Annotated in this window: 46 protein-coding genes (2 of these 46 running past the window's edge); 40 read left to right on the top strand and 6 right to left on the bottom strand. The window is 38.4% G+C overall.

The features are described from left to right. Nucleotides 1-381 carry the 5' end (the start) of an AraC family transcriptional regulator gene (locus FN831_RS07310; protein WP_142527546.1) on the bottom strand. 495 nt of this gene lie to the left of the window's left edge, so 381 of the gene's 876 nt are visible here — the first part of the coding sequence; it begins with the start codon at nucleotides 379-381; its stop codon lies beyond the left edge, outside the window. 145 nt (nucleotides 382-526) lie between these two features. On the opposite strand from FN831_RS07310, the gene FN831_RS07305 reads away from it, so the two are divergent. Continuing rightward, nucleotides 527-775, top strand: a complete 249-nt coding sequence (locus FN831_RS07305; RefSeq protein WP_142527545.1) for a hypothetical protein — start codon at nucleotides 527-529, stop codon at nucleotides 773-775. Between the two features lie 321 nt (nucleotides 776-1,096). Here the strand turns inward: FN831_RS07305 and FN831_RS07295 are convergent, their stop codons facing one another. The 3 genes from FN831_RS07295 to FN831_RS07285 are packed head-to-tail and all read right to left on the bottom strand — an operon-like array spanning nucleotide 1,097 to nucleotide 4,491. After that, nucleotides 1,097-1,324, bottom strand: a complete 228-nt coding sequence (locus tag FN831_RS07295) for a hypothetical protein (protein WP_142527543.1) — start codon at nucleotides 1,322-1,324, stop codon at nucleotides 1,097-1,099. A gap of 50 nt (nucleotides 1,325-1,374) precedes the next feature. Then, nucleotides 1,375-2,787: a sensor histidine kinase gene (locus FN831_RS07290; RefSeq protein WP_142527542.1), complete on the bottom strand. Its 1,413-nt coding sequence runs from the start codon at nucleotides 2,785-2,787 to the stop codon at nucleotides 1,375-1,377. Between the two features lie 30 nt (nucleotides 2,788-2,817). Next, a complete protein-coding gene (locus tag FN831_RS07285; protein ID WP_221931301.1) occupies nucleotides 2,818-4,491 on the bottom strand; it encodes an ATP-binding protein in 1,674 nt (557 codons plus the stop codon). 639 nt (nucleotides 4,492-5,130) lie between these two features. On the opposite strand from FN831_RS07285, the gene FN831_RS07280 reads away from it, so the two are divergent. Then, entirely contained in the window at nucleotides 5,131-6,690 is a 1,560-nt protein-coding gene (locus FN831_RS07280) for a sensor histidine kinase (RefSeq protein WP_142527540.1), read from the top strand. 2 nt (nucleotides 6,691-6,692) lie between these two features. On the opposite strand, the gene FN831_RS07275 is transcribed toward FN831_RS07280, so the two are convergent. Next, on the bottom strand, nucleotides 6,693-7,817 hold the full coding sequence (locus tag FN831_RS07275; protein WP_142527539.1) for an XrtY-associated glycosyltransferase XYAG1: 1,125 nt from the start codon (nucleotides 7,815-7,817) through the stop codon (nucleotides 6,693-6,695). Nucleotides 7,818-8,848: 1,031 nt separating this feature from the next. Between FN831_RS07275 and FN831_RS07270 the strand changes: the two genes are divergently transcribed. The 6 genes from FN831_RS07270 to FN831_RS07245 all read left to right on the top strand — a co-directional run bounded on the left by FN831_RS07270 (nucleotide 8,849) and on the right by FN831_RS07245 (nucleotide 18,319). Beyond that, complete coding sequence (locus tag FN831_RS07270; protein ID WP_142527538.1) at nucleotides 8,849-10,180, top strand: PAS domain-containing protein; 1,332 nt, start codon at nucleotides 8,849-8,851, stop codon at nucleotides 10,178-10,180. 358 nt (nucleotides 10,181-10,538) lie between these two features. Continuing rightward, a complete protein-coding gene (locus tag FN831_RS07265) occupies nucleotides 10,539-11,165 on the top strand; it encodes a DUF4142 domain-containing protein (RefSeq protein ID WP_142527537.1) in 627 nt (208 codons plus the stop codon). Nucleotides 11,166-11,489: 324 nt separating this feature from the next. After that, nucleotides 11,490-11,843: a hypothetical protein gene (locus FN831_RS07260; RefSeq protein WP_221931300.1), complete on the top strand. Its 354-nt coding sequence runs from the start codon at nucleotides 11,490-11,492 to the stop codon at nucleotides 11,841-11,843. Nucleotides 11,844-12,051: 208 nt separating this feature from the next. Next, entirely contained in the window at nucleotides 12,052-15,963 is a 3,912-nt protein-coding gene (locus FN831_RS07255; protein WP_142527535.1) for a PAS domain S-box protein, read from the top strand. Between the two features lie 132 nt (nucleotides 15,964-16,095). Further along, on the top strand, nucleotides 16,096-17,190 hold the full coding sequence (locus FN831_RS07250) for a GAF domain-containing protein (RefSeq protein WP_142527534.1): 1,095 nt from the start codon (nucleotides 16,096-16,098) through the stop codon (nucleotides 17,188-17,190). Between the two features lie 40 nt (nucleotides 17,191-17,230). Further along, nucleotides 17,231-18,319 carry a GAF domain-containing protein gene (locus FN831_RS07245; protein ID WP_142527533.1) on the top strand — a complete coding sequence of 363 codons (1,089 nt, stop codon included), beginning with the start codon at nucleotides 17,231-17,233 and terminating at the stop codon, nucleotides 18,317-18,319. A gap of 35 nt (nucleotides 18,320-18,354) precedes the next feature. On the opposite strand, the gene FN831_RS28550 is transcribed toward FN831_RS07245, so the two are convergent. Next, nucleotides 18,355-19,659, bottom strand: coding sequence for a sensor histidine kinase (locus tag FN831_RS28550; RefSeq protein ID WP_142527532.1), 1,305 nt, complete (start codon nucleotides 19,657-19,659; stop codon nucleotides 18,355-18,357). Between the two features lie 332 nt (nucleotides 19,660-19,991). Here FN831_RS28550 and FN831_RS07235 point away from each other — a divergent pair, with 332 nt between their 5' ends. The 32 genes from FN831_RS07235 to FN831_RS07085 form a co-directional block, all read left to right on the top strand. Beyond that, on the top strand, nucleotides 19,992-20,648 hold the full coding sequence (locus tag FN831_RS07235; protein WP_142527531.1) for a hypothetical protein: 657 nt from the start codon (nucleotides 19,992-19,994) through the stop codon (nucleotides 20,646-20,648). An 83-nt stretch (nucleotides 20,649-20,731) separates the two neighbouring features. Further along, complete coding sequence (rfbD, locus tag FN831_RS07230) at nucleotides 20,732-21,589, top strand: dTDP-4-dehydrorhamnose reductase (RefSeq protein WP_142527530.1); 858 nt, start codon at nucleotides 20,732-20,734, stop codon at nucleotides 21,587-21,589. 6 nt (nucleotides 21,590-21,595) lie between these two features. Next, entirely contained in the window at nucleotides 21,596-22,456 is an 861-nt protein-coding gene (rfbA, locus tag FN831_RS07225; RefSeq protein ID WP_142527529.1) for a glucose-1-phosphate thymidylyltransferase RfbA, read from the top strand. 47 nt (nucleotides 22,457-22,503) lie between these two features. Further along, a complete protein-coding gene (gene gmd / locus FN831_RS07220) occupies nucleotides 22,504-23,640 on the top strand; it encodes a GDP-mannose 4,6-dehydratase (protein WP_142527528.1) in 1,137 nt (378 codons plus the stop codon). A gap of 82 nt (nucleotides 23,641-23,722) precedes the next feature. Continuing rightward, a complete protein-coding gene (locus FN831_RS07215; RefSeq protein ID WP_142527527.1) occupies nucleotides 23,723-26,227 on the top strand; it encodes an SLBB domain-containing protein in 2,505 nt (834 codons plus the stop codon). Nucleotides 26,228-26,230: 3 nt separating this feature from the next. Beyond that, complete coding sequence (locus tag FN831_RS07210) at nucleotides 26,231-27,310, top strand: Wzz/FepE/Etk N-terminal domain-containing protein (RefSeq protein ID WP_142527526.1); 1,080 nt, start codon at nucleotides 26,231-26,233, stop codon at nucleotides 27,308-27,310. Between the two features lies 1 nt (nucleotide 27,311). Next, a complete protein-coding gene (locus FN831_RS07205) occupies nucleotides 27,312-28,772 on the top strand; it encodes a flippase (protein ID WP_142527525.1) in 1,461 nt (486 codons plus the stop codon). Further along, a complete protein-coding gene (locus FN831_RS27645; protein ID WP_185960414.1) occupies nucleotides 28,765-29,586 on the top strand; it encodes a DUF5672 family protein in 822 nt (273 codons plus the stop codon). Before FN831_RS07205 ends, FN831_RS27645 begins: the two co-directional genes overlap by 8 nt. Then, nucleotides 29,576-30,565, top strand: a complete 990-nt coding sequence (locus tag FN831_RS07200) for a glycosyltransferase (RefSeq protein ID WP_185960413.1) — start codon at nucleotides 29,576-29,578, stop codon at nucleotides 30,563-30,565. Before FN831_RS27645 ends, FN831_RS07200 begins: the two co-directional genes overlap by 11 nt. After that, nucleotides 30,562-31,515 carry a glycosyltransferase family 2 protein gene (locus tag FN831_RS07195; RefSeq protein ID WP_142527523.1) on the top strand — a complete coding sequence of 318 codons (954 nt, stop codon included), beginning with the start codon at nucleotides 30,562-30,564 and terminating at the stop codon, nucleotides 31,513-31,515. The genes FN831_RS07200 and FN831_RS07195 overlap by 4 nt, the downstream gene beginning before the upstream one ends. Then, complete coding sequence (locus FN831_RS07190; RefSeq protein ID WP_142527522.1) at nucleotides 31,505-32,806, top strand: O-antigen polymerase; 1,302 nt, start codon at nucleotides 31,505-31,507, stop codon at nucleotides 32,804-32,806. Before FN831_RS07195 ends, FN831_RS07190 begins: the two co-directional genes overlap by 11 nt. Nucleotide 32,807: 1 nt before the next feature. After that, the gene (locus FN831_RS07185; RefSeq protein ID WP_142527521.1) at nucleotides 32,808-33,806 is read left to right on the top strand and encodes a glycosyltransferase; all 999 of its coding nucleotides are present in this window, start codon (nucleotides 32,808-32,810) and stop codon (nucleotides 33,804-33,806) included. Continuing rightward, complete coding sequence (locus FN831_RS07180; protein WP_142527520.1) at nucleotides 33,790-34,851, top strand: glycosyltransferase family 4 protein; 1,062 nt, start codon at nucleotides 33,790-33,792, stop codon at nucleotides 34,849-34,851. The genes FN831_RS07185 and FN831_RS07180 overlap by 17 nt, the downstream gene beginning before the upstream one ends. Further along, complete coding sequence (locus FN831_RS07175) at nucleotides 34,851-35,600, top strand: glycosyltransferase family 2 protein (RefSeq protein ID WP_142527519.1); 750 nt, start codon at nucleotides 34,851-34,853, stop codon at nucleotides 35,598-35,600. The genes FN831_RS07180 and FN831_RS07175 overlap by 1 nt, the downstream gene beginning before the upstream one ends. Continuing rightward, entirely contained in the window at nucleotides 35,597-36,484 is an 888-nt protein-coding gene (locus FN831_RS07170) for an NAD-dependent epimerase/dehydratase family protein (protein ID WP_142527518.1), read from the top strand. The genes FN831_RS07175 and FN831_RS07170 overlap by 4 nt, the downstream gene beginning before the upstream one ends. Nucleotides 36,485-36,493: 9 nt before the next feature. Then, the gene (locus tag FN831_RS07165; RefSeq protein WP_142527517.1) at nucleotides 36,494-37,456 is read left to right on the top strand and encodes an MraY family glycosyltransferase; all 963 of its coding nucleotides are present in this window, start codon (nucleotides 36,494-36,496) and stop codon (nucleotides 37,454-37,456) included. A 30-nt stretch (nucleotides 37,457-37,486) separates the two neighbouring features. After that, nucleotides 37,487-39,430 carry a polysaccharide biosynthesis protein gene (locus FN831_RS07160; protein WP_142527516.1) on the top strand — a complete coding sequence of 648 codons (1,944 nt, stop codon included), beginning with the start codon at nucleotides 37,487-37,489 and terminating at the stop codon, nucleotides 39,428-39,430. A 16-nt stretch (nucleotides 39,431-39,446) separates the two neighbouring features. Further along, entirely contained in the window at nucleotides 39,447-41,063 is a 1,617-nt protein-coding gene (locus FN831_RS07155; RefSeq protein WP_142527515.1) for a capsule assembly Wzi family protein, read from the top strand. 170 nt (nucleotides 41,064-41,233) lie between these two features. Further along, entirely contained in the window at nucleotides 41,234-42,772 is a 1,539-nt protein-coding gene (locus FN831_RS07150) for a capsule assembly Wzi family protein (protein ID WP_185960412.1), read from the top strand. A 15-nt stretch (nucleotides 42,773-42,787) separates the two neighbouring features. After that, complete coding sequence (locus tag FN831_RS07145; RefSeq protein ID WP_142527513.1) at nucleotides 42,788-43,516, top strand: tyrosine-protein phosphatase; 729 nt, start codon at nucleotides 42,788-42,790, stop codon at nucleotides 43,514-43,516. Beyond that, nucleotides 43,509-44,420 carry a polysaccharide biosynthesis/export family protein gene (locus FN831_RS07140; protein WP_246101403.1) on the top strand — a complete coding sequence of 304 codons (912 nt, stop codon included), beginning with the start codon at nucleotides 43,509-43,511 and terminating at the stop codon, nucleotides 44,418-44,420. Before FN831_RS07145 ends, FN831_RS07140 begins: the two co-directional genes overlap by 8 nt. A gap of 11 nt (nucleotides 44,421-44,431) precedes the next feature. Continuing rightward, nucleotides 44,432-46,786, top strand: coding sequence for a GumC family protein (locus FN831_RS07135; RefSeq protein WP_142527512.1), 2,355 nt, complete (start codon nucleotides 44,432-44,434; stop codon nucleotides 46,784-46,786). Between the two features lie 17 nt (nucleotides 46,787-46,803). Beyond that, nucleotides 46,804-47,835 carry a ferredoxin--NADP reductase gene (locus FN831_RS07130; RefSeq protein ID WP_142527511.1) on the top strand — a complete coding sequence of 344 codons (1,032 nt, stop codon included), beginning with the start codon at nucleotides 46,804-46,806 and terminating at the stop codon, nucleotides 47,833-47,835. Nucleotides 47,836-47,845: 10 nt separating this feature from the next. Then, nucleotides 47,846-48,616 (top strand): glucose-1-phosphate cytidylyltransferase, encoded by a 771-nt coding sequence (gene rfbF, locus FN831_RS07125; RefSeq protein WP_142527510.1) that lies wholly within the window; start codon nucleotides 47,846-47,848, stop codon nucleotides 48,614-48,616. Continuing rightward, entirely contained in the window at nucleotides 48,564-49,709 is a 1,146-nt protein-coding gene (gene rfbG, locus FN831_RS07120; protein ID WP_221931299.1) for a CDP-glucose 4,6-dehydratase, read from the top strand. Before rfbF ends, rfbG begins: the two co-directional genes overlap by 53 nt. Further along, nucleotides 49,697-50,587, top strand: a complete 891-nt coding sequence (locus FN831_RS07115) for an NAD-dependent epimerase/dehydratase family protein (protein WP_142527508.1) — start codon at nucleotides 49,697-49,699, stop codon at nucleotides 50,585-50,587. Before rfbG ends, FN831_RS07115 begins: the two co-directional genes overlap by 13 nt. Then, nucleotides 50,559-51,851 (top strand): lipopolysaccharide biosynthesis protein RfbH, encoded by a 1,293-nt coding sequence (gene rfbH / locus FN831_RS07110; protein ID WP_246101401.1) that lies wholly within the window; start codon nucleotides 50,559-50,561, stop codon nucleotides 51,849-51,851. Before FN831_RS07115 ends, rfbH begins: the two co-directional genes overlap by 29 nt. A gap of 2 nt (nucleotides 51,852-51,853) precedes the next feature. Continuing rightward, nucleotides 51,854-53,221 (top strand): protoporphyrinogen/coproporphyrinogen oxidase, encoded by a 1,368-nt coding sequence (locus tag FN831_RS07105; RefSeq protein WP_142527507.1) that lies wholly within the window; start codon nucleotides 51,854-51,856, stop codon nucleotides 53,219-53,221. Next, a complete protein-coding gene (gene wzx, locus FN831_RS07100) occupies nucleotides 53,211-54,572 on the top strand; it encodes an O-unit flippase-like protein (RefSeq protein WP_142527506.1) in 1,362 nt (453 codons plus the stop codon). Before FN831_RS07105 ends, wzx begins: the two co-directional genes overlap by 11 nt. Continuing rightward, nucleotides 54,556-55,491 carry a glycosyltransferase family 2 protein gene (locus FN831_RS07095; protein WP_142527505.1) on the top strand — a complete coding sequence of 312 codons (936 nt, stop codon included), beginning with the start codon at nucleotides 54,556-54,558 and terminating at the stop codon, nucleotides 55,489-55,491. Before wzx ends, FN831_RS07095 begins: the two co-directional genes overlap by 17 nt. Nucleotides 55,492-55,598: 107 nt before the next feature. Next, nucleotides 55,599-56,876 (top strand): O-antigen ligase family protein, encoded by a 1,278-nt coding sequence (locus FN831_RS07090; RefSeq protein WP_142527504.1) that lies wholly within the window; start codon nucleotides 55,599-55,601, stop codon nucleotides 56,874-56,876. 356 nt (nucleotides 56,877-57,232) lie between these two features. Next, nucleotides 57,233-57,671 carry the 5' end (the start) of a glycosyltransferase family 4 protein gene (locus FN831_RS07085; RefSeq protein ID WP_142527503.1) on the top strand. Its footprint extends 653 nt past the window's final position, so only the first 439 of its 1,092 coding nucleotides appear in the window; the start codon lies at nucleotides 57,233-57,235; the stop codon falls past the right edge of the window.

Below are 57,671 nucleotides of genomic sequence, written 5' to 3'. Positions count from 1 at the left end.
AGTATCCTCAGAAAACAGAATGCCCCTTGCTGAGCGTTCCAGCATTTCCCTGAGCAGGATCATCTGGTTTTTTTTGAGAAAGCGGTCTTCAAAAAGGTTTTTATGCCATTGAATAGTGACCTCCGTAACTGAGTCACTTTTACAGTGGTATGTTTGCCAGCCATGCGACAGATTGGGGCCCACTAAAACCAGCTCGATATCTGAGATTTCTTCCTCATGATCACCGACAATTCGCTTTGCGCCAGCCCCGTTGATAATTAAATTCAGCTCAAACTCTTCATGAAAATGGACAGGAAAATCGAAACTTTTCTTTTCCCTGGAGAAGATGCTAAAACAGTCCTTATGGGTCAGTGGGGTGATTTCTTTGATGATATTATTCATACCTGGCTATGGCTCAAATCTGCTTAAAAAGATGCTGCGCTGCAAGTTAAGGAAAAACAGAGATACATTTTTTTAAAACAAAGCTCAATCTTTTTAGCTTTTAAGGATGAATTATTGTTTAAGTATTTACTAAAAACCCACAACAATGACTGTGATGCAGCCGGAAATTGACAAGTTAAAAGAAGAATTTAACAACATAACAAACAGCTCAGCTGAAGAAAAACCACTAGATTTTTATGCCTACCTACATCTGAGGGAAGTCAACAGGATTGAGAAACTGATGTCTTACATGGAACTCAGCAATAACATCTCACACAAGCCAACCTGGGCAGAGATGAAAAATTACCTCGACGATGAAAGCGAGGTTGATGCACATGATAGCCGTTTGGCCTAATTTGTGTACGTACACCAATACATTATTTAAGGAAAAATCATGCGGACCTTTGAAATTACCATTCAGGGCAAAACTTATCATATCACTGAGCTGAATAAAAAATCGGGTCTGTATGAGGTTTGCTGTGATGGTATTTTTCACACCATTGGCAGGAGCTGCAAAACAAATGATTGGTTGTATATCAGGAAATCTGCCTTTTCAACGTTTTTACCTTTAAAGGAGCTTACTCCCTGTCTTGATCTACTGATCAACAATACAGATTTCGAGAAACTTATTGCATAATTAAATGTGTTTAAAACAGGATATCCTGTTTTAAACACATTAATAATTTATAATCGCCTTGCTGATTTTATCAGCAGTGTATGAATTGAGCAGTTTTTCATCGCTGATATCGGTCAGGTACATCCATTTTGAGGTATCATTCACCAGGAGGTGCCCTATGTTCACACTTTCATAGGCAACTTTAAAAATTCCCTCTCCTTTACTTTCAACGTGGAATGGGATCAGCCATCCGTTGAGGTTTACCTGAATATCGAATTTTCCTATCATATACTGTACAGTTCAAAAGTCCGGCCAGTATAGTTCTGATAGTGTATCATTTATGAAGGAATCGTAATATTAAAAGTTGTACCATGGCCCACTGCACTCTGAATCGTGATGTCGCCGCCCATTTCGACTACCTGTTTCTTCACCAGGTAAAGGCCAACGCCATGACTGTCCTCGCTGGTATGGAAGGTTTTAAAAAGCCCGAATATATCTCTACCGTACTTGTCCATGTCGATACCCTGCCCGTTATCCTTAACAATGATCCTGAGCATGCCTTCCTCCCTGTAGGTTTTCAGGGTGATACAGTTTTGTCTGTCATGGTCCCGGTATTTGATCGCATTGCTGATCAGGTTCTGCAGGATGCTCTGCATATATATTTTAACAAACAGTACTTCGTCAGACTGCCCGAAGTCGGCTTCAATCATTGTCCCGGATCTTTCGATCTCCATCTTATAGTTCGCTTTCACTTCGGCAAGGAGCTGAGAAAGGCTAACCTGCTCTTTCAGCAACATGCCCCCCTGATTGTGACGGAGCAGGATAATCAAATCATCCAGCCTGTGGAATAAGCCTGCAGAAGAATTCTTCAGCATCTTAAAAGCTGCATTATTTTCTTTAGAATAATCTTCATCCTCGAGGATGTTTATCAATGAAATGATGTTCGTCAGCGGCCCGCGGAGGTCATGCGAAATGATATGTGTAAAATGTTCCAGTTCGGTATTTCTGGAAGAGAATTGTGTATTCAGATTTTTGAGTTCCTGCTGCTGGCGGATCAGCTTAAGGTTCTGTAATTCCATCTCTTCAAATAAACGTGCATTACGGCGGTCGCGTTTCCGGATTTTAAATCGCATGACCAGTACAGCTGTAATCACCAGTATGCTAAACAGGACAACACTGATTTCTCTTTTTACCAATGTCGCAGAAATATTCTGTTGGTCGGCATCATTGGCTTTTCTAAAACTTTTGAGCAGGCGATCGCATAAAAGCCTGATCTTGTGCATTTCATGTTCGCCGAGATCAGAGTTTACCACGTCCAGCATGCGCTCTTCCCTGTGCTGTTCCCTCAGACGGATAGTGTTTCTGAGCTCCTCGAGTTTGATGGCCAGGGTATGGTTCAGACTGTCCATGACCCGGATATCTTGCTGGCCAAAATGTGTCTTTATCAATGCAGTAAGCGTTTGCTGCAGCTTTGGGAGGGTTTTTACTGATCCGTTGTACGGTGCCAGGTAAACTTTTCTGCCAGTGACCATATAGCCACGCTGGCCCAGTTCGGCATCTTTGATGGTAGACAGAATTGCCCGGGTATATGAAGAGGCTTGCTCTTCCAGTCTGATGCTTTTGATACTTTTATTGTTCTCCTTCATCAGGAGAAAAAAATAAGTGATATTGATAAGGGTAGCGCTAAAGACCAGGAGTATCAGCAACTGGATTTTTCTGTTACTACGGATTCTTTGGAGGGGGCTGAGCATTGATGCTCATTTGGCAACAATGCTGCCAAGTTATTTGCCCGAGCGGTGCAGCACAACTGCTTCCAGCTTTTCCTTCAGCAGTAGGGGAGAGAAAGGTTTTAGCAGGTAGTCGTCCAGGTATGTAAAGTTGAATGATTCCTGTATGTCTACATCGCTGGAAGCCGTCAGCGCAATGATCTTGATCTTAGAAATATTTGGGTCAGGCAATTCCCTGATATGCCTTGATGCCTCAAAACCATCCATTACAGGCATGTGAATATCCATGAGCACAACGTCAAATGCTCCTGTTTTTACCATATCCAGCGCTTCCTGCCCATTTTTGGACAGCGAATAAGTACAGTCCCACTGATCCAGAATCTTCTTCAGCAGCATAATATTGATGATATTATCTTCAGCTATTAATATGTTAAGGTTGCGAATCTCCCGCAAATGTGTAGGAGCAGGTGCTTTTTCTTCGGCTATTTCTGGTTTGGCGATATCATACCTCAGTTCAAAAGAGAATACCGAGCCAATATTTTCCTCACTTACCAGTTTAAGTTCACTTTCGTGTAAATTGATCAGCCTTTTTACAATTGCCAGTCCCAGTCCTGTACCTCCATAGCGTTTCGTAATATTGTTATTGGCCTGCAGAAAAGGTTCAAAAATAATCTCCTGTTTGTTGGCAGGAATTCCGATCCCGGAATCCTTAACCGAAAATAGCAGTGTAATCTGTTTGCCCAGCTGCACAACAGTGTTTACGCTGATTTCTACCCTGCCACCGGTATCGGTAAATTTAACAGCATTGGAGACCAAGTTATTTAAAATCTGTGTGAGCCTTGTCTGATCGCCGTTGATATAAACTTGTCTGCCTCCAAAATCCATTATCAGCCGCAGGTCAAGGCCTTTCTGTTCTGCTTTCGATTTAAATGACGAATGTATATTCTGCAGCAGCGTACTCAGATTAAAGTCGGCCTTATTCAGGACTACTTTATCTTCGTTCATCTTGCTGAAATCGAGGGTATCATTAATTAATGCAAGCAGATTTTCGGCTGAGAAGCGCAGGATCGCCAGGTTTTCTTCCTGGTCTTTGCGTGGATTTTCTATACTGAGCACGTTGATCATTCCTATCACAGCATGTAATGGCGTGCGTAATTCGTGAGACATTGAGGAAAGAAAATCAGATCGCAGCCTTGTTGCCTCCTGTGCTTCTTTAAGTGCCAGCTGTAATTGTGCGTTCAGTTCCCTTTCTTTATGATGGCTTTGGTAAAACGATTTAAAAAATTCATAATGCATCATAATCAATATGCCAAAATTGACAGCGAATGCTAACAGAAAAGACATGTTATGAATTTGCATCGGGGTAATGCTCACCCTTCCGTTTTGCATTCGTGTAATTATCATGTGGAGTACAATTGGTACTACGTTAGAAAGCGAATAGAGTATCCCCCAGTTCTTACCAAGGATATAAAAGCTTGCAGAAATGATAATAAGAGATATCTGAAGCGTAACCAGATTAATTCCCGTAGAATAAAGTATCAGGTTAGACCATATCAGCATACACAGAGACAGCAGGAATATATGGCCAGATAACTGCCACTTTCCCTTTCCAAGTAACAGATGAAATGCAAAGGCCATGGTCAGCGCCAATATTGTCAGCCTGATAATAGTAATGACATTGGGCTTTATTAATGAACTTAACAAAATGACCACCGTCAGCGTAGTCAATAATATTAACCCTAGGGTCAATATTTTGATTCTGGACTGCATTAATGGTATCTCAGTTTCATTTATCAGAGATGCGTATTTAACCTTATACCTATTAATAATATTCATGAGCGTGATGTGTGGCTCAATATTACAAAAATATTCATCGATACTTGACACCTGTTAACTGATTTTATTAAAGTTCATTCTGTCAGGTGATGCATCTGCCTTAGCATTGATTGCAACACACATCGCTTCACCTCTAAATTTAGAATTTCCGATGGTTCAATTGTGATGCAGCGGCTCTGAGTGTCCAGACAGCTTTTTTATAACCCATAAAAAAATTAATAATTAATTTGTTGTATTCTTCTATGCTGAATGTCTCGGATGTTTTACAACGTAGAAATTGATATTATCCGTCGTAACAACAAATAATTATCGGCATAAAAATAACAACTGATGAGAATGTGTTTGTATCATTTTGATATAGAAAAAATGTCATTTTACAAAACTAAAACCATTTATTAGTGTTTAAATCAACTAAATTAGAATTTTTTAAATAATTTCGATTGTTGATAGTCCTGTTTCTTTGCAGTTTACGTATAATCTGACCGATGAAAATCCTATATTTGAACAGCCCAAATACGAATTAAGGTTGTAATGAACAAGAGACCGAAAATACTGTACCTTCAGCACCATGTGCGGGACACAGGACCATTGTTGGAAATATTAGAAGAGTTAGCTCCAACATATCAGTATTTAGCTGTACAGACCCTGGAAGAGTATGTAAGTCTTTTACAAGATTTCAGACCGGATATTATCCTAGCTGATGAAGATTTAGATGTTGTTCCGCCAAGAGAGGCACTAGGTATTTTACAGGCACAGGAAGCAGATGTTCCATTTATTGTCATTTGTTCTGTTGCCAGGGAAGACGAAGCATTGGAGCTCCTGAAGGCGGGAGCTGTGGACTACGTATTAAAAGAAAAACCACAACGTTTATTCTACGTTTTATATAATCAGGCGATCAGGCTGCGTGCTATTTCTAATATGGAACAGGCTGTCAGGGAAAAGGAGCGTCTGTATAAACGCAATCTTGCTGATACGACCGCACTTAAAATCAGCGAAAAACAGATTCTTAAATCAAAAGCTAACCTGCGTGCCCTCTTTGACCATACAGATACAGCATATATTTTAGTAAATGATACTTTAAAAGTGGTGTCCTACAATATTCCTGCACAAAAGCTACGTGATAAGTTTGGTTACAGCGAACTATCTATTGGTGGTGATATACTGGATTATTTTCCTGCGGGCAGGAAGTCTGAGATTACAAATATTATACAGCGCGTGCTGAACGGGGAGAACGTCTCTTACCATACTACTTTTGCTGATGCTGAAGGCGAAGACTTCTGGTATAGTATCAAGTGGATCACCGTTGCAAATGATGAAGATCAGAATTGGGGTCTGATTTTATCGATCAGGGATATTACGACATCCAAGACTACCGCTATGGCGCTTGCCCAGACCAATGCAGAGCTGAGCAAAAGAAATAAAAGCCTGGAACAGTTTACTTATATTGTTTCTCATAACCTGCTTGCCCCGGTAGCCAATATCATGGGCATCACGGAGCTGCTTGCAGATCCGTCCGAGAACCAGCATGACGAACTGGTCAATGGATTACGGACATCGATCAAAACAATGGATACGATTCTGAAAGATCTGAGCCAGACCCTGCAGGTAAAGGACCAGGTGAACAAGAAAAAAGAAGAAGTTTTCTTCCGTCAGCTGGTAGAAGAGATAACATTCAGTATCAACAATCTGATGATCGCCGAAGAAGTAACCATTCATTGTGATTTCGAAGCGCTGCAGTCATTTTATACGGTAAGGGGATACTTGTATAGTGTTTTCTATAATATCACTTTAAATAGCATCAAATACCGCCGTCCGGAAGCTGCTCCGGAAATTATTATCAAAAGTGCAATCGTTAAAGATCAGCTGTTGCTGACCTTTGAAGATAACGGAAAAGGAATTGATATGCAAAAGAACGGCGCACATCTGTTTTCGCTGTACAAGCGCTTTGATACCACCACTGATGGTAAAGGTATGGGGATGTTCATGGTGAAAACCCAGATCGAAGAACTTGGCGGCAATATCTATGTGGAGAGCCAGGTAGGGTCGGGGACTAAGATCATGATCAGTTTGCCGGTAGTAAAAAAGGATTAGGTTTATTTGTTGATATACAATTGCAGATATTCCTTTGCTAGGACGGAATCGTTGTATTCAGCTTTTATTTTAGCAGGAGCCAGTACATTTATTTTTTGCAATTTGCTTTTCTCCGCATAAAGGGTATTCAGTTGTTGCGTGATATTATCCACATTCAGGTCTGTTATCCATCCCATGTCACGATCCAGAACATATTTATACAGACCAACCTTGTCACTTAATAACACTGGAGTGCCTACTGATAATGCTTCAATCACTACAACAGCAAAGTTTTCATTATGAGAAGTTAAAGCGAATAAATCCAGTTGAGATAGGTATTCGAATTTTTCTTCCCCGTTTTTCCAGCCTACCCATTCCAGTTTTTGATCATTCCCGCATTCCACTGCAAGTTGTTTAAGACTGTTCACGTAATTTTCCTCGCCTTCACCAGCGATTTGTAAATGGTATTCAAAATTAACTTTACTTAAAGCTTTGATCAGCAGGTCTAATCCCTTTTTGGGATCGATGCGGGAAATAAAGCCTATGGTGAATATTTTATTGTTGGGCCTCGGATAAGTGTTTTCTGAGAGCATCACCAAATTCGGAATCACATGGCCGCGCCAGTGAGGATTGATCTTGATTGATTCTTCCCATTCAGTTTCTGCTGTTACATGAAGAATTGAATGTTCAAGTAAGCCTTTTCCTATCACGTTATGGAGTAATTTCTTCGGGCCAGCGTTATTGGTTTCCATTATATATGTACTCAACATTCCGTGCGGAGAAAAAACAGGCTTTACGCCCCGTAGTTTACAGATATAGGATGCGCCAATCACCAGCAGATTCCACCAGGAGTGAATATGCACCACGTCAAATTCCTTCACGGTTGAATAAAGATGTTTCCATAGTGCTGTAGAAACATGAGTATGATCATGTGTTATTCTTTTGAAATAAGTAACCTTAACGCCATCAACATCTGTTTCTTTTCCTGGAATTACATCAAGTTCCGTCTTGCCATTGGCGGTAGTAGTGTAAACTGACACGTCATGACCTTCGAGTATTAACTGTTCAGCCAATCTGGTAACAACTACAATGGTACCGCCATAGATGTAGGCCGGCTTGTAGGAGGGCACGATAAAAAGAATTTTCATGAAAGGAGTGTAATTTATATGTTACTAAGATACTTTATAAAAACAGCCTTTTTTATAGCCAAAAGCGCTATTTTACTCGGTTAAGCTATATTAGAAGATTTTTAACAATGTGTAGATTGATAGTTGTATCTGTGTATTTGTTAATGGAAAAATGGGGGTCTAATTTCGATTTTATTCGTTCGATTATAACGCAACTTTCGTTTGATGAATTATTTATATAAACTGAACAAGCTGATGCCGAAAAAAATGCTGATTACTTGGTGATTTACCATTTGTTAGTGGTCAAGAAGGAGTTAGCCGTGGTTAACGTAAATTTTTTTTTAGAACAGCATCTTTTATTTTGAAAGAGATGCAAAAATATATCTGAACCCTATTCATTTATTTGAAGCAAAATATAAAAACAATATGATTATATATTTAAATTAAAGTATTGTTTGTGAGTTTTCTTTGGTTTAATAATTTAACTTGAAGTGGTTTTAGTGCACTGTAAGATCGGCGGTTTTCGATAGGTGAAACAATTTGAATCCCAACCAGCTATATTCCAATTTGCTCATTATTTACAGAAGGTTCGATATTCCTCACATAAAACATAATCCATAAGAAGGAAAAGTAAACGGGAGCTGGTTTAATTATTTCATGCTCAAATCTGATCTGACCTATGCAGACATTTAATCTTCATTCCACAATATGAACTCAGGATCCTTAAACTATCTAATTTGGTTCAGGTATTTTTGAACCCCTAGCTAACCGTTGGTGAATATCACAAGGTCTTCCCCGCACTCATTTGCCCCCCTATTGAGTTAAATTTCACTACGATAACTGCTTGGGGAAATAGTGATTGGGAAGGTTTTGTATTAAGGTCTTATATCTGATGCAGATATATAGCTGAGCTTCCGAAAGAACCGGCATCCAGAGATCCGAAACCAGAAATTGGGATGTTATGAGCTTTCTTTGAAAGTGTTAAACTAATATCTAAAATAAAGATGTATCTTTCTACGAATGAATTGAACGTTACTAGCACGCCACCATAGTTGAATAAATCAATCAAATATATCAACTCAGTTTCTCATGCATTGTGGATGCAGTACCTATCCTATGTGACTCGCCGATTAATACAGAATGAGTCTTCCCGGATTAGAGATTTGTCATACTGGCAAGATGAATTGTTCATTAAAACTACAGCTATTACAATACCAGCCAGTCTGATGGTAATGATCCCAAGCATCATTATCTTTTGGGGGGAAGGATCGCGCTGGATTCCTGGCGTAGATATCTTTGCATTCTCATCTGTTTCGATATTTATACTTTGTACAAAATATCCTATCAAGATAAAGATGAGTTTTGCAGTGTTCGTTTTAACCTTATTAGCAGTTTTCCTTATTGCTTCTTTGGGATCGTTCGGTGTAGGCAGTATCTATCTTTTAGCAATCAGTGTAATAATCTCATTGCTCTTTTCCGATAAGATTGCTTATTGCAGTATTGGTGTAAATGCATTGATTTTCGCAGTTTTCTCTTTACTGATCAACGAAAAAGTTGTGCGATGGACAATTGTAAATAATTATAAGATAGACGTCTGGCTGATCTATTCCCTTAATTTTTTATTTCTTAATTTCATGATCGTTGTAGAGATACGCCATCTGTTGGTTGGGCTTCAATCCACCATGGAGCAGGAGAATAAATTGCTCAAGATCCTGCAGACAGAGGTGGCTGATAAAACTATCAGAAATAAACAATTAGCAGAATCAGAAGGGCATTACAAAAGTTTATTTTTCAATAATCCATCACCCATGTGGATATTTGACCCTGCTACCTTCTATTTTTTACAAGTAAATGAAGCCGCAATGGTAAAATACGGATTTTCTTCAGAAGAATTTCTGGAAATGACCATTCAACAAATCCGGGTAGATCCAGTAGATCTTATAGTTGATCGCTTAAACAATGCGGTAGCCAATGAGTCGATCTTTAGTAATGTAGCTCTTCATCGAAAAAAAAACGGCAAGCAATTTTATGCAAAAATCAGATGTAGTACAATCCCTTTCCATGGGCATCAGGCATTATTGGTGATTGCTCAGGACATTACTACTCAGATATCTCATAATAAAGCTATAGAAGAGCAGAATTTAAAGTTAAAAAAGATCGCGTATTTTCAGTCGCATATGGTTAGGGCCCCTCTGGCCAGGATTAAAGGATTATGGTCGTTATGGGAACTTGAAGAAAGACCAGAATCTGACTCACAATTATTTGAATTCATGAAGATGTCAATTGAAGAGCTAGATACTGTCATTCGAGGCATTATTAAAGATAGTGAAGTGGTTTCATCAGTCAAACCTAGAAATACGAGAGGGAAAGAAGGAAATGATTAACAATGCCTTATCCCCTCCCTGAAACAAATGGAGACTCTATTCGGTTTCCATTTAAGCAATTACTAATTATTGTTTGCTTTTAACAATCTTTACCAGTGGACGCGCAATAACATTTTCAAAAATCTAATCTCCAATTATACTGATTTCGCCTTCATTAGTTGAAGATTCCCTATTAGCGAAAATGAGATGTATTTTTAATTGATTGCGGCCAATCGAATCTATGACACCATAGACGCGTCTATTTGGGTGCAGATATGATGTGTGTAAAGTAAATTAGTAACTTGCCGGATATCTATATGTGATTTATATCATTTTCTAGCTAGTTCGATCGCTTGATATTTAACAAAAAATCACTACCATGAGAAAAAATAACTTACTGTTAAATACCATTGTGATCATTATTGCGACAGTTTCCTGCCAGAATCAAAACAGAAATAACCGGGACCAGGCGGCAACCAGCGTTACCGATACTACCACTGACACTACCAAAAGAGCCCAGATATACACCTCGGACGTAGACCTGCAAGGAAATGAAAAACTATTCATACTTGAGGCCATCAATGGTGCATTGTTTGACATTGAAACAGCTGCAATTGTGGAACGAGAAACTAAGGATCCTCTGGTAAAGTCTTTTGCAAAAAAGATGTTCACAGCCAGCACGAAAGCAAACAATGATCTGGCATCAATTGCAAAAGGAAAAGGCATCAATCCACCAACAGTACAATCTGAAGAAAACCGCACACAACTGCTGGTTTTGAAAACAGTATCCGGGAAACTATTAGACAAAACCTATATCAAACTTGTCAGTACATCACTGGCCCACTACGATATGTTGTTCGGCAAAGCAGTTACCTTCAAGAACAAGGATATCAAAACATTTGCGATCAATGCCCTTTCAGAGATACAGCAACGACACAAAGAGGCAACAGCTATCGCTAAAAAGCTAAATGTTAGCAATCAAAACAATGGCAATGATCTTCTATAGATAAAAAGCGCCAAATTTTCAAAATGTTTTTCTTAACACTATGACTACTATTAGATAAATTTTATCCAGGTAGAGTAGCAGGTGGATCGGTAATTACAAAAGCTATAATTATGGTTTGCCTTCACTATATAATATTAGAAAGAATTTAGTGCGGGGACAAATATGTTCCATGTATTGGCTTTGCTCTATAATCTGTAAATCAGCATTTGTGAAACCAGCAATTGATAATAGTCAAGGTTACTGCATTGCAAATATCATTTGCAAATCCATTTTGCATACCTAACTTTATTCTAGTTATATAATACATAAAAAAATATGAAGTCTATGTCACAACTTTTAGAAGATAGTTTACTACTGATCTGGAACAACCGAAATTCAGTCGAAAGATTGGAACTCATGGAAAAAATTTATTCTGGCGATATCGTTTTTTTTGAGAATGATTATAGTGAGCCGTTTAAAGGCTTCACTGCTATAAATGACTTGATTGATAAACTTCAGCTCAGCTGGCCTGAAAGTTTTAAATTCACTACAACTGATTTTGAAATAAATCATAATATTCAATATGTAAGTTGGGTATTGGGTCCAGATGCTCAACAACCTGTAGCAGCTGGTAAAGATATAGCGATAATTGAAAATGGAAAAATAGTTTCCCTATATCTATTTTTGGATAAGGATTAACTATTTCCTGACGTCATTTTTTTAAGTATGATGCCTAACATTGGACTAAATCCGTGATTAAACGTAAATCAAACAGGAAATGGTTTAATTAATGCACATTTGAGGCCTGGGAAAACCAAAATTAAGATTTGCAATCTTTCCATTTGGTTTCATTTTTTTGTTTTATTACTATATAAAATGGTAAATTAAACTTTTAATGGTTAAACAAATGGAGAACCTACCTCTACCAGAAAACGAGAGTGACCGCCTAAAGGCTTTAAAAAGCTATGAAATATTGAACTCTCTGTCTGAGCAGGATTATGATAGAATAACTGCTCTGGCTGCAATCATTTGCGATATGCCCATCTCATTGATCACATTGGTGGATCAGGAAAGGCAATGGTTTAAATCTAAAGTTGGTCTGAATATTGATCATACGCCAAGGGAAATTGCATTTTGTCAGTACACAATCATGGATGATGGATTGTTTGAAGTCTGTGATGCTGATATTGACGAACGTTTTAAGGAGAATCCTCTGGTAGCAGAAGAACCGCATCTGAAGTTTTATGCGGGATATCCGCTGATTGATCCCGCAGGGTATAAGCTGGGTACATTGTGCGTGATAGACAGGAAGCCTAACCGGCTTAACGACCGGCAAAAACAGGCTTTACATCTTTTAAGTATAGAGGTGATGCAATTGATCACCGATAGGAGGCTTAAAGAAGAGCTGAGAAATTTCGAAAAGTTATTTCTGTTATCCAATGATCTCATATGTATATCAGGTACAGATGGCTTTTTTAGAAAGGTAAACCCTTCTTTTGAAAAGTTGCTTGGCTGGTCTGAAGCAGAGATATTGGGAAAAACGATTTTTGATCTTGTACATCCCATGGACCAGCTGACTACCGCTATGGAGATGGAAAAGTTGAAACAGGGCGAATCCATCATCAATTTTGAACACCGCCTTCAAACTGCATCTGGAACATATAAAATATTTCAGTGGGTCGTTAGCCCCGAGCTCCATACTGATAATTTGTTTGCTGTTGGAAGAGATATCACACTGATCAAAGAAAACGAAGAAAAACTGGCTGAAAAAGAAGCAGATCTCCGCGCTGTCATCGAAAATTCACAGGGCTTTATCGCTACGCACGATCTCGGGGGAAATTTCACTTCCGTCAATGAGGCAGGAGCAGGAATACTGGGTTATCGTGTGGAAGAAATTACAAAAATGAGTCTTTTTGATGTAATACCTGAAGAACGGCACCCTTATCTGACAGCTTATCTAAAAGAAATTCAACAATCCGGCAGAGGGGAAGGGCAAATGCAGGTAATCCATAAGGATGGCTCCTTAAAAACACTGATGTTCAATAATGTCCTGGAATCAAGAAATGGAAAGGCCCCATACGTGATAGGCAATGCCCTGGATATTACAGAAAATAAGAAAATGGAATATCGCGTTTCTCAGTTAAAAGAAATGCTTGAGCAGACTAACAGGGTTGCCCGGGTTGGAGGATGGCAACTTGACCTCTCAAATGAAGAAGTGTACTGGACTACGGTAACCCGGGAAATCCATGAACTCCCCGAAGATATTGAACCTAGCCTGCAAACAGGACTTAGCTTTTATAAAAAGGGTTCGGGGCGCGAGGAGATCCAGGCTGCGGTTGATCTGGCAATTTCTAAGGGGCAGGCTTGGGACATAGAACTACAGATCATTACTTACACCGGTTCGGAGGTATGGGTAAAATCAATCGGAAATCCTGTTTTTGAAAACGGAACTTGTATAAGGATATATGGTTCTCTACAGGATATAGACACGAGAAAGAGAATAGAACTGGAAGCAGAACGATCCAGGACTATCCTGGCCTCCTTTGTAACCTACACTCCTGCAGCAGTTGCCATGCTGGATAAACATATGGATTATATCGCTGTAAGTAACCGATGGCTGGAAGATTATGGCCTCAAAGGCCAAAATATAGTTGGAAGAAGTTATTATGATTTTTTTCCATTTATAACTGAACAGGGAAGGCAGCGCCATCAGCGGATACTTAATGGTGCGGTAGAGCGGAAAGAAGAAGATATTTATGTGGGCAGCGACGGTAAAGATAATCAGTTTATTACTTGGGAAATGCGGCCATGGTCAATAGCGGATGGCACTATAGGTGGTATGATGATCTTTACACAGAACATTACAGCTGCCGTTCAGCAAAGAAATGAGTTAGACCAGGCAAAAGTGGCCGCTGAACAGGCTAGTATTGCTAAGTCGGACTTCTTATCCAATATGAGTCATGAGATCCGTACGCCATTAAATGGAGTAATCGGATTTACTGATCTGGTACTCAAAACAGAGCTCAGTGATACCCAGCTACAATATCTTTCGATTGTGAACCAATCTGCTAACGCTCTGTTAGGGATTATCAACGATATACTGGATTTCTCAAAGATAGAGGCTGGAAAACTGGAGCTGGATATCGAAGAATGCGATATTTATGAGATCAGTGGTCAGGCTACAGATATAATTACCTATCAGGTCCAAAAGAAAGGGCTTGAGATGTTACTGAATCTTTCTGCAGACTTGCCCCGCTTTATCTGGACAGATTCACTACGGCTAAAACAAATCCTGGTAAACTTGCTTGGCAATGCCGCAAAGTTCACCGACCAGGGCGAAATTGAACTTAAGATTCAGGTTGTTCAGCATCATCAGGAGCAATCGCTGTTACGTTTTAGTGTAAGAGACACCGGCATTGGTATCAAAGCCGATAAAATAGATAAGATCTTTGAAGCATTTGCCCAGGAGGATGGCTCTACTACTAAGAAATATGGTGGTACAGGACTAGGGTTAGCCATCACAAATAAGCTGTTAGGCCTCATGAGCAGTAAACTTGAACTTCACACCACCCTGGGTGAAGGAAGCGAATTCTTTTTTGAGGTGTGGCTGCGTTGCGCCCAAGGAGACGCTAAAGAATGGGAAAATATCAGTTGGATCAGTAAGGCACTGATTGTGGACGATAATACCAATAACCGGATCATCCTTGAAGAAATGCTTCTCCTTAAGGGGATCAAAAGCATCCAGGCTAAAAATGGATTTGAGGCCCTTCAAATTTTAGCCGCCGGAGAAAAATTTGACGTTATTTTAATGGATTACCATATGCCATACCTCGATGGTCTGGACACCATCCGGCAGATCAGAGAAAGTTTTAACGATACCGCCATTTTGCAGCCTATAGTCCTGCTGTTCAGTTCGTCAGATGATGAAAAGATAATACGTGCCTGTGATGAACTGCAGGTCAGCTCAAGATTAGTAAAACCTGTGAAAATGACAGAATTATACGGAATGCTGTCTCACCTTTTATTAAAAGACAAATCAGGTTCATCAAATGTGAAGGCTATTTCTGTAGAAATTACAGCTGCACCATTACGGATCTTGGTAGCAGACGACAACCCTGTTAATATGCTTCTGGCTAAAACAATTATCAGCAGGGCGGCCGTTAATGCAGAAGTGATTGAAGCCCGAAATGGTATAGAAGCAGTGGAACATTTTAAAAAGACATCACCTGATCTGATCCTGATGGATGTACAAATGCCGGATATGAACGGGTACGAGGCCACTTTGGCCATCCGGAAACTGGAAGACAATAAACACCGGGTACCTATCATCGCATTAACTGCAGGTAATGTAAAGGATGAGCGCGAAAGATGTGTGAGCGCAGGAATGGATGATTTTGTTGTTAAACCTGTAATTGAGGACACGGTTATCCAAATTCTCAAAAAATGGTTGCACATCCAGGAGCCTGCAGAGATTTATTCCAGTTATGTTGCTACTGAAGATCTGCAGCATTTTGATCCTGCTATTTTGCGGACACATATCGGCGACAATAGTTTAATCCTTGCTGAGATTTTAGCGCTGACAAAAGTTCAGTTAAAACAATCCTTATCGGTACTTCAACTAGCTATCGATCAGGAGAGAAGACAGCAAATTTCGGCAGAAGGCCATAAAATGTATGGCACAGCTGTTTCTGCTGGCCTCCCTAAACTGGCGAAACTTGCCCGTGAAATAGAGCTGATCGGGGATCAGCCTCTTTCTGCTGCGAAAGGTATGTTCAAAGCCGTAAGTGATGAAATAGAGGTTTGTACTGAACTCATGTGATCCTGCTAAACATAAAATAAGCAACAGTACTCATTGGAGTATAAACTTATCAATATTTGTTAAGTGGGGGCAATTGCCCAACTCTTGATATATACTGTCAATGCATTCATCTTTTTCGCTAACATATCAAATATGAAAAGATATAATACAGAACGGCTGGCTGATGTGGACCGCTTTTTAAAATTAGATATCAGTAAAGACAAGGAATTACAGGAGATTGTGGAACTTGCAGCGGAGATTTGCGGATCGCCGATTGCGATGATTACCCTGATGGACGGAGAGACGCAGTTTGTAAAATTTCGAACCGGCGCTGACATTGATCAGGTAGATTATACCAACACATTTTGTCAGTTTACACTAAAAAGCGACGATTTGTTGATCGTACCAGACGCCACAAAAGATAAAAGGTTCGCAGATAATGTTTTTGTACAGGGCAGCCCACATCTCAGATTTTACGCGGGGATGCCATTAACTACTGAAAAGGGAAACGCAGTAGGTACGTTGTGCGTTTTTGATACTCAGATCAGGGACTTACCGGAATTGGAGAAGGAAATGCTGAGAAGCCTTGCCCAGCAGGTGACCCGGCTTCTTGAATTCGATATTACCCATCAGATTCTGAAAGAGCAGTATGAACAGTCGCTTTCATCTTCCAATACTTTGCTCGCTTACTTCCAAAGTTCAAGTTCCTGCCATTTACTGATGGATGAAAACATGCGTGTGGTTGCATTTAATCAAAGTATCTCAGATCTGATTTTTAAAAATCGCCAGGCTTATTTAAAGGTGGGATCAGACGTGAAACCATATGTTCATCCAGAATTTTTGGATGAGTTTGTAGCTTACTTTAACAGGGCGCTCAGTGGCGAAAATATTAGCGTAGAAAGGCATTTGGAATATTTTAAAGGTAAAATATGCTGGTATGTAAATTTTGAATGTGCGTTTGACAGCAGAGGGCAAAGAATTGGTGTTTCCTTAAATGCAACAGACATTACAGCAAGTGTTAACAATCAGGAGCGTTTAAAAGCCCAGCTTCAGGCAATAGAGCGTATCAATGATCTGCAGGTTAATGAATTGATTAGACCTATCGAAAGGATCAATATAAATATTAAAAAACTAAATTTAATACCCGAACTGGCAGCGACGGAAGAATTTTTGGTACTCTATGCCTCATTGCAAGAGCTTTTGGAAAAACAGCAGTTGATTGCATCTGGCGCGGATCAGGTCAAATAAAGGGATACAGATTATTTTGTAAAAAAATTAATAATGATATATGCCTCTCAGTGAATTAGAACGGTTAAAAGCCGTAAATAAATTTCTTAAAATAGACTTTAGCCTGAATAAAGAACTTCAGGAAATTGTCAGTACTGCAGCCAAAATTTGCGGATGCCCAACTGCTTTGATCAGCCTGATTGGTGAGCAGACCCAATACATTAGGGTTAAACAAGCCTTTAATTTTACACAGACCGCCAGAAAGGACGCTTTCTGCAATTACACAATCGAGGAAGATAAATATTTTGTTGTTGAGGATGCCACCAAAGATGAGCGTTTCAGTAACAATCCATTAGTAACCGGTGACACCCGTATCAGGTTTTATGCAGGCATCCCTCTAACTACACATGATGGTTATAAGCTGGGCAGTCTTTGCGTGATTGATGAGTCCCCAAAAACTATCTCAGAGATCAAACTTAAAATGCTAACAATGCTGGCCAGGCATGCTATTGCCCTATTTGAGTTTGAATCAGGATTAGCGATACTCAAATCACAATATCTGGAGGCAAAACTGACTGAAATTAAGCTGCTTTCTTTTTTTGAAAGTTCAACTTCAGAACATATTATGATCGATAAAGATTATAATATCTTAGCATTTAATAGAAGGCTCAGAGATTTTGTACAGCAGGAATATCATATTACTATAGAGAAAGGAATGAAGGTTACTGATTTTGTTAGAGAAAGCTACATGCCCGATTTTATTGAGAACTGCGGCAAGGCATTATCAGGGGAACGGGTAAGGCATGAGCGCCTGATTAAATTTGGAAAAATTTCGCATTGGTGTGATATTACCTACGATCCTACCAGAAATACTAATGGAGATATTATTGGTATATCCTACAATTCGACCAATATAACAGAGCGTATCAATGAACAGCAAAATATGATAGCTCATCAAAATTTGCTTGCAAAAACCGCCTTTTTACAGTCACATGAGCTGAGAAAGCCTGTCGCCAATATTAAAGGCATTTTACTGTTATTGCGTATGGGAAATTATTTTATAACCTATCCTGAATTTCAGGAAATCCAGGATGATGTGGACGAGCTGGATGAAAAAATAAAAACAATTATAGGTTTCACGGGCGTCTGATTAAGAAATCATGATGCAAGTCGTAAATTTTAAATTCAATTCTTTATCACAGGAGTGGGGGGTAAACTGAGGGAAAACTGCGTGTTGCCTTTTGTACTTTGCAGCGAGATATTGCCACCAGATGCAGATACAAAATCTTTGATCATGCGTAGGCCTAAACCAGTACCTTTTTCGCCCGAGGTGCCAAATGTGGTTTCCAGCGTTCCTGATTGGAATTGCGCCTGCCTTTCGGGAGAGATACCAATACCATGGTCGGTAACAGTCAGCAGTATGCTATCTTTTTTGCGCTCCGCAGTCACCTCAATTGCACTTCCTGCATAAGAAAATTTTATAGCATTTGATAATAAATTGCGAATGATAAAATCAAACTGGTCCTTGTCTGCATATATTTCCATATCAATTGGAACGCTGATATTGATTTTCAGTTGCTTTATTGTATACTGGCCTTCCAGCAAGGCCAAATTAAATTTGATGCTTTCCAAAAGAACAAACTTAAGCGGCACTGTACGAATCTCGTCCAGCTGAGACCGCGACCAGATTAGCAGGGAATCCAAAGTTTCATTCAAAGTGTTGCTCTGATTCTTCAACATTTTAAAAAATCCGGGGAATTCTTCATCTGAAATGGCTCCGGTTTCTAGCAGCTCGTAGGCCAGTTTTAAGCTTCCTGCCGGCCCCCTGAGATCATGACTAATGATAGAAAAGAGTTTGTTGCGCACATCTACTGCCAGGGTCAGTTCCCTGTTCAGCTTTTTTGTGCGTCTGAAAAATAATGCCAGAGCAAGTGCAATGCCCAATAGAATTGCAGCAACCAAAATATAAAAGACTCTCTCGCGCAATGCATCTTTTTTCATTGCGAGGTGCTGCAGATTTTTGTTTCTGCGTTCGTCCAGCAAGGAATCCGTCAGCAAGTTATGAGCCTCCAGTGCAAAAAGCGCTGCCGTATAATTATGATGTTGCTTATGGATCTCTGCTATAGAACGGTAAATGTCGGATTGCAATTGGTAGTGATGTATAGTTTTGGCGATACGAAGTGCACTATCCAAATAACTGAGACTGACATCAATATCCTGCCTGGGCAAAATTTTTGCCATTTTAAGCAGCACTTGCGCTTGATGCTGAGGTAGTTTATGATTTTGGGCATGTTGCAATGCGCGTTTATAATATTGGATAGCCAGTTCAGTATGTCCGCGTGTGTAGTGCATCTTTGCCGAATCTGAAAGGTGCTCTACAACCTTCAGCGCAGGATCGGAACTACCGCTTAATGGCACGTGCTTACAGCTAAGAATGCCGCAAGCAATAAATAGTACTATTGGGGACAATTTGATTAATAGAGGATTCATATATAGCCTGTTAGTCTGACGGATACTTGTCAATAATACTAAATAATTATCCCATTTTTTTAGAAAGAGGAGGAAAGTGTAAAATACAAAGTCATCCAGGGAAATTAAAGTCTTGTAGTTTAAAAAATAAGTAAATGAAGTTAGGCATAAATTCAGAATCAGCGTATCATTTTGAAATGGTATATGAAATGAAAAATATTAATGATACCAAGAGATTAAGCATCTTTGAAGATTTATATTTAATCCATACTAGCCGTTGTTTAAGTCATAGTTTTTTGACGATGCGCAGAAGTACGTGATTTATATTTATATTAACAGACAATAAATTTAGCATGATAAAAAAAATACTGATTCTTCCTTTGATACTATTATCTATGACGGTTTTTTCCCAGCAAAATGGTGATGCCAAATATAGTTTTGGCGTCCGGGGATACAATTATCTTGAGCTACCAGAATTGCTTAACCAGACGAAGGACCATCGTTTTATCAGCTCCAATTTTAGTAGTTACATCGTGAAATTTAATGACAATCTCTTCAGTTATCGGTTAAGTGGCAGCTATCTGCACAAATCAGATCAATTTTCCAATAATTGCGAAAATTGTCAATTTGCTGCGGGCAAAGTGAAAGATTATTCGTTTAAGGCTGGTTTTGAAAAGAATTTTACCTACGGACCAGTTCAACCGTACCTGGGTTTTGATCTGGGATACCGTTCAAATGAATTTAATGGCAACCTTACAGATACCAATCCTGTCAATTTTAATATAAGTACAAGAAAAAGAGGCTTTACTATCTCCCCACTAGTGGGGATAAAGCAAAATCCAATCAAAGATATTTCTATATTTGCAGAGAGCAATGTAGAATTCTTTTACGCCTGGGGCAAAACCCAGAGTGATCCGGAGGTATATACGCAAAATAGATTTCAAAAAGGTGAATTACTTCTTAATCCTGTTTCAGTAGGCATACAATTTCATCTGGGTCATAAAAATTAATGAAACCTCCATTAGCTTATAATTCGTGATCAATAACAATTAACTTATTTACTCTTAATTACCGATAAAACAATATTTAACTAATGAAAAACAATGTAATTGTTATAGGTGGTTCAGGACAATTAGGACAATGTCTAAAAGAGGTTGTTTTTCTAGAAGAGCTGACGCTCAACTTTGTCTTTCTTTCCAGAACAGAGCTGGATTGCATAAATGAAGAACAAACGACCTCCATTTTCGAAGAGTATCAGCCCGTATATTGTATCAACTGCGCAGCTTATACAGCAGTTGACCAGGCGGAAGAAGATCAGCATAATGCCTTTCAGGTAAATCACAATGCTGTAAAGCAGCTGGCAATAAACTGCCTGAAATACAATACTACGCTGATACACATCTCAACAGATTTCGTATTTGACGGCAGTTCGAGCACACCTTTAACGGAAGATTTGGATACCAACCCTGTAAATATTTATGGTTTGTCCAAACTCAAAGGTGAACAGGAAATCCAGTCGTTACTAACTCAATACTACATTATTCGTACGAGCTGGCTATATTCAGAAAGGGCTAATAATTTTGTGAAAACGATGTTGAAACTTTCGCAAACCAGATCTGAATTAAATGTGATTTACGATCAGGTGGGTACACCCACCTATGCGATGGATCTTGCAAAGGTTATAATAAATATAACTCAAAATGATCCCGGGGCTTTTGGTCTATACCATTATAGTAATGAAGGGGTCGCTTCCTGGTATGACTTTGCAAAAGCAGTATTTGAATTATCAGGTATTGAGATCAAAGTTTTGCCAGTAGCTTCTGCGGCGTTTGTTACCAAAGCAAAAAGACCTCATTATTCTGTTTTAGATAAGACAAAGATAAAATTAGCCTTAGGTGTCGAAATTCCTTACTGGAGAGAAAGCCTAAATATTTGTATCAAAAATTTATAATATATTATGAAAGGAATAATTCTGGCGGGGGGCAGTGGAACCCGATTGCATCCATTAACCTTGGTGATGAGCAAGCAAATGATGCCGGTATATGATAAGCCGATGATTTACTATCCATTATCAATACTGATGCTTGCAGGAATCAGGGAAATTTTGATTATCTCTACACCACATGATTTGCCTAATTTTGAAAAATTGTTAGGAGATGGCAGTAAGATTGGTTGTAAATTTTCTTATGCCGTTCAGGAGAAACCTAATGGGTTAGCCCAGGCGTTCGTGATTGGTGCAGATTTCATCGGACAAGATAAGGTTGCTCTGGTTTTAGGAGATAATATTTTCTATGGTGATGGAATGTCTAAATTATTACAGGAAAATACGGAAACAACTGGTGGTGTTGTATTTGCTTATCAGGTTTCTGATCCCGAACGTTATGGCGTAGTAGAATTTGATGTGGATAATAATGCTGTCTCTATTGAAGAGAAACCAGAACAACCTAAATCGAATTACGCGGTTCCAGGCCTTTACTTTTATGACAACAGCGTTGTAGAAATCGCTAAAAATATCGAGCCTTCTCCGAGGGGAGAATATGAAATCACAGATGTCAATAAAGTTTACCTCGAACAAGGCAATTTGAAAGTTGCGGTGTTAAACAGGGGAACCGCCTGGCTGGATACCGGCACATTCGTTTCTTTGATGCAGGCCGGACAATTTGTTCAGGTGATTGAAGAACGCCAGGGCCTTAAAATAGGATGTATTGAAGAAGTCGCGTATAGAATGGGATTTATTGATAAAGCACAATTGACTGCGATTGCTACCCCGCTGGTAAAAAGTGGTTATGGTACCTATTTGCTAAAGATTGTTAAATAAAATCTTCAGTTAAATATTCTTATATTAGCCAAAAAAATTACGTAAGAATGAAAGTGGCCTTGATTACAGGTGTTACGGGACAAGATGGGGCATACCTGGCAGAATTTCTTTTAAAAAAAGGGTATTTTGTTCATGGGCTGAAACGGAGATCTTCTCAGTTCAATACTGACCGTATTGACCACCTATATCAGGACCAGCATGAAAACAATCTAAATTTCAAATTACATTTTGGGGATCTCACTGATTCTACCAATTTAATCAGGATCATTCAGGAGACTCAGCCTGATGAGATCTATAACCTGGCAGCCATGAGCCATGTTCATGTTAGTTTTGAGATGCCTGAGTACACAGCTAATGCAGATGGTATTGGTACATTAAGGTTACTAGAGGCTGTCCGCATCCTGGGATTAGAGAAAAAAACGCGCATCTATCAGGCTTCAACTTCAGAACTATACGGACTCGTACAGGCAGTTCCGCAAAGTGAGACCACACCTTTTTATCCCAGATCACCTTATGCTGTAGCAAAAATATATGGTTACTGGATCACGGTCAATTACAGGGAGGCCTATAATATGTTTGCCTGTAACGGAATTCTGTTCAACCATGAGAGTCCGCTCCGGGGAGAAACCTTTGTTACCCGTAAGATCACCAGGGCTGCCTGCAAAATCGCCCTTGGTTTGCAGAAATGTCTTTATCTCGGCAACCTTTCGGCCCAGCGCGACTGGGGGCATGCCAAAGATTACATTGAAGCCATGTGGCTGATCCTGCAACAGGAAAAAGCTGAAGACTTTGTCATCGCCACTGGTATCACCACAACGGTTCGCGATTTTGTAAAGATGAGTTTTGCAGAACTAGGGATTGAGGTGGAATTTAGCGGTAAGGATCAAAATGAAAAAGGCGTGATTATTGATATAGATTACGATCTGGCACATAGCCTTGGTTTAAACACAGATCACTTACATTTTGGTTCCACTGTAGTACGGGTCGATGCCAAATATTTCAGGCCAACGGAAGTTGACCTGCTGCTGGGAGATCCTGCCAAATCAAAAAACCAATTGGGCTGGGAACCTAAATTTGACCTGCCCTTATTGGTGAAAGATATGATCCAGTCAGACCTTATATTGATGAAGAAAGATGAATACCTGAAAGAGAAAGGATTCAAAACATTAAATTATTTTGAATAAGCGCTCCGCCGTTTAATCACATTGTACTATTTGAGATACCATTTTAGGTATCTCTTTTTGCCTTTAAGAACTATTATTAAATATGATATTTAAAAATCTACTCACTGTATTTGCCCTTTTTTCTTTTTTATGCTTCGCCCAGACCAGGGCCATTGCGCAAACTACAGACTATAGTAATGTAAAGGCTGATGACCTTACAGATGCCCAAATCAAAACCTTGATACAGCGTGCAGATGCGTTGGGTTATACGGATGACCAGCTGATACAAATGGCCCAGGCTCAGGGAATGAAGGCCTCTGAGATTGAAAAGCTGCGTACCAGGGTAGAAGCAATCAGAAGTCAAAGTTCTACCTCATCAGGTGTAACCGGGGGCAAGGCCGTAACTACACAGAATGGACGAACTTATTCTGGCGATTCTTTAAAGAACAGCGCTTCCACCAGTAAGGCTGCAGTGGCTTCACCTGTGCAGAATGCGGCTACTACCATCAATTCAAAGATCTTTGGAGCGGAGTTATTTGCAAACGGAGATTTAAAGTTTGAGCCTAACATGCGTATGGCAACTCCGAGGGGATATATTATCGGGCCTGATGATGAGGTGCTGATAGACTTAACTGGAAATAATGAAGCTAATTATCGTCTTAAGGTTAGTCCCGACGGAAATATCAGCGTTCAATATGCAGGATTAATTGCCGTAGGCGGTCTGTCAATTGAGCAGGCAACCTCAAAAATCCGCACTGTCCTTTCCAAAACATATCCTGCGCTCAGAACAGGGGGCAGCCAGGTAGCTGTTAATCTTGGCAATATCCGAAGTATCAAGGTTACCATCGTAGGCAATGTTGTGAAGCCGGGGTCTTACACAATGGCCTCTCTGGCCACAGCCTTTAACGCATTGTATGCCTGCGGTGGGCCGAGTGAAAATGGATCGTTTCGTAACATCCAGATCATCAGAAATAATAAAGTTGTTTCAACTATAGACGTCTACGACTTTCTTTTGAAAGGTGTACAATCCAAAAACATTCGCTTACAGGATCAGGACGTTATTAATGTTCCGGTGTATCAAACAAGGGTAGAAATGACTGGTGAGGTTAAAAGACCCAAGATATTTGAAGTGCTGAATACAGAATCTCTCGAGGACGTGATTTATTTTGCCGGTGGGTTCTCTAACGAGGCCTATACAGCCAGGATCAAAGTACTTCAAAAAACGAATAGAGAACGCAAGATCAGCGATATCAGTGCTGATAATTTTAAAACTTATTCCCCGCTGAACGGAGATACCTACGTCGTGGAGAAAATTCTTGAACGCTTTGCTAACAGGGTTGAGATCTCTGGTGCTGTATTTAGGCCAGGTCAGTATGAATTGGAAAAAGGGCTTACCTTAAAAGGACTGATCAGCAAAGCTGATGGATTAAAAGAGGATGCCTTCCTAAACAGGGGATATATCTCTCGTTTAAATGCAGATAACACACAGTCCCTGCTTTCTTTTGATGTACAGAAAGTCATTTCGGGCACGGAAACGGATATTCCACTATTGCGGGAAGATAAAGTTACCATCTCATCCATATTTGATCTGAGGGATGAATATAAAGTAACTATTCAAGGTGCAGTAAGGGCACCCGGTACCTTTGAATTTGCAGAAAATATGAATCTTGAGTCCTTAATTCAGCAAGCAGGTGGTTTCAAAGAAGGCGCCACGCCGGAGAGGATAGAGATTTCAAGAAGAGTAAAAAATAGCGACGTTATGTCACTTTCTGCAGTAACAGCAGAAGTGTTCACCGTCAATGTAGACCCTAAGCTTCAATTGCTGGGTGAGCCCTTTATCCTGCAGCCTTACGATATTGTGTCTGTAAGAAACTCCGAAGGATTTCAGACACAAAAACAGGTGCGCATTGAAGGAGAGGTTCAGCATCCGGGTATTTATACCTTATCACGCAAAGATGAGCGTATTTCCGATGTCATGAAAAGAGTAGGTGGTTTAACCCCCTCGGCCTATGCTGATGGCGCGTCGCTGAAGCGCCCGGGCCAGAATTACTTATCAGAGGCAGACCGCGAAGACAGAAGCAAGGATGATAAAGTTAATTTAAGAAACCTTAACCGCCTAAAGGAACAGGGCGCAAAAGACACTACAAGTATTGATAAAGAAATTGATGTCCTAAGCAGTGACCTTGTAGGTATCAACCTGAAAAAAGCGCTGGAACAACCCATGAGCAGAAATGACCTGATTCTTGAGGATGGCGATGTCATCCGCGTACCCAGACAACTGCAGACGGTGAAGGTTATTGGTGAAGTACTTAAACCCAACAGTATGATATTTGTTCCCGGTAGAACCCTCAAATATTATATCAGTGGTTCAGGAGGATTTAGCTATAACGCCTACAAAAAAGCAACCTATGTAGTGTATCCTAACGGATCTGTAGCTGCAAACAGGAAATTTTTATTCTTTAACAATTTTCCAAAGGTAACTCCAGGCTCCGAGATATTTGTACCTAAGCGCGCAGAAAGAGAAAAATTGAGCTTAGGTTCATTGGTAGGCTTATCTACAGCACTGGCATCTATAGCAGCTATTATTGTTACTTTACTGAAAAATTAACCTATGAGTACCGAAAACCCTGAAAAGCTAAACGAGGTATCATTTAAAGATCTGATAATCAGTTTAAGGGACCTGATCCGTTACCTCCGTACAAAGTGGGTAGTCATACTGATTTATCTTCTTGCCGGTGGGGTACTTGGACTGATTTATTCCATACGGAGCAAACCCAGTTATCTGGCTAATTGCACCTTTGTGCTGGAAGAAGAATCTGGTGGCGGTGGCGGCGGTTTGGCATCGCTCTCCGGTTTGGCCAGCATTGTGGGGCTGGATATTGGCGGCGGCGGTGGCGGCGTATTTCAGGGAGATAATCTGCTGGAGCTATATAAATCCAGAATGATGATCACCAAAACCCTGTTGAGCAGTTATCTTATTGACGGGAAAAATCAATTGCTTGTAGACCGTTATGTTCGGTATAATCGTTTCCGTGAAAACCAATGGTCAGATGACCCTAAGTTAAAAAACGTCGATTTTATTGCCGGCAAAAATGGTGGCTTCAGCCGTATCCAGGATAGCCTGCTCACTGAATTTACAAAAGACATCAATAAGAGAAACCTTGTAGTCATTAAACCAGATAAGAAGCTGAATATTATTAAAGTACAGCTCACGGCACCTGATGAACAGTTTGCCAAAGGGTTTAATGACAAGATTGTTAAAAATGTAAGTGATTTTTATGTGCAGACAAAAACAAAGAAATCAACTTACAACCTGGGCATTATTCAGCACCAGACAGATTCTGTAAGACGTATGCTTAATGGTGCAATTTCAGGAGTGGCTGCAGCTACTGATGTGAACCCGAATATCAATCCGTCGCGCCTGGTATTGAAAGTCCCGTCCCAGCGCAGACAGGTAGACGTACAGGCGAATACCGCTATACTGACTGAACTGGTCAAAAACCTTGAGTTAAGCAAAGTCTCCCTGCGAAAAGAAACCCCGTTAATACAGATAATAGACGAACCTGTTTACCCATTGCCCGTAAAAAAGAATGGTAAAGTTTTTTCATTTATTCTGGGTGCTATTCTTGCCGGCTTGCTTGGTGTTATTGTCCTTACTACAAAGAGGGCACTAAAATCGGTATTAGCTTAATATGTCACTGCTAAAGAAGAATATCTTTTTTAATACTTTACTGTCATTATCACAGATACTTTTTCCATTGATTACCTTTCCGTATGCTTCAAGGGTATTGGGCCCTCAGGCAATCGGTGCGGTAAGCTTTGCAGATAATTTCACGATTTACTTCCTGATATTTTCTGCACTTGGTATTCCAATGTATGGTATCAGGGAAATTGCCAAAGTTAAAGATGATCCAAAGAGATTGGGTACTGTCTTTTCAGAGTTACTGATCATTCATTTGTGTACGTCGTTAATAGCGGTTTTCATTCTATTTTGTATCAGTTATTTCAATGAACGCCTTCGCTTAAATTTTGGTCTTTACCAGATCGGAATGGCGATTGTACTGGGTTCTGTATTTATGGCCGAATGGTTTTTCCAGGGTATAGAAAAGTTCCAGTTTATTGCTGTCAGAAGTGTCTGCATCAGACTATTTACTATTCTGCTGCTTTTCCTGTTTGTTCATTCTGTTAAGGACCGTGACATCTACTATGGATTAAATCTGGTTAGTGTAGTCATTGGTGCTGCAATAAACATGTATGCGATCTTTAGAATGGTTAAAATATCCTGGAAAGGAACTGTATTTAAAAGGCATTTCAGGCCCCTTCTGATCATTTTCTCCAACAGTATCATCACTAGCGTATACCTCGTTTTTGATACCATCATCCTCGGATTTTTAACCGATGACCTCCATGTTGGCTATTACTCTGCTGCGATGAGGCTCAGCAAAATTTCCATGGCAGTAATTGGCGTGCTGGGCGCGGTGTTATTGCCCAGGCTTACCCTGGCCTTTCAGCAGGAAGACCTTACCAATGCCAGGATGCTCATCAGCAAATCTTTAAGTTTTGTGATTTTCCTAAGTATCCCTATCGCACTGGGAACCCTGTGCCTGTCAAAAGAGATCATATATCTATTTGCCGGTAATAAGTATGCAAATTCGGTATACTCATTAGATATCCTTTGTTTTATTGTTATTGTGATTGGCCTGGCACAGGTCTTCAGTAACCAAATCCTGCTGCCTCTGCACAAAGAGAAAAATATTCTATACGCTTCGCTGTTTGGAATGGTAGTCAGCCTGGGGCTAAACTTTCTTCTTATTCCTGTATTTAAACATGTTGGCGCCGCAATCAGTTCTTTCAGCACAGAATTTGTAGTCACTATTGTATTGTTTATTTATGCACAAAAGGCGATGAAGTTTGATTTTCCTTTTAAGCCGTTTTTTCAAAGTTTATTTACGGCTCTTTTTTTCTTTGTTTTCAGATACGTATGTTATCAGTTTACAGATAATATTTTGATTGTGGTCCTGGGTACAATTATTTCATCGGGGCTTTTTTATGCGCTCATGCAGTTATTTGTTTGGAAAAATAAAAATGTACTTGAAACCCTTGCGGGTATTTCATCACTTCGGTTCTTACATAAATATACGGGAAATGGTTAACACAAAGAAAGCCTGTATTGCTATCCCTGTTTATCAGGAAAAGATTTCTGCCTATGAGCAGATTTCCATGGATCAGTGTTTTCGCATCCTGGGCAACTATGATATTTATTTCGTTATACCCGCAAAGCTTGAAGTTTTCATTCAGTCAAACCCATATTATGTATCCGGACAAGCATCGTATAAAGTCTTTTCCGACAACTTCTTTACAGATGTACCTGCATACAACAGGCTGTTGAAATTTCCTAAGTTTTATAAAGGATTTGATGCCTACGAATTTCTTTTGCTTTATCAGCTGGACGCTTTTGTCTTTAAAGACGAGCTGCTGGCCTGGTGTGAGCGGCATTATGACAATATCGGCGCCCCGCTGTTCCAGGATTATTATGATGCATTGAGTACGAGCCCTATCGTTGGGCAGGGCAACGGAGGTTTCTGTCTGCGGAATATCAAGGCCTGTTATCAGGCTGTAACTACCCTTAGAAAGCTCAAGTTCAAAAAGGAATATACTGACAGTAACAGGTCTTTATTCAGAAACCTGTACCGTTATATTAAGCATCAGATAGTCTTTATTTATTCTTTATATCCTTTTCAACCGCTCATCAATGAGGACAGGTTCTGGGCGGAAGAAATTCCGGCTGTTTTCCCCGGATTTAAAGTTCCTGATCCGAAGATATCTGCAGGCTTTAGCTTTGAAGTTAATCCCGAAATATTGTTTGAGACGAACAATAAAATACTGCCATTTGGCTGCCATGCATGGTGGCGATACAATCTGGAGTTCTGGAAACCATTCATTCAATCCTATGGCTATGAGATCTGAGAACAGTAAACCACGGCTAAAACTTCTAAAGTCGGCAGATCAGGATTTTTTTCTCGACTGTATCGACGAGTTTTATGCTACAATTGCCAAGGACACCCGGTACGAGGTTATACAGGAAGTAAGCTCGTCAGGGAGACTAAAGCCCTGGATCCTGCGAAAGTTGCAGGATTTCAAATTGCTGTACAAGCTAGATATACGTTTGGGTGATCATGGTGCAATAAATTTTGCTTCAATGATCAGCGGCGATTTTAGGATTATTGTTCCGGCAGCTTTTTTCTCGCGCAGGAATTATATTTATATGTATGATGTCTGGCCGCGTTTTCATCGCTGGATCTTTCCCCTGCTGGATGTTTTCAATATTACCTATGTCTTTTTTTCCTCAAAACAGGTTTTCGAAGATTACCAGCGGAAATATCCTCAAAGCAGATGTAAAGCCATGTGGCTTCCGGAGGCGTTAGATAGCAATGAATATACCTTTCTGCCACCAGCAGAGCGCAGTATTGATGTGCTGGAGTTTGGGAGAATTTATGATGATTATCATCACCGCATCGTAAACGAACTGAGCCTGCATAAAAAAAATCACTTATACAGATCGGCAGGAATGCCTGTCTTATTTGAAGGGAAAGCTGCATTTACAGAAGCGCTTTCCAAAAGCAGGGTTGTGATCTGTACACCCTCAAATATTACCCATCCGGAACGCGCTGAATATATTTCTACGATGACTTTGCGATATTTGCAGGCAATGGCTTCAAAATGCTTAATTATAGGAGTGCTGCCTTCTGATATGGAAGAGGCGTTTGGATACAATCCTATTGTAGAAATTGACATGCCGAACGCAGGGGCACAAATCATCCATGTGCTCGATAACTTTGATACTTATCAGTCCCTGATTGAAAAGAATTATGCAGAAGTTAAAGCCAGGCATCAGTGGCAGAACCGATGGGAAATAATAGAAAGTAAAATAGAGGAGAAGATATGAGTAGACCTCTGATATCTGTAATCATCCCTACGTACAATTACGCGCATCTTTTGATCGAGACCTTGCAAAGCGTAGTTCAGCAAACCTACGCAAATTGGGAATGTCTGATCATAGATGATGGATCTGCTGATGAAACACCGGTTGTGGTGCGTGGCTTCATTCAACAATACAGTGATTTTAATTTTCGGTACTTCCGATTGGAAAATGGGGGTACATCCAAAGCAAAAAATGCAGGAATTTCCTATAGCAATGGAGAGTTCATCCAGTTTCTGGATGCTGATGACCTTTTGTCGCCGCATAAGTTAGAAATTCAGGTTAATCTGCTCGAAAACACGAAGTATGCCCTGGTTTTCTCTAAGTCCAGATTTTTTGGCATTTTTGGCGACAAGCGCCTGATCATGGACAAATATCCAAAAGGCTACCTCGCAACCCGTAGTTTACAGGATGATGCTCTTTACGAAAAGCTGACCAGAAATAATATCGTTACCATCAGTGCTCCACTGGTTAGAGCCAGTTTGGTGAGAGCAGCTGGTGGATTTGACGCTACCTTATTGAACAATGAAGACTGGTTATTCTGGTACAGGATCGCAGTGCTGCAACCTCATTTCTGTTTTGATCAGGATTTTCGCTCATATGTTGATATACGCATACATAACAGGAGCGCCATGAACCAGCATATGCATATGTTCCTGGGAGAGGTAAAAGTTAGGGAAGAGATTAACATCTTGATCAGTCAGCAATCTGAGCTGCCAGCAAAGGAACAACTGCTAAAGCTCAATCAAGACCTGCTGGCCCTTCACCGTCTGCGCTCGCTAAAAATAAGTGAAGGGCTCTCTTATATTATCAGTAAATTTATAGCCCATCCCATTGCCAACTTTTCGCTCCTCAGGCAAGCATGCTTCAAACTGATGGCCAGGTTTTATAAAACAATAGTAAAAAATGAGCACTAAAAATATTGTATTAATTAGCCTCGTTAGTTTATTTATTATTGCTGATATCCTTCTATTCAGCCGGTATGCTGCATGGGACAGTACAGTTGCTGAGCTGCTTCCGTTTCTTGGCTTTGCGTTAGCTGCAGAGACTGTTATTGTTTATGCTGTTTATACTTACGGGCAACTGATCAATCCATTTACTATCTATGCAGTATTTATTTATACGGCCGGATTTTCGTTCATACGGCTTTCCAATAAGCAACAGGCATATGACTGGCCGTTTATTCTGATCTTAATACTTAGCGTACTATTTTTTATTGCGGGAGGGCTGGTCGCTTCCAGAACATTCAAATTCAGCTTCCGCAACATATTTCCTCCACTTAATGCCAGGCTTAGTTTTACCTTCCTGCTCCTCGTGCTATTCATCGGGATGGGCGTGTTTGTTATGGAAATCAGCCAGCTGGGCTATTTGCCTGTGCTTAAGCTGGGCAACGCTGCGGTTTATAACGACCTGAATGAAAACGAGGTGACACCGCTACATAATTTTATTGTCCTCAATTCGGTGCTGCCTGCCATGTTTTATATCAATTACAAAAAGGGAAATATCTCCTTTTTGGTATTTCTGATGGTAGCAGCGGTGAGTGGCTTCATTATTCTTAATTTTTTTAGCAGGCAGATCATTATCCTGTTCTTTTTTTCTATGTTGATAGCCGTAAACTATTACCGCAAAATTCCTGTAGGAAAGCTTGTGCTCATCAGTTCAGCTATTGTGGTGATTTTTATTCTGCTGGGCCAATTGCGAAATTCGTCTGATGAGGATGACAAATCCACTTCGATTAACGACTTTCTTCGGGAATACAATGGTATTTCCAGGCCTACAAACATTCTTGAAACCTATTTATCCCTCTATGGTGGCGTAAATTTTAGTACAGGACAGAAAATCACTTCACAAGCTGTAGATGATGGCTATCATGGGTATGGCGCGTATATGATGCGGCCACTGATTACTGTATTACCAGTTAATAAAAATGCAATTTATCCATTAACATACAGCTCTTATACACAATTAGGAACCTATGTCACTGATCCCTTTTTGGATTTCAGATGGGCTGGTGTCATACTGTTAAACTTCCTGTACGGTTATCTGTCCATGAACTCCTTTAAAAACTATCTGGCTAAAAAAAGCGAGTATTATATTGTGGAATGGTCATTATTTATCTTTTGTATCTTTATGTGCTCGTTTACGAGCTTTTTTCATATGTTTTTTATTGTTTTCTTTTTTATTGTCAATAGAATAGCCATCAAATAATATGCAGTTGGAAACGGAAGTGATGATTTTGATGGCTACTTACAACGGCGAAGCTTACCTCGCTTTACAACTGGATAGTATTATTGCCCAGAATTATCAAAACTGGAAACTGGTGATCAGGGATGATGGATCTACAGATGGAACCCCTCACATCATTGATGCATACGCAAAGAATGATGCAAGAATAAGCAGGATCACTTCCGGGAATATCCATGGGTCAGCAATCAGTAACTTTTCCCAACTGGTAAGCTGGGCCTCGGCGCATCCTGCAGATTATTATATGTTTTCTGATCAGGATGATATCTGGAAGGCCGATAAAATTGCAGTTTCTCTCCATGAAATCCAGGCACAGGAAAAGATATATGGAAAATTGATCCCTCAGTTATGTTATTCCAACTTTCAGTTTATCGATTGGCAGGGACATCCCCTTCCTCAAAAACTGTACTTGCCTCCACAGCTACAGCTAGGAGTTTTATTGAATGAGAACCATGCCTGGGGTTGCACCATGATCATTAATGCTGCTGCATTGCAAGTGGTTGATCCCATCCCTTTAAGCGCGGTTAATCACGACTACTGGATTGCTCTGGTTGTTGCAGCACTTGGGAGAACCAAGAAGATCAATCATGATTTAATCTTATACCGCCAACATACTCAAAATGTAAGTGGAAGTGTAAATAACATGACGTTTGCAAGCCGTTTCAAGCGGTATGTAAGCAATCGTTCAGCTATGCTTGGTGCTCTTGTGGCAAATCTAACTACCATCAAATTATTTTATTCCCGTTATCAAAAGCAATTAAATGCCAGGGATAGCACCATGATAGCATCCTTTATCAAGGCCTATGAATCAGGTTATGTGCAACTCGTGCTGACATTGTTTAAATACCGGATTTTTAAACTAGGCATTGGTAAAAACGCAGTGTATCTGTATACTCTTTTTTTGCTGCAAAATAAAGTGATTTCACAAATTAAACAGAACAGCCAACATGAGAGTACACTATGACAATATTGTGTTTAGCCTTCAGAAAGCCGGTGGTATTTCTACGTATTGGTCTGAGCTGATCACAAGGTTGCTGAGAGATGAAATTGATGTATCCTTTGATGAATTCAATCATCAAAATATTGTCCGCAGTAGTTTTACGATTAAAGCTGACGATATTACTTTCAGCAATAACAGGACTCTTCTTTTTGAGCGGTTTAAAGCAATGCCCCTAAAAAACCAGAATGTCCCCTTTGTGTTTCACTCAAGCTATCATCGTATCACAAATAACCCGAATGCATCACAAGTGACTACCGTGCATGATTTTGTACATGAAAAGTTTTACAAAGGAATTCGCAGGGGCCTGCACCTCATGCAGAAAAAAAAAGTACTGAAAGCTGCCGATTATGTGATTACTGTTTCAGAGAATACGAAAAAAGATCTTCTTCAATTTCACCCTTCTATCCCTGAAGATCGGATCAAAGTAATCTATAATGGAGTTTCTACAGATTTTTATCCACTTACGGAGCAGGACAAGCAATATCTTCCCGAAACAGGCAGCAGGCCTTACCTGCTGTATATTGGATCAAGAGAGCATTATAAGAATTTTGAATTCACTATACGGCTGCTGAGGGAATGCCCTGATTTTGATCTTTATATTGTAGGAAGCCCTTTATTAAAAAAGGAAATCAATCAACTCGTTCAAAATATACAAGGTCGCTGGAAACACTTCAACCATATCACTAACTTTCGTTTAAACCAGCTTTATAATATGGCCTTCGCCCTAATATATCCATCCAATTATGAAGGCTTTGGTATTCCCCTGCTCGAGGCCATGAAAGCCGGCACACCATTTCTTGCATTGCGCAATTCATCTATTCCTGAAGTTGCCGGAGACGCTGGAGTGTTGGTTGAGGCTGCAGAAGTTGGCCTTTTTAAAGATGCCTTGAACTATATCAGTGATAACTCTGCAACGTTAAAAGAAAAAGGCTTCGCACAGGCAGATAAATTCTCCTGGGAGAATTGTTATCAGCAAACCTTATCCGTCTATAAAGAGTTGTCATTGTAATGAAATTATCAATTATCACTGTCGTTTTTAATAACGAGCGGACCATCCTGGATGCCATCAACTCTGTTTCCAAACAATCTTATGGAGATATAGAATATATCATCATCGATGGTAAATCTACAGACAGGACAATATCAATTATCAATAGTTGTAGCGATCGGGTGTTTAAAATCGTTTCAGAATTGGATGACGGAATATATGATGCCATGAACAAAGGAATTGCACTCGCGACAGGTGATGTAATAGGGATTCTCAATTCAGATGATGTTTATGCTGATGACCGGATACTGGATAAAGTGATGCAGGTATTTGCACATCATGATGATGCAGATATCGTTTATGGCGATCTGGTTTATGTCCGTGAGGACAATCTTGACGAAGTGGCCAGAACATGGCATTCCCAGCCTTATTATGACCATTATTTTGAAGATGGACATGTCCCCCCTCATCCGTCGCTATTTCTAAGGCGTTCAGTGTATGCAACAGCCGGTATGTTTAACCTTTCCTTTAGGCTGGCTGCAGACTACGAGTTTATGCTCAGGATTTTTAAAAAATTTGATTTTAAAAGTATATATATGCCAGGTGTCTTAGTGAAGATGCGCTTGGGGGGCGCAACTAACAAAAACTGGAAGAATATCATTAAGGGGAACATAGAAATACTGAAAGCATGGAAAGTGAATGAACTGAAAGCTCCTTCATCATTGATGCTTTCCAGGATGATTAAAAAGCTGGCACAATTTAAAAAATGAAGATTATATTAACAGGAGCTTCTGGTTTTCTTGGCTCGCATATCGCCCGTTATTTCAAAGAAGAAGCCGTCGTAAAGCTTGGAAGAACAAAAGGTGATATCCTCGCCTGTTTAGATCAGGATGTTCCTGAGTTACCTGTGGCTGATATTGTGATACATGCTGCGGGAAAAGCACATATGGTTCCCCGTACGATTGATGAAGAACGGGATTTTTATGCTATTAATGTGCAGGGCACACAAAATCTTTTGACCGCACTGTCAAACAATATACAACTACCGTATGCATTTGTTTTTATCAGTACAATTGCTGTTTATGGGCAGGATACAGGAAAACTGATCAGTGAGGAACATCCTCTGGAAGCGACAGACCCTTATGGCAAAAGCAAAATCGCTGCCGAAAAAGTTGTTCAGGAATGGTGCAACACCAATGATGTTCGATGCGTAATTTTGAGACTGCCATTAATAGCCGGATCCAATCCACCCGGAAATCTGAATGCAATGATCAAAGGTATTAAGCGAGGGTACTATCTGAATATGGCAGGAGGAAAGGCCAGGAAAAGTATGGTTTTAGCTTCATCCGTTCCAGAAGCTATTCTGCCGGCAATACAGGCTGGAGGAATATACAATCTGACCGATGGCGATCATCCTTCATTTGAAGAGTTATCAGCGTTGATTGCCCGGCAATTGGGCAAATCTAAACCGATGAGCCTTTCCGGTCCGATTGCTAATTTAATTGCAATATTTGGTGACATGATTGGAAAAAGATCACCTTTTAACAGGAAAAATTATAAAAAGATGATTAATGATCTTACTTTTGACGATTCCAAAGCGAGAGTCAAATTTGGCTGGAATCCAGATAAAGTTACTGAGCATTTTAAAATTTAGCAATCACCGATGACCATTTCACTAATCCTTATTATGATTACTGTTTTCATTGTGATTGAGTTGTTGTATTTTAAATTGGCAACCTACTATAATATTATCGATCAACCCAATATCCGTAGTTCTCATACCGATGTGACCATTAGAGGAGGAGGCATCATCTTTCCTTTAGCTCTCCTGGCATATTTCATATACTTTGGAACCACATCTATTTATTTTCTATGTGGACTTTTCCTAATTAGTATCGTCAGTTTTGCGGATGATATTAAACCAGTCAATAACAAATTGCGCCTGATCATCCATTTGATTTCCGTTGGTCTGCTGTTTTATGAACTCCATCTTTTTAGTCTACCCTGGTATATGATGCTTTTTGCTTTTTTCTTTGCAATCGGCACTATAAATGCGGTTAACTTCATGGATGGAATTAATGGCATCACAGGGGGGTATAGTTTAATAACTTTGATTACCTTGTGGTTTATTAATACTTATATGGTATTATTTACCGATCCAAATCTTATCCTGATCACGCTGCTTTCCGTTGCGGTATTCACTGTGTTCAATTTTAGAAAAAAGGCCCTATGCTTTGCTGGTGATATAGGCAGCGTAAGCATTGGTTTTATACTGGTGTATTTTATTCTTGCCCTGATTTTAAAGACTCAAAATCTTAACTATATCTTACTGTTGCTGGCTTATGGACTAGATGTAGTAACAACAGTTATTTTTAGATTCATCAGAAAAGAGAATGTCCTCGAAGCTCACCGTACTCATTTTTACCAATACCTGTCTAATAACCGTGGTATCACTCAATTAAGGGTTTCTTTGATTTATATATTACTCCAGTTCGTTGTGAATTTGGTGCTGATATTCAGTAGGATAGAATCTGTAGGGCTAATGATAACCATAATGACAGTGTCGGGCATAGTTTTTGTTAAATTACGATTTGAGTTTGAGGGAACTAAAAGGTTATTAGGGTAGTCTTAATATTTATGATTAAATCTTTACATTTTGTTTGCTAAAATAAATATAGTTCCTAGATGGATAATCTTTCTGCTTGATTTGGCTATATGCATAATAGCCTTAAGTGTAGGTTATTTGATAAAATATAACTTCGAACTCGATGCCATCGACAATAATGAGTACCTCACAAATATTGTAATCACTACTGTGATTAACACCATTGTCTTCCTGTATGTAAAATCATTTTCCGGTATTTTACGTTATACCAGTGCGCAGGATATCTTCAGGATATTGTTTGCCATTACGATCAGCAGTGGCAGTACCCTTATCATTAATGCTTTGACTCTGGTGTTTACTGGCCGGTACCTGGTTTCTCCAACTGTGATTATTTTGAGCGGTCTCGTTAGCTTCCTGTTATTAATCACCTATCGTGTTTTAGTTAAATATTTCTTTTTATATATCAAAAATCTGAATCTCGATAAGATGAGGGTGATTATTTATGGTGCAGGAGAAGCAGGCGTTGCAACTAAGCGTACATTTGACCACGATCCAAGGGTTAATAAAAATATAGTCGCCTTTGTTGATGATGACGAACGTAAAGTGGGGAAAACCATTGATGGTGTAAAGATTCTGGATGCAAAAACGTTAGAAGATATCATTGCTTCAAATGGCGTTGACGAAATCATATTTGCTTCATATACTATTCCAATTGAAAGAAAAAATCAAATAGTAGATGCATGCCTTGAACAGGATGTACTTGTGCTGAATATTCCGCCTGTTGACGTGTGGATGGGGGGCAAGTTACAATCCACTCAGATACAAAACATTAATATAGAGGATTTGCTCAATCGTAAATCTATACAGATTGATGTTGAAGGTATTCAGGAACAACTAAATCAACAACGGATCCTGATCACCGGTGCTGCAGGATCTATAGGTAGTGAAATAGTCAGACAGCTTTTAAAGTTTGAAACCAGCCTCATTATTTTGAACGACCAGTCTGAAACAGCTTTACACGACCTGTATCTCGAGCTGGGTGATGATCACCAGGTTAAAAATTTCCATGCTTTTATCGGTGATGTAAGAGATAAACAAAGAATGGAACATCTGTTTGCAACTTACAAACCTCATTATGTTTACCATGCGGCTGCTTACAAACATGTACCTTTGATGGAGGACAATCCCTCTGAAGCTATCAAAGTAAATGTTCTTGGTACCAAGATCATTGCTGATCTTTCTGTCAAATACGGCGTTCGCAAGTTTGTAATGATTTCCACGGACAAGGCAGTGAATCCAACAAATGTAATGGGGGCTTCCAAACGCGTAGCCGAAATTTATGTGCAGTCTCTGAACAAAACCCTTCACTCTGATAACTTTATATTCAGTAATGGATTGAGTTTTATCAATGAACTGAATGTTAAACCTATCACTAAATTTATTACTACGCGCTTTGGCAACGTCCTTGGCTCAAACGGCTCCGTAATACCACGCTTTAAACAGCAGATCGAAAAGGGTGGTCCTATTACTGTTACCCATCCTGAAATCACCCGCTTTTTTATGACCATACCAGAAGCATGCCGACTAGTATTAGAGGCTGGCTGGATGGGCCGAGGAGGCGAGATCTTCATTTTTGATATGGGTAAATCAGTTAAAATCGTAGAACTCGCCAAAAAGATGATCAGGCTGGCAGGGCTTGAGCCTAATCACGATATCAAAATTCAATATACCGGTCTAAGGCCAGGCGAAAAATTGTTTGAGGAACTGCTGAACGATAATGAAAATACCATGCCTACGCATCATGAGAAGATCATGATCGGAAAGGTAAGGGAATACAAATTTAATGAAGTTGTTGACCAGATCTATGATCTGATTGAGTCAGCAAAAGCTAACAATGACAGACAGGTTGTAATTAAAATGAAGGAATTAGTACAAGAATATAAGAGTAAAAACTCTATTTTTGAGGAGCTAGATCGTTTGAATGAATCTGTTTAAATGATATTTCAATTATATGAGAAATTTTTTACTTCCTTTTATCTTTGTGTTATTTTGCTTTTCGGCAACTGCACAGGAGCAAACTCCTAACCAAAATCTTCCTTACTCTTATCAGTTTTATCAAAAATTCAATAAATCAGTCTACGATGTGAATTCAAAATTCCATAGTTCTATAAAAGGATATTATTCAGATGATACCACGCTTGTTGGAAGATATCAGGAGTTAATGAATGAAGGAGTGGATTCCGTGAATCATAGAACATGGTTGAGAAGAAAATTCACACAGGAGCATCTTCTGCAATGGAAAGACGATGATTACAACGTATATGCAGATTTTCTCCCTGATCTTACTATTGGCAAAGATTTTAAGGATAACAGGAATACCTGGTTAAACACCAGAGGATTTCAGTTTGGTGGAAACGTTGGGAAAAAGTTTTCATTCTATACCAGTGCCTATGAAAACCAGGCTCAGTTCTCTAATTATTACACCAATTTCATTGAAAAAAACGAGGTTGTACCTGGACAAGCCGGCGGTGAAAAACTTGACCGTAAAACAAAGGACTATACTTATGCTACGGCCTTAATTTCATATACGGCCAATAAGCATCTAAATCTGGCTTTAGGTTATGACAAGAATTTTATTGGTGATGGTTACAGATCTATTTTATTGAGTGATAATGCAGCCCCATATTCCTTCCTGAGATTGCGTGCCACACTAGGTAGCGTAACCTACCAAACTATCTTTGCCTATATGCTTGATCCTGGAGCAGAACCATTAACTGACGACAGAAGACTGGGTTCAAGAGGTAAGTGGAATGCGATCCATTATGTTGATTGGAACGTAAACAAAAGGTTGTCTATTGGTTTTTTCCAGGCTGTTACCTGGGCTGATTCCGAGCCGGAAGGTAAAAGAGGATTTGATTTTAGCTACGCTCAACCTTTCGCTTTTATTCGTTCTATTGAAGAAAACAATGCCCTTTCGCCTGACAAAATTCGTCTCGGATTCAACTTCAAATACGAGCTTTTTGATAAAACGACTTTGTACAGTCAATTTATGTTTGATGAATTCACCCTTAAGGAGATATTTGCGGGAAATGGTTATTGGGCTAACAAATGGGCTTTACAGTTAGGTGCCAGAGGTTCTGACTTATTTAAAGTAAATAAATTGAATTACCTGGTAGAGTTTAATACTGCGAGGCCATACACCTATTCTCATTTTGAACGTTTATCCAATTATGCTGCGATGAATCAGGCACTTGCTGATCCATTTGGGGCTAATTTCCGGGAATTTATAGGGCAGTTGAACTATAGTTACAAGAGATTTGACTTTAGCGGTGAGCTGCTATACGCACGTTATGGACTAGATCCTGACGGGTTAAATTATGGTGGCGATATCTTTAAAACTTATGATACTAGGGTCTCTGAATATGGAAACTCTATTGGTCAGGGGATAGGGACTAATTTGTATTATGCAGAAGCGAAAGTAGCATACGTATTAAATCCAAAATATAACTTGAGAATAGAACTGGGAGGAATTTACAGGAAAGAACATAATGCAGTTTCACAAACTAATACTGGTCTCTTTACGATCGGTCTGCGCAGTACGTTCAGAAGCCTTTATACCGATTTTTAAATCATAAATTATACTACATGAGAATAAGGTCTTTACTTATAATACTATTTTTAGCGTCCCTTAGATCGGTCGTTATTGCGCAAACTATACCTGTTGGTTTACTTGACAACGTGGAAGATGCTTATAGGAGGCAGCAACTCTTGGGAAAGGATACGTCTAAAAGCTCTTACATGATCAGGCCTATTTTTACATCGCCTGATAAAAATTTCGATCTGAATCACGATGGAAATTTCCATGTAAATGATTTCATGAAGCTTATTTATTCAGATCCTGGAACTAAATTAAAAGTTTATGTCCTGCCCGTAGTATGGCAAAATCAGGAAAATACGCATCATCCATATGGAATAAATGATGGATCTATGGTACAAGCCCGCGGTTATGAAACTCAGATTTCCGCGGGGTTGATGGCACAACTTGGTCCCTTAACAATTCAATTAAGGCCTGAATACGTTTTCGCAGAGAATAAAACTTTTCAAAAACTAAGTGATGCGCCCAACGGTGTATATTGGAATACGCCAATTGCAAGGACTTACAATAGTATCGATCTACCTGATCGTTTTGGGGATGGTACTTACAGTAAAGTATCGTGGGGACAAAGTAGTATAAGGTTAACTCAAGGGCCGGTCTCGTTGGGATTGTCTAATGAAAATTTATGGTGGGGACCAGGTGTGAGGAGTTCCTTATTAATGAGTAATAACGCCTCGGGGTTTAAACACCTTACATTAAATACGGTTAGACCTATTGGTACATATATTGGATCCTTTGAAGCGCAAATAGTTTCGGGCCGTCTTGATCAATCAGGTGTTCCTTCTCCCACTGGGCCGGAATTTGTCAGCAGACCTAAGGACTGGCGATATTTTAATGGTTTAGTTGTTACCTATCAACCAAAATGGATTCCAAATTTCTTTCTTGGGTTGGACCGGACATTCACAGTCAATAAACGAGACATGGGTTCTAGTTTCGGAGATTATTTCCCGATCTTCAAAGCTCCTGAAAAATCTTCCTATAATTTGGCTGATGGAACTAATGCTGAGGATGCTGCTGCCCGAGATCAATACATTGCATTCTTCACGAGATATGTTTTGCCGGAAAGTAAGGCAGAGATTTATTTTGAATTTGGACGCAATGACCATTCTTATGACTCAAGAGATGGTTTAGTCGAACCTGAACATAGTCGTGCTTACATTGTTGGATTTAGAAAGCTAGTTCCATTGAGAAGGTCAGACGAATATATTCAATTAGGTGTAGAGTTTACGCAGTTACAGCGATCAACTACTGCTACTACCAGAGCCTCTCCGCCATGGTATGAACATTCTCAGGTGTCTGACGGTTATACAAATTATGGTCAAGTTTTAGGTGCCGGTATTGGCCCTGGAAGTAACTTGCAATCACTTGATGTGAATTGGGTAAAAGGATTGAAAAAGATTGGGCTAACCTTTGAAAGGTTAGTAAATAACAATGATCTTTTTTACGATTTCGCATATGCGTCTGCAGATAAGAATCAATATATAAACAGGCATTGGGTAGATCTATCTGTCGCTGGAAATTTTGCATGGACATATAAAAAATTTGTCTTGAATTCTCAATTAGTGTACATAAGATCATTGAATTATCAGTATCAATGGCAGTCAGGTGTGAGCTATTGGGATTGGAATAAACAAGATGTAAATAACGTTCACATTAAAGTGGGAATTCTTTATAGATTATAATGAGGATGTGGTCATATGTTTAGTTTTTTTAAAAAGCGTAATTTAGTTACGGATATTAATTGGTTGGGCCCAGATATACATTCACATATTTTGCCAGGCATTGATGATGGGTCAAAGAATGTGGAACAGTCATTGACATATGTGCGAAGTTTACATGATCTGGGCTTTCAGAAAATGTTTTTTACTCCACATATATTTGGGGAATTATATCCAAATACTAAAGAAAGTATACTGAATTCTTTGAAGCTATTAACAGATGCGCTTGACTCCTCAAATATTAACCTTATTGGTGGGGCGGCGGCGGAGCATATGGTCGACTATAGTTTTAATATCGGGGATGAATTGTTGTGTTTACCTGATAAGCACATTTTAATCGAGATGTCTTACTTATCCGAAACTCCAAACATTGAACAGGTGATCTTTGATTTACAGGTGAAAGGATACAAGGTAATCCTTGCGCATCCAGAGAGGTATAATTTTTATCATGGCAATATTACTCGATACCATAGGTTGAGAGAAATGGGCTGTTATTTCCAGCTAAACCTGTTATCTATAACTGGATATTATGGAAAAGGAGTGAAACAAGCTACTGAATATTTATTAAGCAAAGAACTTTATGACTTAGCAGGAACCGATTTGCACCATGATAAGCATTTAAGCTTGCTTGACAGGGTTATAAAAAGTGGGGAATTACACAAATTAATTGGGTATTATCAATTCAAAAATATGGAACTTTTTGGATGAAAGAAATGACCCTCATGAAAATTTTTACATTAAAATCACTAAGTTTGCAACCTTGTTTATAAATCCTAATCGGGATTTAAACCAGTCATTAACTATGAATACATTGAACAGATCCATTATTTTGTCTAAAATTACGGTTATTTTCTTAGTAATTTTACTAGCAACCTCATGTGTAAGTAGTAAGAAAATAGCATATTTTCAAGATATACAGAGTGTTGATCAAGCTAAATTAGAAAATGCTGCCGCATTTACAGAGCCTACAATACAAGCGGACGATATACTAAGTATAAATGTATTTACATTAAATCCGCAGAGTGGAGCAATAATAAATCAGGCTTCTTCTTCACCATTGTTAGGAGGTAGTGCAAACACGGCCGTTGCTGCACAGCAAATTACCGGTTTTTTGGTTGATAAAAATGGTGATATTGAATTAGCGCTCGTTGGGAAAATCAAAGTCGCGGGTCTAACTACATATCAAGCCCGTGAATTAGTTCGCGAAAAAGTAGGAGCAATTTACAAGGATCCAAGTGTTCAATTGAGGTTTGCAAATTTTAAGGTTAGTGTACTGGGAGAGGTAAATTCACCTTCAGCCTACACTTTACCTAACGAAAAAGTAACAATACTAGATGCACTGAGTCTTGCAGGTGATTTGACGATTTTCGGAAAACGTGAAAATGTTTTGATTGTAAGAGATAACAATGGAAAGAAAGAATTTGCAAGACTGAATTTAAACTCGTCAGATATTTTTAACAGTCCATTTTATTATTTGAAACAGAATGATGTAGTCTACGTAGAACCAAACAAGAAGAAGGTATCTGCCACTAATTCAGCACAACTGCAAACAATTAGTGTGATTGCATCTGTTCTTTCGGTGCTTGTCGTGGCTATAACTCAGTTAAAGTAATAATTTAATAAATGAACAACCCTGTGGAAAATAAAATGCAGCAGCATACAGAAGAAGATAGTATCGATTTAAAACTAGTATTTAGTAAACTATCGGACAAATGGATGTGGTTCGTATCAAGTGTTTTTGCCTGTTTACTAATCGCTTTCTTATATACATGCTACGTTCCTCCAACATATCAAATTACTGCCAAGCTTCTTGTAAATGATGATGACAAAGGAGGTGGTTTAGGGAAGCAAGCTGGATCATTAATGGATTTAGGCGGAATTCTTGGATCTAAAAGTTCGGTTGATAATGAAGCCGAAATCCTACAAACAAGATTTTTAATGGAGCAAGTGGTTCGTCAACTTCAATTAAATATTGTTTATCAGTATAAGAATGGTTTTACTACAAGGGAGCTTTATAATGCACCTTTCAAATTATTAATTGTTCAGGGGGTTGATACTATCTCCAAAACACAGTTAAATATTGAGCCACTAACTAACGGTAAATTAAGAGTAATAAGCAAAGACTTTGAACGTGATGTAAAGTGGAACGAAACCTTCAGGATTGAGGAAGTAGGAACTGTAAAACTAATTCAGGAAACGGGTGTGCAAGTACCAAAGGTGAATTATGTAATTAAGATAAATTCTATTGATGAGCGTGTTGGAATGTTAATGTCACAATTACTTGTTGGTGTTACAAATAAACAAGGCACAATTATAGATCTGGGGTTATCCTATGCATTACCTAAAAAAGGGGAGGACATCTTGAATGCATTGATTAATAACTACGTTCAAACAAACTTAGGAGATAAAAATTCTATAGCAGACAGCACGTACAAGTTTATACGTGAACGTATAAATATTATTGCGTCGGAACTAGGAGATGTTGAAAATGAGGTTGAAACATTTAAACAAAATAATAAACTTGCTGATATGAGCGAACAAAGTAAATTACTTGTGCAAAATACAGGTGAATTTACTACTGAATTAGCAAAAGCTGAGACACAAGTTTCAATTCTAAATGATTTAGAGAGTTATCTTAAAGATCAGAATAAAAATAAAAGGGTATTTCCAACATCTTTATTGCCATCAGATCTGGTTTTCTCTGGTATGATGGAACAATACAATTCTTTACTACTTGAGCGTGATAAACAGCTACTGAGTGTTACAGAAGAAAGTCCTTTTATTCACAATATCGACAATCAAATTTCAGGATTAAGAAAAGGAATACTCGCAAACATACAAAGCACTAAAAATACATTTGTGCTGACTAGGAATAAACTACGTACTCAACTTAGTACTGTCGAAACTCAAATTGGAGGTGTTCCGCAGGTTGAAAAAAATTATTTGAAACTGGCAAGAAATCAAAAGATAAAGCAAGAACTCTATATATTTCTGATGCAGAAAGCTGAAGAGACTGCGATTTCAAAAACAGCGAATTTATCAATAGCAAAAGTTATTGATCCCCCTAAATCACAATTTCTTCCCATAAGTCCTAAAAAAAATGTAATCCTATTAGCGGGCTTCGTTATTGGTCTTATCTTTCCAATACTGTTGATTTTTGGGCTAGAACTTTATAATACGACGATATCAACTAAAGATGACATAAGTAAACACACTCAGGTTCCAGTTGTCGGTGAAATAAGTCACAATTTAAGTATGGATAGTATGGTAGTTGCTAATCAGGGAAGATCTGCCATATCAGAACAATTTAGGGCTCTTCGGACTAACTTGTCCTTTTATTTAAAAGATCATGACCAGAAGGTTATTTTGCTAACATCGAGCATGTCGGGTGAAGGTAAATCCTTTACAGCTGTAAATCTTGGAAACATACTCGCCCTGACGGATAAAAAGGTTGTGCTTTTAGAATTTGACCTACGAAAGCCGGGGCTCTCATCTAAGTTAAAGATTAACAATTCCCTTGGTTTTAGTAATTACACTATAAATGAAAGCTTAAAGATTACAGATATTCTGAGGCCTCTTGATATTAATAAGAACATGTCTATTATTTCATCCGGCCCCTTGCCTCCGAATCCGGCTGAGACTTTAATGAGCAGTCGTACACAAACCTTAATTGAAGAACTTAAGAAACAATTTGATTATATTATTATTGACGCTCCACCGATTGGAATTATAACTGATGCGCAGCTTTTATCTCAATATGCTGATGTTACACTGTATTTAGTTAGGCAAAAGGTTACCAGAAAGGATCAGTTAGCAATAGTGGAAGATCTTTATAGGAATGGCAAAATGACTAATTTGGGTATTGTTGTAAATGATATTGTAAGTAAATATTACGGATATGGCTATGGATACGGTACGTATGGTGAAGAGCAAACACAAAGTAAGATCCAGAAATTCTTCAAAAGATCGAACAGCTAACGCTTGGTATTAACGCAATGAATTATACGCTTAAAGTTGCTGAATGCAGACTTGAAACGGAAGACACCGTTACGATTTGTTTTAAACAGCCTGGATTAAAGAAAATTAAATATCTCTCTGGCCAATATTTAACTTTAATTTTTAGGATTAATGGACGACGCTATATAAGACCATATTCGTTTTCTTCATGTCCTGAAGTTGATAATTATCTAGAAATCACTGTAAAGAGGGTTCCGAGAGGTATTGTTTCGAACCACATTTTAGATACAATTAAGCCGGGAGATAGCATTGAGGTAATGTCCCCCATGGGCGACTTTATATTTAAGGACAAAAATGAGTACAGGTCTGTTTTCTTTTGGGGTGTAGGAAGTGGTATTACTCCGCTTATATCCATTGCAAAACATATATTACACACTAAGTCACAAGTTAAAGTCTATCTGATTTATGGTAATAGAAGTAAGGAAACAACAATATTCTATAATTTAATTGAGGATTTAAAGGTAAAATATCCAGACACTTTCTTTGCTAAACAATTTCACACTAATTTGGTTGTAAAACCAAACAATCCCTGGCTAGTAGAAGGACGAATCAACCAGAAGAATGCCAAAGAATTGCTCGAGGATATTGGAGATTTAAATAGATCTATACATTATATTTGTGGGCCTGCTGGTTTAAAAGAGTCTGTCAAAAGCGCTTTACAACTTTTGGAGGTCAAAGATGAGGACATTTTTTCTGAAGATTTTGAGATTGTTCGAGATCCTAATGATTTCGCAGAAATTGGAACTCAAATGATTGGCTTACGATTTAAACAAAAAGAATATTCTCTTGAAGTTATCAAAGGAAAAAGTATATTAGAAGCCGCTTTAGATGCGGAAATTGAGTTGCCATATTCGTGTCAGACTGGAAATTGTAGTACATGTAAAGGAAGATTGATTGCTGGAGAAATTAAAATGATAGGCTTGAATAAGGTAAGAACTGACCTAGCAGCAGATGAATATTTGTTGTGTTGTTCACATCCATTGACAGGTAATGTAGATATAGAAATATAAGAGAAAAATTATGAAAGTAGTATTGCTTGCTGGTGGATTAGGTACCCGGTTGTCCGAAGAAACAGTTTTAAAGCCGAAACCTATGGTCGAGATTGGAGGGATGCCAATACTTTGGCATATAATGAAGATTTATTCCTCTCATGGTTTTAATGATTTTGTAGTATGCCTGGGGTACAAAGGATATATAGTTAAGGAGTATTTTGCAAATTACTTTCTACATAAATCGGATGTAACTATAGATATGTCTAACAATTCTATTGAGGTACATGACTCTCAAGCTGAACCTTGGAAGATTACTTTAGTAGATACTGGTAACGAATCAATGACGGGAGGCAGAATAAAACGTATTCAACCTCATGTTGGAAACGAACCATTCATGCTTACATATGGGGATGGCGTAAGCGATGTAAACATAGGAGACCTTGTTAAATTTCACAAAGCTCATGGTAAACATTGTACTGTAACCTCTGTTCAGCCATCTGGCAGATTCGGAGCACTCAATTTAACTGCCGATCATACGGTACAATCATTCTTGGAAAAACCAAAAGGAGATGGTGCCTGGATTAATGGTGGATTTTTTGTATGCCAACCTGAGGTATTCAACTATATTGATGGAGATTCGACCATATTTGAAAAGGAACCAATGGAAACGATCGCCGCAGATGGTCAAATGAAAGCTTTCAATCACTCTGGCTTTTGGAAACCGATGGATACCCTCAGAGATAAACATGAATTGGAGGAAGATTGGGCTAATAATAAAGCAAAATGGAAATCTTGGTAATATGAGCTTCAATAATATTTATTACGGAAAGAAAGTTCTTGTAACTGGTCATACGGGTTTCAAAGGCTCATGGCTTGCTATTTGGCTTAGAGAACTTGGTGCAGAAGTGTATGGTTATGCTTTAGAGCCATCTGGTGATATGGACAACTTTGTGACCTGTGATTTACCCAATAAAATGAATCATTTTATTGGAGATGTGCGTGACGGGAAAGCTTTAAAAAAATATTTTCAAGATGTTCAGCCTGACTTCGCATTTCATCTTGCTGCACAACCTCTAGTGCTGCTGTCTTATCAAGATCCGGCCAGTACCTTTGAGACCAATATGATGGGGGTTGTTAACTTTTTTGATGCCGTTAGATGTACCCCCTCGGTTAAAGCTGCAGTTAATGTTACAACTGATAAATGTTACGATAATAAAGAATGGGTTTGGGGATACAGAGAGAATGATCCAATGGGTGGTAAGGATCCGTATAGTGCTTCTAAAGGATGTTCTGAGCTTATCACTAGTTCTTACCTCGAATCATTTTTTAAAGTGGATGGAACATGTAATGTTGCATCAGGCAGAGCTGGGAATGTTATTGGAGGAGGTGATTGGGCGCTTGATCGGATTATACCTGATTATTTTCGCGCAGTACAACAAGGCATTAAGCTTGAAGTTAGAAATCCCTATGCAACCAGGCCTTGGCAACATGTCCTAGAGCCGTTAAGCGGATATTTAAACTTAGCATCCGAATTATATATAAATGGTAAATCGTTTAGTGGAGGTTGGAATTTTGGACCAGAGGATACTTCTAATTATTCAGTGAAGAACTTAATTGACAAAATGCTCACCATAGATAGTAAAGGAGGATATATAATTCCTCAGAATGTAGTTAAGCTACATGAAGCTATTTTATTGAAATTAGACATATCCAAAGCAGTTAATTATCTAAAATGGAAACCAGTTCTAGACTTTGACCAAACTGTTGAATATACATTGAATGGTTATTTAGCTGATATGGATGAAAGTGTCGATGTTTATACTAGTCGGGTTGAACAAATATTAGATTATACAGCCAAAGGCATTAAAAAAGGTATAGTTTGGGCCTTGTAACTAAAATATTATTAACTGGCGGGACCGGGTATCTTGGTAAAAGATTGCTTTATAGACTTTTGTCAGAAGGCTATGATGTCTTTATAACTGTTAGGAACAAACATAAAGTTTTTTTAGATAATGGATTTTCCGAAAAGGTAAAATATGTTGATGTTGATGATGGCGCTCTCGAGGAGTTCTTTAAAAATGAGATGCCTGATTTAATAATTCATACAGCTGCCTCATATGGAAGAAATGGCGAAAGTTTGGCGGAAGTCGTAGAAGCCAACCTGTCATTTCCAGTAAAGATTCTTAATTTAGCTGTTACTTACGGGACCAAATGTTTTGTCAATACAGACACGTCGCTTCCGAGGGAACTCAATGCCTACTCTAGGGCGAAAAAACAATTTATGGAATGGTTAGAAATCTGTTCCAATAAAATAGATGTAATTAACTTACAATTGGAATACTTTTATGGCCCAAATGATAGTTCAACAAAATTCATTACATATGTTTTACATGAATTACAGTTGGGTAAAGGGTTCATTGATTTTACCGATGCAACCCCCTTTAGGGACTTTATTTATATAGATGATGTAATCAGTGCATATCTGGTTATCCTTAATAATGTACAATTATTTAAGGGCCTTAACACCATACCTGTAGGTTCGGGTAGTGCTCTGATGCTTAAAGATCTAATAATACAGATGAGATCAATCACATCGATGGACAACGTTCTGTTACATTTTGGGAAGTTACCTATGCGTGAGAATGAAATAATGTATTCTTGTGCGGATATAACCATACTAAAACAGTTGGGCTGGAAGCCTTTATATACCTTTGAACAAGGTATAATGCAAACTATTAACATTGAAAAAACTTCTTATGATACAAATTAACGATAAAGAATTAGCGCTAAAAACGTTCAAAAAATCTATACCAGGGGTGGATTATATTCCGGTGACTGGGAAGATTATTGAAGAGGATGATCTACTTTTATGTATGGAGTCTGTAGCCGATGGCTGGCTAACCGCCGGCAGATTTGCCAATGAATTCGAATCAGAGTTTGCAAAATACTTTGGAGCTCAAAAATGTTTATTGGTTAACTCAGGCTCATCAGCAAACTTGGTTGCGTTTTATGCTTTAACTTCACCTAAATTAGGCGAGAGGGCCATTAAACCGGGTGATGAGGTAATAACTGTGGCGGCTGGTTTCCCAACTACAGTTAACCCGATTGTACAATTTGGTGCAATTCCTGTCTTTATTGATGTTGATATTGCAACGCATAACGTTAAAGCGGAGATGATCGAAGCGGCAGTATCGCCAAAAACTAAAGCCATAATGATTGCGCATTCATTAGGCAACCCATTCGACTTGGATGAAGTGATGCGTGTTGCAAAAAAATACAACCTTTGGGTTGTCGAAGATGATTGCGATTCACTAGGAGCAACATATAAGGGGAAAAAGACTGGTACTTTCGGAGATATATCCACATTTTCATTTTATCCTGCGCATCATATTACTATGGGAGAAGGTGGCGCGGTCATTGTGAATAATCCAGAGTTGTCTAAAGTAGCGGAAAGTTTTAGAGATTGGGGTAGAGACTGTTATTGCGAACCTGGTAGAGATAATACCTGCGGATGTCGCTTCGGTCAGCAATTAGGTTCTCTGCCATATGGATATGATCATAAATATACCTATTCGCATATTGGGTTTAATTTGAAGGTTACTGATATGCAGGCTGCACTTGGTGTATCCCAATTAAGAAAGATTGACAGGTTTGTACAGCAACGTCGAGAAAATTATGCTGCACTGTACTCCCGTATGAAAGAGTTCGAAGAAATTTTCATACTACCTGAACCAACTAAAGATTCAGATCCATCATGGTTTGGGTTTTTAATGACACTTAGGGAAGGAGATTCGAATGATAGGCATATGTTGGTACAGCATTTAGAGGAGAATAAAATTGGTACACGTTTGTTATTTGCTGGAAACTTATTAAGACAGCCTGCTTATACCAATGTAGAACACCGCGTGGTTGGCGACCTAACTAACACCGATATAATTATGAATCAATCGTTTTGGCTTGGGGTTTGGCCAGGCCTTGATGAAAGCCATTACGATTATATAGCAGATGTAATAAGAAAATATATAAACGGTTAATAATGATTTTAATATTAGGAGCGGGGCTGGCGGGTATAAGCTGTTCATATCATTTGGGACATGAATGTTTAGTGGTTGAGAAAAATGGTTATCCTGGTGGACATATCTATTCACATCATATAAATGGCTTTACATGGGATGAAGGACCTCATGTTTCTTTTACCAAACATCAGTATGTTAAAGACTTATTTGAAGAGGCTGTAGGTGGTGATTTTCTAGAATATCCGGTTTATCCAACAAACTACTATAAAGGTAGTTGGGTTCCGCATCCTGCACAGTCAAATCTCCATGCTGTTCCTGAACCAGTCAGATCAAAGTGCTTATCTGACTTTTTAGAAAGCAGGACAGAAGTTGAAAATATTAACCCTTCTAACTATTATGAGTGGCTACAAGCGGCATTTGGGAACGAATTTTCCAATGAATTTGTCACAGCCTATACTGAGAAATACTGGACAGTCCATCCCCGACATTTGACGACAGATTGGGTTGGAGGACGTGTTTTTTTCCCAGATATCGAAACTGTAAAAAAGGGATTTGAAGGTCCCCTTGATCAATCAACACACTATATAACTTCAGTACGTTATCCGAACAAAGGTGGTTATTTTAGTTACACTGATAAAATGGTTAAGGGAATGAATGTAGAATATGACAAATGTGTTCAACGCATAGATTTAAATGAAAAAGTAGTGTATTTTGAAGATGGTTCGATGCAACAATACACAAAATTGATTAATACATTACCATTACCTGAATTTATTAAATTCATTGATGCTGGTGAGAGTATTAAGGGTGCCGCCGAGAATCTTTCTTGCTCTGAATTATTACTTTTGAACTTTGTTGTGGGGCATCCTGCAACAAATTCAGCACATTGGTTGTATGTGTATGATCTTGATAAATATTCTACAAGAATCAACTTCACAGAGTTATTATCTCCAAATAATGGAGTAGCGGGAAAATGTGGGATTCAAGTAGAGGTCTATTTTTCCAAATACAAGAAACAGGAGCAATCTCTAGCAGAAATTACACAGAAAGTTACTGAAGAACTTATTGAGATGGGCCTGATTAGGTCAGAACAATATATTGAGGAAACTCATACCAACTTTATTAAGTATGCTAATGTAATATTTGATCACAAAAGGGAGGAATCACTCAACAAAATCCTAAGTTATCTATCATCTTTCGGACTTTTAAGGGAAAAGGATGATTTAGAACCGATGACGGATTGGAATACAAAATTGGAAATTTCTCCCGTTGAAAATTTAGGAGATCTAGTGTTGGCGGGAAGATTTGGGCAGTGGAAATACTATTGGACAGATGATTGTATATTGAGGGGGAAATATATTAAAGAATCTATTAAGGATGAGCATTAATATCAATAAGAACGATATTCTTTGGAGTTATATTGCACAGTTTTTGAATTATGGTTCTGGTCTTTTCCTTTTACCATTTATCCTTAAGTTATTCACCACACAGGAAATTGGTTTATGGTACTTGTTTCTAAATATGAGTGCCTTGGCGTTTATAATGGATTTTGGTTTTTTACCAAATATTACTAGAACAGTTTCATATATATATAGTGGGGCACAGTCCTTATCAAAGGAAGGTATTCCTGAGAAACAATCTACCTCTGGGATAAATTACACTCTCCTGAAGTCCGTAATTGGTGTGGTAAGAAATATTTATGGAATCATTACCATAATTCTATTGGTGACAATTTTTATAGGTGGATCATTTTACTTGAAAAGTATAATTCACTCAGATACTCGTCTCTGGATTTCATTCTACATATTTGCACTATCTATATGTTTGAATTTTTTCTATTCTTATTATGATGCATTGTTGCTTGGTAGAGGCCTTATAAAGGCTGCAAATCAAGCAATATCTATTGCAAAGCTTGTTTATTTGCTAGCCGCAGTTTTGGGGATCTTATTTCATTGTGGTTTACTTAGTATTTCTATTGCTAGCCTCATTAGCACACTATTAAACAGAATCTTATATTACAACAGGTTTTACGATCGAAATACAAAAGCATTTTTGGCTAATAAAGCTATGGAAGATCAAAAGCAGATATTCTCTCAGATCTGGCATAACGCAAAAAAACTTGGGTTAGTTTCTCTTGGTTCTTTTTTAATCTTCCAAGTAAACCTTTTGATTGCAGGTAGATACTTTACTATAGCAGAAGTTGCTTCGCTTGGTCTAAGTATGCAGCTATTTAGTACCTTATGTAACTTTTCTAGATTATATTTCACTACATTGATACCTAAATTCAATAGCCTACGGGTCCATGATAATATTGAAGAACTAAAACGTGAATTTATCAAATCGATGAAGATAGGTTGGGTTGGTTATCTTAGTGGAACGGTGATTATTTGCCTAGCTGGTAATTCTCTGTTAGAGATTTTTCATAGCAAAACCAATTTACCTGATTCTCGAGTATTGGTGCTCTTCGCTATAGTATATCTTCTAGAGATTACTCACGGAAATTGTGCAACTTTTCTTACCACGAAGAATACAGTCCCATTCGTTAATGCTGCTTTGTGGACCGGTTTTTTTGTAATTTTATTTAATTTTATCCTGATATTAGGCTTCAATTTAAGAATTGAATGTTTTGCTATATCTATTATTTTGGTACAATTATCTTATAATGTTTGGAAATGGCCATATGAAGTAATCAAGGATTTAAATATTAAATTTATAGACTTTTATGGAAAACTTTTCTAATATTATAACTATCTCTATTCCTGTATACGAGAGATACGATTTTTTTGAAGAAGCTGTTGCAAGCGCAGTCAATCAGACTGTGAAATGCAAAATAGTAATTGTTGATAATTGCTCGACACACAACAAATTCAAGGAGCACATTGATAGTTTGAATAATCCGGATATCGAATTTTACCGAAACGAATCAAATCTTGGTATGATTGGAAATTGGAATAAATGTATTGATCATGCCGAAACAGAGTGGGTAACTATTCTTCATGATGACGATGCATTATATCCTAACTTTGTAGAATGCTTTGAAATGGTTCGGAAGGTGTACCCTGATTCCAGCTGCATTTCTTCTGGATATGTGCGAGGTTACAAATCGGATAGGAAGCTAAGTACTCCTTTGGATATTACATCATTGAAAGTAAGATTGTTTGAAACTCAGGAATTTAATTACAATATTTTATCGCTGTTTCCTGGTATAGCTATTAATGTTAAGCTGTATAACTTCAGGTTTGATCAATCTGAATTTCCTGTATCTGATTTTGATCTGTGGGTAAGATTGTCGAAAGCTGGGGATATTATCAAATTCGACTTGGTTCAGGCATATTATAGATTAGATAAATCACAAAGCACTTCAAAGATCATTGAGAGTATAATAAAAGGGGCATATTCCTACAGGAAAAGAAAAATAATTCCGAAGAACTATCTTGATAAAATTTTCTTTCTTGCCACTACATCAATGAGTGCTCTTTCGAGTAAGAAACTGTATAATACCAAGATTGACCTATACAACTTTGTTGAAAAGGAAGACAAGGCTTTGATAAAGCTCTTCGAGACAACATTCTTCTTATACCTAGCATATGTGCTAAAATATTCAATCTACAGATTTGGTTTGTTCTTTAAATTCAAAAGGATTCTGAAAACAAAATAGTATAAAGGTCACTTTGAGAGCCGTTACGTTGATACTATTAACAATATCAGATGCATAATACTTTTTTGTGGAAAATAGAATGGCATCAGTACCTTATTGATTAAGATATGAAAAAAATTATTCCTATAATCGTCATTATTGCATTTTTTTGTAGCTGTACGAATTTTATTCCTGTCTCAGCGATAGCATCTCCTTTAGGATTATTGTTATTTCCATTAAGTTTTCAGGACAAAAGAAACAATCCGAAATTTATCTACATTTTTTATTTGTTTTTATTTGTATCGTTTCTCTCAGTTTGTCTTTATGATTCAGGAGCATTATTGAGTTATGACTTCTACCGATATGACGGAAATGTATTTATTTCTTACGCTCCACTTTTACTAATTCCACTCGTTTCTGCTAGATTAGACGTAAAGAAGCTCTTAATCAAGTTCATTTATTTTGAGACGGCTCTCAATCTTATTGTTTTTATTGGAACCATAGTTATTAATAATTTTCAGTTAAATGCAGAGCTATCATTTGGGAGTCTATTTATTGCACGAAATGCTGCTGGAGGATTCCTCAGTTTCTGCGTCACATGTACTTTTCTTGTGTTTTGGAATAATAAAAATTGGAAAAATTTCATATTTCTTGGGTTGAATATAATATTCCTATTTGCGACATATTCCAGGGGATCGATGCTTGGCTTAGGGTTTTGTATAACTCTCTATTTATTTTTCGAAAAAAATATGGGAAAGCTGGGAATGATTGCAATCGCGATTGTATTAGTATTTGAGGTGTTCCTAGTTATGCAAACATTCGATTTTTATAAAAGGGCTTCTTCACAGATACATGGATATGATTACGTTACTGAATCTTTTGGTGATCAAGATACTAAGGGCGCAAATATCAGTATTCGTCTCCTATATAATTGGCCTTCGGGAATAGATGAATTCATTCATTCTCCAATTTTTGGAGCAGGTTTCGGTTCGCTGAACGATCGACCATACATCTTTAATGACAAAATTGCCATTGTCAATCCAAATCTGCAGCGGGTAAAATCATATAACGATGCGCATGCACATAATACTTATTTCCATATTGGAGGTGAGCAAGGGATATTAGGTCTTGTAATATTTTTGTTGTTTTTGATATCTCTTTATCTACATTTTAATAAACATGCCACTCCCCCTAATAATTTTCCTTTAGTACGAAATGTTATTTTGTTATACATATTGAATATAGCTTTCATGAGCCTAACAGAGCACCGACTTACCTCACCCTCAAATGTTTTGCCATTGACTTTACTAATTGTACTGTTCTTTTCTGAGCAAAATCATATACGCCGCAACGATAACAGTTCCTTCGAACTACCTAAAGTAGATCCTTTCTCACAGGCACTTTAATACCTAATTGGTCATCAAGAGATAATTGCCTCCTATGCTTTTGATGCCTTTAATTAAAATATATTGTATTATCTTACGCTTTTAAGGGGGATTGAATTTCTCAGCTGGAGCAATTAGACGAAAGATACTTGAGTATAATTTATATATTTTAGTATTATTTGACAATATTTGTGGAACTAAACCTAGACTAAACTTGAATGGACATAGAACTAAATAAGTATACGAGTACTTACGACCAATCAACATTTTCGAATGCGACCAACGCCATGCTGGAATGTGGCGAACAAATTTTTAACCAAAAAGTTATTAATTCACGCTTTATATAAATTCGAAAGCCACACTTCATATTGGAATCTATGATCTATATTAATGGTCGATTTTTGACCCAAAAACTTACGGGAGTACAAAGGTTTGCCTTCGAGATGGTCAAAGGATTATTAGATATTTACAAGGGGGAAATTAAGATTTTAATTCCTCCCAGGGATATTGATAGTTCTTATGATGTCGCTGATTGGCCTATTAAGGTTATAGGCAAATTGACAAATACATTGTGGGAACAGATTGATTTGCCCCTCTTTTTAATCAAAAATAATAAACCTTTATTGATTAGTCTTGTTAATACTGCACCGTGCTTTTATAAAAGGCAAATAGTTAGCATTCTGGACATGACCACATTTGTAAATCCAGCCTGGTTTAGTTTCAAATTTGCTCATTATTATAAATTAGTTGTACCACTGATTGCGAAAAATTCACTGAAGATTATAACGATCAGTGAACATTCAAAATCAGATATTA

The sequence above is a fragment of the Pedobacter westerhofensis genome, assembly GCF_900182595.1.
Classification (GTDB): Bacteria; Bacteroidota; Bacteroidia; order Sphingobacteriales; family Sphingobacteriaceae; genus Pedobacter; species Pedobacter westerhofensis.
This window is presented reverse-complemented; position numbering and strand designations above follow the sequence as displayed.

Bases quoted from the DNA above. Each gene is read 5' to 3' on its own strand.
- FN831_RS07305 (WP_142527545.1), top strand. From the start codon at position 527: ATGACTGTGATGCAGCCGGAAATTGACAAGTTAAAAGAAGAATTTAAC.
- FN831_RS07295 (WP_142527543.1), bottom strand. From the start codon at position 1,324: ATGATAGGAAAATTCGATATTCAGGTAAACCTCAACGGATGGCTGATC.
- FN831_RS07290 (WP_142527542.1), bottom strand. From the start codon at position 2,787: ATGCTCAGCCCCCTCCAAAGAATCCGTAGTAACAGAAAAATCCAGTTG.
- FN831_RS07280 (WP_142527540.1), top strand. From the start codon at position 5,131: ATGAACAAGAGACCGAAAATACTGTACCTTCAGCACCATGTGCGGGAC.
- FN831_RS07275 (WP_142527539.1), bottom strand. From the start codon at position 7,817: ATGAAAATTCTTTTTATCGTGCCCTCCTACAAGCCGGCCTACATCTAT.
- FN831_RS07265 (WP_142527537.1), top strand. From the start codon at position 10,539: ATGAGAAAAAATAACTTACTGTTAAATACCATTGTGATCATTATTGCG.
- FN831_RS07260 (WP_221931300.1), top strand. From the start codon at position 11,490: ATGTCACAACTTTTAGAAGATAGTTTACTACTGATCTGGAACAACCGA.
- FN831_RS07255 (WP_142527535.1), top strand. From the start codon at position 12,052: ATGGAGAACCTACCTCTACCAGAAAACGAGAGTGACCGCCTAAAGGCT.
- FN831_RS07250 (WP_142527534.1), top strand. From the start codon at position 16,096: ATGAAAAGATATAATACAGAACGGCTGGCTGATGTGGACCGCTTTTTA.
- FN831_RS07245 (WP_142527533.1), top strand. From the start codon at position 17,231: ATGCCTCTCAGTGAATTAGAACGGTTAAAAGCCGTAAATAAATTTCTT.
- FN831_RS28550 (WP_142527532.1), bottom strand. From the start codon at position 19,659: ATGAATCCTCTATTAATCAAATTGTCCCCAATAGTACTATTTATTGCT.
- FN831_RS07235 (WP_142527531.1), top strand. From the start codon at position 19,992: ATGATAAAAAAAATACTGATTCTTCCTTTGATACTATTATCTATGACG.
- rfbD (WP_142527530.1), top strand. From the start codon at position 20,732: ATGAAAAACAATGTAATTGTTATAGGTGGTTCAGGACAATTAGGACAA.
- rfbA (WP_142527529.1), top strand. From the start codon at position 21,596: ATGAAAGGAATAATTCTGGCGGGGGGCAGTGGAACCCGATTGCATCCA.
- gmd (WP_142527528.1), top strand. From the start codon at position 22,504: ATGAAAGTGGCCTTGATTACAGGTGTTACGGGACAAGATGGGGCATAC.
- FN831_RS07215 (WP_142527527.1), top strand. From the start codon at position 23,723: ATGATATTTAAAAATCTACTCACTGTATTTGCCCTTTTTTCTTTTTTA.
- FN831_RS07210 (WP_142527526.1), top strand. From the start codon at position 26,231: ATGAGTACCGAAAACCCTGAAAAGCTAAACGAGGTATCATTTAAAGAT.
- FN831_RS07205 (WP_142527525.1), top strand. From the start codon at position 27,312: ATGTCACTGCTAAAGAAGAATATCTTTTTTAATACTTTACTGTCATTA.
- FN831_RS27645 (WP_185960414.1), top strand. From the start codon at position 28,765: ATGGTTAACACAAAGAAAGCCTGTATTGCTATCCCTGTTTATCAGGAA.
- FN831_RS07200 (WP_185960413.1), top strand. From the start codon at position 29,576: ATGAGATCTGAGAACAGTAAACCACGGCTAAAACTTCTAAAGTCGGCA.
- FN831_RS07195 (WP_142527523.1), top strand. From the start codon at position 30,562: ATGAGTAGACCTCTGATATCTGTAATCATCCCTACGTACAATTACGCG.
- FN831_RS07190 (WP_142527522.1), top strand. From the start codon at position 31,505: ATGAGCACTAAAAATATTGTATTAATTAGCCTCGTTAGTTTATTTATT.
- FN831_RS07185 (WP_142527521.1), top strand. From the start codon at position 32,808: ATGCAGTTGGAAACGGAAGTGATGATTTTGATGGCTACTTACAACGGC.
- FN831_RS07180 (WP_142527520.1), top strand. From the start codon at position 33,790: ATGAGAGTACACTATGACAATATTGTGTTTAGCCTTCAGAAAGCCGGT.
- FN831_RS07175 (WP_142527519.1), top strand. From the start codon at position 34,851: ATGAAATTATCAATTATCACTGTCGTTTTTAATAACGAGCGGACCATC.
- FN831_RS07170 (WP_142527518.1), top strand. From the start codon at position 35,597: ATGAAGATTATATTAACAGGAGCTTCTGGTTTTCTTGGCTCGCATATC.
- FN831_RS07165 (WP_142527517.1), top strand. From the start codon at position 36,494: ATGACCATTTCACTAATCCTTATTATGATTACTGTTTTCATTGTGATT.
- FN831_RS07155 (WP_142527515.1), top strand. From the start codon at position 39,447: ATGAGAAATTTTTTACTTCCTTTTATCTTTGTGTTATTTTGCTTTTCG.
- FN831_RS07150 (WP_185960412.1), top strand. From the start codon at position 41,234: ATGATCAGGCCTATTTTTACATCGCCTGATAAAAATTTCGATCTGAAT.
- FN831_RS07145 (WP_142527513.1), top strand. From the start codon at position 42,788: ATGTTTAGTTTTTTTAAAAAGCGTAATTTAGTTACGGATATTAATTGG.
- FN831_RS07135 (WP_142527512.1), top strand. From the start codon at position 44,432: ATGAACAACCCTGTGGAAAATAAAATGCAGCAGCATACAGAAGAAGAT.
- FN831_RS07130 (WP_142527511.1), top strand. From the start codon at position 46,804: ATGAATTATACGCTTAAAGTTGCTGAATGCAGACTTGAAACGGAAGAC.
- rfbF (WP_142527510.1), top strand. From the start codon at position 47,846: ATGAAAGTAGTATTGCTTGCTGGTGGATTAGGTACCCGGTTGTCCGAA.
- rfbG (WP_221931299.1), top strand. From the start codon at position 48,564: ATGAATTGGAGGAAGATTGGGCTAATAATAAAGCAAAATGGAAATCTT.
- FN831_RS07105 (WP_142527507.1), top strand. From the start codon at position 51,854: ATGATTTTAATATTAGGAGCGGGGCTGGCGGGTATAAGCTGTTCATAT.
- wzx (WP_142527506.1), top strand. From the start codon at position 53,211: ATGAGCATTAATATCAATAAGAACGATATTCTTTGGAGTTATATTGCA.
- FN831_RS07095 (WP_142527505.1), top strand. From the start codon at position 54,556: ATGGAAAACTTTTCTAATATTATAACTATCTCTATTCCTGTATACGAG.
- FN831_RS07090 (WP_142527504.1), top strand. From the start codon at position 55,599: ATGAAAAAAATTATTCCTATAATCGTCATTATTGCATTTTTTTGTAGC.